The organism is Phenylobacterium sp. (assembly GCF_046463815.1).
Taxonomy (GTDB): domain Bacteria; phylum Pseudomonadota; class Alphaproteobacteria; order Caulobacterales; family Caulobacteraceae; genus Phenylobacterium.
In genome coordinates this window covers 1-54,712 of the sequence record NZ_JBKBRO010000014.1, presented here as the reverse complement: position 1 = coordinate 54,712, position 54,712 = coordinate 1, and the positions used below count along the sequence as shown (strand labels likewise).

At 72.0% G+C, this 54,712-nt stretch carries 57 protein-coding genes and 1 pseudogene (1 of these 58 cut by a window edge); 39 read left to right on the top strand and 19 right to left on the bottom strand.

All coding sequences use genetic code 11. The features are described 5' to 3' along the window. Window positions 1-261 carry the beginning of an SDR family NAD(P)-dependent oxidoreductase gene (locus ACK4TT_RS10970; RefSeq protein WP_012524041.1) on the bottom strand. The gene continues 522 nt to the left of window position 1, outside the view, so the window shows 261 of its 783 coding nt (coding positions 1-261); the start codon lies at window positions 259-261; its stop codon lies off the left edge, out of view. Window positions 262-312: 51 nt separating this feature from the next. Here ACK4TT_RS10970 and ACK4TT_RS10965 point away from each other — a divergent pair, with 51 nt between their 5' ends. Further along, complete coding sequence (locus tag ACK4TT_RS10965) at window positions 313-732, top strand: YkvA family protein (protein ID WP_409640248.1); 420 nt, start codon at window positions 313-315, stop codon at window positions 730-732. Here ACK4TT_RS10965 and ACK4TT_RS10960 read toward each other — a convergent pair. From ACK4TT_RS10960 to ACK4TT_RS10950, 3 genes are all read right to left on the bottom strand, one after another. Continuing rightward, on the bottom strand, window positions 729-1,643 hold the full coding sequence (locus tag ACK4TT_RS10960; protein ID WP_409640251.1) for a DMT family transporter: 915 nt from the start codon (window positions 1,641-1,643) through the stop codon (window positions 729-731). The two genes, ACK4TT_RS10965 and ACK4TT_RS10960, sit on opposite strands and share 4 nt — an antisense overlap. Next, on the bottom strand, window positions 1,640-2,494 hold the full coding sequence (locus tag ACK4TT_RS10955; RefSeq protein ID WP_409640254.1) for an SDR family NAD(P)-dependent oxidoreductase: 855 nt from the start codon (window positions 2,492-2,494) through the stop codon (window positions 1,640-1,642). The genes ACK4TT_RS10960 and ACK4TT_RS10955 overlap by 4 nt, the downstream gene beginning before the upstream one ends. 97 nt (window positions 2,495-2,591) lie before the next feature. Next, on the bottom strand, window positions 2,592-3,593 hold the full coding sequence (locus ACK4TT_RS10950) for an NADPH:quinone oxidoreductase family protein (protein ID WP_410212984.1): 1,002 nt from the start codon (window positions 3,591-3,593) through the stop codon (window positions 2,592-2,594). A 135-nt stretch (window positions 3,594-3,728) separates the two neighbouring features. Between ACK4TT_RS10950 and rlmN the strand changes: the two genes are divergently transcribed. Genes rlmN through ACK4TT_RS10935 form a run of 3 tightly spaced genes read left to right on the top strand, consistent with a single transcriptional unit; the run spans window position 3,729 to window position 6,197 of the window. Then, window positions 3,729-4,883: a 23S rRNA (adenine(2503)-C(2))-methyltransferase RlmN gene (gene rlmN / locus ACK4TT_RS10945; protein ID WP_409640260.1), complete on the top strand. Its 1,155-nt coding sequence runs from the start codon at window positions 3,729-3,731 to the stop codon at window positions 4,881-4,883. A 53-nt stretch (window positions 4,884-4,936) separates the two neighbouring features. Beyond that, the gene (locus ACK4TT_RS10940) at window positions 4,937-5,359 is read left to right on the top strand and encodes a DUF350 domain-containing protein (protein WP_409640263.1); all 423 of its coding nucleotides are present in this window, start codon (window positions 4,937-4,939) and stop codon (window positions 5,357-5,359) included. Between the two features lie 7 nt (window positions 5,360-5,366). Then, on the top strand, window positions 5,367-6,197 hold the full coding sequence (locus ACK4TT_RS10935) for a serine protease (RefSeq protein ID WP_410212983.1): 831 nt from the start codon (window positions 5,367-5,369) through the stop codon (window positions 6,195-6,197). Here the strand turns inward: ACK4TT_RS10935 and ACK4TT_RS10930 are convergent. Further along, window positions 6,194-7,894: an AmpG family muropeptide MFS transporter gene (locus ACK4TT_RS10930; protein ID WP_409640269.1), complete on the bottom strand. Its 1,701-nt coding sequence runs from the start codon at window positions 7,892-7,894 to the stop codon at window positions 6,194-6,196. The two genes, ACK4TT_RS10935 and ACK4TT_RS10930, sit on opposite strands and share 4 nt — an antisense overlap. A 34-nt stretch (window positions 7,895-7,928) precedes the next feature. After that, window positions 7,929-9,482, bottom strand: a complete 1,554-nt coding sequence (locus ACK4TT_RS10925) for a response regulator (RefSeq protein ID WP_409640272.1) — start codon at window positions 9,480-9,482, stop codon at window positions 7,929-7,931. A 137-nt stretch (window positions 9,483-9,619) separates the two neighbouring features. On the opposite strand from ACK4TT_RS10925, the pseudogene ACK4TT_RS10920 reads away from it, so the two are divergent. The 4 genes and pseudogenes from ACK4TT_RS10920 to ACK4TT_RS10905 form a co-directional block, all read left to right on the top strand. Further along, window positions 9,620-9,811: pseudogene (locus ACK4TT_RS10920) on the top strand (response regulator transcription factor); the annotation flags it as partial. Between the two features lie 124 nt (window positions 9,812-9,935). Next, window positions 9,936-10,274 carry a hypothetical protein gene (locus tag ACK4TT_RS10915; protein WP_409640275.1) on the top strand — a complete coding sequence of 113 codons (339 nt, stop codon included), beginning with the start codon at window positions 9,936-9,938 and terminating at the stop codon, window positions 10,272-10,274. A 192-nt stretch (window positions 10,275-10,466) separates the two neighbouring features. Further along, window positions 10,467-10,826, top strand: a complete 360-nt coding sequence (locus tag ACK4TT_RS10910) for a hypothetical protein (protein ID WP_409640278.1) — start codon at window positions 10,467-10,469, stop codon at window positions 10,824-10,826. Window positions 10,827-10,896: 70 nt separating this feature from the next. Next, window positions 10,897-11,328 carry a hypothetical protein gene (locus tag ACK4TT_RS10905; protein WP_409640281.1) on the top strand — a complete coding sequence of 144 codons (432 nt, stop codon included), beginning with the start codon at window positions 10,897-10,899 and terminating at the stop codon, window positions 11,326-11,328. Here ACK4TT_RS10905 and ACK4TT_RS10900 read toward each other — a convergent pair. The 8 genes from ACK4TT_RS10900 to rdgB all read right to left on the bottom strand — a co-directional run bounded on the left by ACK4TT_RS10900 (window position 11,274) and on the right by rdgB (window position 18,024). Continuing rightward, window positions 11,274-12,812, bottom strand: a complete 1,539-nt coding sequence (locus ACK4TT_RS10900; RefSeq protein WP_409640283.1) for a YifB family Mg chelatase-like AAA ATPase — start codon at window positions 12,810-12,812, stop codon at window positions 11,274-11,276. The genes ACK4TT_RS10905 and ACK4TT_RS10900 overlap by 55 nt on opposite strands. 135 nt (window positions 12,813-12,947) lie before the next feature. After that, window positions 12,948-13,895 carry a glutathione synthase gene (gene gshB / locus ACK4TT_RS10895; protein ID WP_409640286.1) on the bottom strand — a complete coding sequence of 316 codons (948 nt, stop codon included), beginning with the start codon at window positions 13,893-13,895 and terminating at the stop codon, window positions 12,948-12,950. 57 nt (window positions 13,896-13,952) lie between these two features. Continuing rightward, window positions 13,953-14,171, bottom strand: coding sequence for a helix-turn-helix domain-containing protein (locus ACK4TT_RS10890; RefSeq protein WP_409640400.1), 219 nt, complete (start codon window positions 14,169-14,171; stop codon window positions 13,953-13,955). Window positions 14,172-14,182: 11 nt separating this feature from the next. Further along, complete coding sequence (locus ACK4TT_RS10885; protein WP_410212982.1) at window positions 14,183-14,998, bottom strand: transglutaminase family protein; 816 nt, start codon at window positions 14,996-14,998, stop codon at window positions 14,183-14,185. A 22-nt stretch (window positions 14,999-15,020) separates the two neighbouring features. Further along, entirely contained in the window at window positions 15,021-15,392 is a 372-nt protein-coding gene (locus tag ACK4TT_RS10880; protein WP_409640292.1) for a YraN family protein, read from the bottom strand. Continuing rightward, a complete protein-coding gene (rsmI, locus tag ACK4TT_RS10875; protein WP_410212981.1) occupies window positions 15,389-16,255 on the bottom strand; it encodes a 16S rRNA (cytidine(1402)-2'-O)-methyltransferase in 867 nt (288 codons plus the stop codon). The genes ACK4TT_RS10880 and rsmI overlap by 4 nt, the downstream gene beginning before the upstream one ends. Window positions 16,256-16,297: 42 nt before the next feature. After that, window positions 16,298-17,428: a radical SAM family heme chaperone HemW gene (hemW, locus tag ACK4TT_RS10870; RefSeq protein ID WP_410212980.1), complete on the bottom strand. Its 1,131-nt coding sequence runs from the start codon at window positions 17,426-17,428 to the stop codon at window positions 16,298-16,300. Next, window positions 17,425-18,024, bottom strand: coding sequence for an RdgB/HAM1 family non-canonical purine NTP pyrophosphatase (gene rdgB, locus ACK4TT_RS10865; RefSeq protein WP_409640300.1), 600 nt, complete (start codon window positions 18,022-18,024; stop codon window positions 17,425-17,427). Before rdgB ends, hemW begins: the two co-directional genes overlap by 4 nt. Before the next feature lie 387 nt (window positions 18,025-18,411). Between rdgB and ACK4TT_RS10860 the strand changes: the two genes are divergently transcribed. Both ACK4TT_RS10860 and ACK4TT_RS10855 read left to right on the top strand, forming a co-directional pair. Next, window positions 18,412-18,942, top strand: a complete 531-nt coding sequence (locus ACK4TT_RS10860; protein WP_409640303.1) for a DUF2975 domain-containing protein — start codon at window positions 18,412-18,414, stop codon at window positions 18,940-18,942. Window position 18,943: 1 nt separating this feature from the next. Beyond that, complete coding sequence (locus ACK4TT_RS10855) at window positions 18,944-19,177, top strand: helix-turn-helix domain-containing protein (RefSeq protein ID WP_409640305.1); 234 nt, start codon at window positions 18,944-18,946, stop codon at window positions 19,175-19,177. Here the strand turns inward: ACK4TT_RS10855 and rph are convergent. Beyond that, window positions 19,174-19,890, bottom strand: a complete 717-nt coding sequence (gene rph / locus ACK4TT_RS10850; RefSeq protein WP_410212979.1) for a ribonuclease PH — start codon at window positions 19,888-19,890, stop codon at window positions 19,174-19,176. The genes ACK4TT_RS10855 and rph overlap by 4 nt on opposite strands. 81 nt (window positions 19,891-19,971) lie before the next feature. On the opposite strand from rph, the gene hrcA reads away from it, so the two are divergent. From hrcA to dnaN, 3 genes are all read left to right on the top strand, one after another. Continuing rightward, window positions 19,972-21,066 (top strand): heat-inducible transcriptional repressor HrcA, encoded by a 1,095-nt coding sequence (hrcA, locus tag ACK4TT_RS10845; RefSeq protein WP_409640311.1) that lies wholly within the window; start codon window positions 19,972-19,974, stop codon window positions 21,064-21,066. Window positions 21,067-21,081: 15 nt separating this feature from the next. Next, window positions 21,082-21,687 (top strand): nucleotide exchange factor GrpE, encoded by a 606-nt coding sequence (gene grpE, locus ACK4TT_RS10840; protein WP_409640314.1) that lies wholly within the window; start codon window positions 21,082-21,084, stop codon window positions 21,685-21,687. A 120-nt stretch (window positions 21,688-21,807) separates the two neighbouring features. After that, the gene (dnaN, locus tag ACK4TT_RS10835; RefSeq protein ID WP_409640317.1) at window positions 21,808-22,926 is read left to right on the top strand and encodes a DNA polymerase III subunit beta; all 1,119 of its coding nucleotides are present in this window, start codon (window positions 21,808-21,810) and stop codon (window positions 22,924-22,926) included. 140 nt (window positions 22,927-23,066) lie between these two features. Here dnaN and ACK4TT_RS10830 read toward each other — a convergent pair whose 3' ends face one another. Then, the gene (locus ACK4TT_RS10830) at window positions 23,067-23,381 is read right to left on the bottom strand and encodes a zinc-finger domain-containing protein (protein ID WP_409640320.1); all 315 of its coding nucleotides are present in this window, start codon (window positions 23,379-23,381) and stop codon (window positions 23,067-23,069) included. A gap of 107 nt (window positions 23,382-23,488) precedes the next feature. Here ACK4TT_RS10830 and ACK4TT_RS10825 point away from each other — a divergent pair, with 107 nt between their 5' ends. Continuing rightward, on the top strand, window positions 23,489-24,442 hold the full coding sequence (locus ACK4TT_RS10825) for an ABC transporter ATP-binding protein (protein ID WP_409640323.1): 954 nt from the start codon (window positions 23,489-23,491) through the stop codon (window positions 24,440-24,442). 16 nt (window positions 24,443-24,458) lie between these two features. Here ACK4TT_RS10825 and ACK4TT_RS10820 read toward each other — a convergent pair whose 3' ends face one another. Further along, entirely contained in the window at window positions 24,459-25,022 is a 564-nt protein-coding gene (locus ACK4TT_RS10820; protein WP_409640326.1) for an N-acetyltransferase family protein, read from the bottom strand. Window positions 25,023-25,102: 80 nt separating this feature from the next. On the opposite strand from ACK4TT_RS10820, the gene mutS reads away from it, so the two are divergent. Further along, entirely contained in the window at window positions 25,103-27,790 is a 2,688-nt protein-coding gene (mutS, locus tag ACK4TT_RS10815) for a DNA mismatch repair protein MutS (protein ID WP_410212978.1), read from the top strand. On the opposite strand, the gene ACK4TT_RS10810 is transcribed toward mutS, so the two are convergent. Further along, the gene (locus tag ACK4TT_RS10810) at window positions 27,771-28,127 is read right to left on the bottom strand and encodes a hypothetical protein (protein ID WP_410212977.1); all 357 of its coding nucleotides are present in this window, start codon (window positions 28,125-28,127) and stop codon (window positions 27,771-27,773) included. The two genes, mutS and ACK4TT_RS10810, sit on opposite strands and share 20 nt — an antisense overlap. Window positions 28,128-28,240: 113 nt before the next feature. On the opposite strand from ACK4TT_RS10810, the gene ACK4TT_RS10805 reads away from it, so the two are divergent. The 18 genes from ACK4TT_RS10805 to ACK4TT_RS10720 all read left to right on the top strand — a co-directional run bounded on the left by ACK4TT_RS10805 (window position 28,241) and on the right by ACK4TT_RS10720 (window position 47,553). Beyond that, on the top strand, window positions 28,241-31,060 hold the full coding sequence (locus ACK4TT_RS10805) for a [protein-PII] uridylyltransferase (RefSeq protein ID WP_409640333.1): 2,820 nt from the start codon (window positions 28,241-28,243) through the stop codon (window positions 31,058-31,060). Window positions 31,061-31,069: 9 nt separating this feature from the next. Further along, on the top strand, window positions 31,070-32,809 hold the full coding sequence (locus tag ACK4TT_RS10800) for a DEAD/DEAH box helicase (protein ID WP_409640336.1): 1,740 nt from the start codon (window positions 31,070-31,072) through the stop codon (window positions 32,807-32,809). A gap of 31 nt (window positions 32,810-32,840) precedes the next feature. Continuing rightward, window positions 32,841-34,463, top strand: coding sequence for a murein biosynthesis integral membrane protein MurJ (murJ, locus tag ACK4TT_RS10795; RefSeq protein ID WP_410212976.1), 1,623 nt, complete (start codon window positions 32,841-32,843; stop codon window positions 34,461-34,463). A 119-nt stretch (window positions 34,464-34,582) separates the two neighbouring features. Beyond that, a complete protein-coding gene (trpS, locus tag ACK4TT_RS10790) occupies window positions 34,583-35,617 on the top strand; it encodes a tryptophan--tRNA ligase (protein WP_409640342.1) in 1,035 nt (344 codons plus the stop codon). Window positions 35,618-35,718: 101 nt separating this feature from the next. Further along, entirely contained in the window at window positions 35,719-36,195 is a 477-nt protein-coding gene (locus ACK4TT_RS10785; RefSeq protein WP_409640344.1) for a universal stress protein, read from the top strand. Between the two features lie 39 nt (window positions 36,196-36,234). Then, on the top strand, window positions 36,235-36,810 hold the full coding sequence (locus tag ACK4TT_RS10780) for a NifU family protein (protein ID WP_409640347.1): 576 nt from the start codon (window positions 36,235-36,237) through the stop codon (window positions 36,808-36,810). A gap of 43 nt (window positions 36,811-36,853) precedes the next feature. After that, complete coding sequence (tsaB, locus tag ACK4TT_RS10775) at window positions 36,854-37,480, top strand: tRNA (adenosine(37)-N6)-threonylcarbamoyltransferase complex dimerization subunit type 1 TsaB (protein WP_409640403.1); 627 nt, start codon at window positions 36,854-36,856, stop codon at window positions 37,478-37,480. Continuing rightward, a complete protein-coding gene (locus ACK4TT_RS10770; RefSeq protein ID WP_409640350.1) occupies window positions 37,477-37,932 on the top strand; it encodes a GNAT family N-acetyltransferase in 456 nt (151 codons plus the stop codon). Before tsaB ends, ACK4TT_RS10770 begins: the two co-directional genes overlap by 4 nt. A 34-nt stretch (window positions 37,933-37,966) precedes the next feature. Then, a complete protein-coding gene (locus tag ACK4TT_RS10765; protein WP_409640353.1) occupies window positions 37,967-38,374 on the top strand; it encodes a Fur family transcriptional regulator in 408 nt (135 codons plus the stop codon). Window positions 38,375-38,434: 60 nt separating this feature from the next. After that, window positions 38,435-39,811, top strand: a complete 1,377-nt coding sequence (gene miaB / locus ACK4TT_RS10760) for a tRNA (N6-isopentenyl adenosine(37)-C2)-methylthiotransferase MiaB (protein WP_410212975.1) — start codon at window positions 38,435-38,437, stop codon at window positions 39,809-39,811. After that, window positions 39,808-40,767 carry a PhoH family protein gene (locus ACK4TT_RS10755; RefSeq protein WP_409640359.1) on the top strand — a complete coding sequence of 320 codons (960 nt, stop codon included), beginning with the start codon at window positions 39,808-39,810 and terminating at the stop codon, window positions 40,765-40,767. Before miaB ends, ACK4TT_RS10755 begins: the two co-directional genes overlap by 4 nt. After that, window positions 40,764-41,228, top strand: a complete 465-nt coding sequence (gene ybeY / locus ACK4TT_RS10750) for an rRNA maturation RNase YbeY (RefSeq protein ID WP_409640362.1) — start codon at window positions 40,764-40,766, stop codon at window positions 41,226-41,228. Before ACK4TT_RS10755 ends, ybeY begins: the two co-directional genes overlap by 4 nt. Beyond that, the gene (locus tag ACK4TT_RS10745; RefSeq protein ID WP_409640365.1) at window positions 41,221-42,150 is read left to right on the top strand and encodes a hemolysin family protein; all 930 of its coding nucleotides are present in this window, start codon (window positions 41,221-41,223) and stop codon (window positions 42,148-42,150) included. Before ybeY ends, ACK4TT_RS10745 begins: the two co-directional genes overlap by 8 nt. A 14-nt stretch (window positions 42,151-42,164) precedes the next feature. Further along, entirely contained in the window at window positions 42,165-43,772 is a 1,608-nt protein-coding gene (lnt, locus tag ACK4TT_RS10740) for an apolipoprotein N-acyltransferase (RefSeq protein ID WP_409640406.1), read from the top strand. Window positions 43,773-43,823: 51 nt separating this feature from the next. After that, entirely contained in the window at window positions 43,824-44,246 is a 423-nt protein-coding gene (locus ACK4TT_RS10735; RefSeq protein ID WP_409640368.1) for a helix-turn-helix domain-containing protein, read from the top strand. 123 nt (window positions 44,247-44,369) lie between these two features. Then, on the top strand, window positions 44,370-45,590 hold the full coding sequence (gene metK / locus ACK4TT_RS10730) for a methionine adenosyltransferase (protein ID WP_409640371.1): 1,221 nt from the start codon (window positions 44,370-44,372) through the stop codon (window positions 45,588-45,590). 28 nt (window positions 45,591-45,618) lie between these two features. Next, window positions 45,619-46,299 carry a tRNA (guanosine(46)-N7)-methyltransferase TrmB gene (trmB, locus tag ACK4TT_RS10725; protein WP_409640373.1) on the top strand — a complete coding sequence of 227 codons (681 nt, stop codon included), beginning with the start codon at window positions 45,619-45,621 and terminating at the stop codon, window positions 46,297-46,299. Window positions 46,300-46,491: 192 nt separating this feature from the next. After that, the gene (locus ACK4TT_RS10720) at window positions 46,492-47,553 is read left to right on the top strand and encodes an aspartate-semialdehyde dehydrogenase (protein ID WP_409640376.1); all 1,062 of its coding nucleotides are present in this window, start codon (window positions 46,492-46,494) and stop codon (window positions 47,551-47,553) included. Between the two features lie 21 nt (window positions 47,554-47,574). On the opposite strand, the gene ppa is transcribed toward ACK4TT_RS10720, so the two are convergent. Further along, a complete protein-coding gene (gene ppa / locus ACK4TT_RS10715; RefSeq protein ID WP_409640379.1) occupies window positions 47,575-48,108 on the bottom strand; it encodes an inorganic diphosphatase in 534 nt (177 codons plus the stop codon). A 247-nt stretch (window positions 48,109-48,355) separates the two neighbouring features. On the opposite strand from ppa, the gene ACK4TT_RS10710 reads away from it, so the two are divergent. From ACK4TT_RS10710 to ACK4TT_RS10685, 6 genes are all read left to right on the top strand, one after another. Then, entirely contained in the window at window positions 48,356-48,772 is a 417-nt protein-coding gene (locus tag ACK4TT_RS10710; protein WP_409640382.1) for a DUF2946 family protein, read from the top strand. Window positions 48,773-48,864: 92 nt separating this feature from the next. Further along, complete coding sequence (locus tag ACK4TT_RS10705; RefSeq protein ID WP_410212974.1) at window positions 48,865-50,973, top strand: TonB-dependent receptor; 2,109 nt, start codon at window positions 48,865-48,867, stop codon at window positions 50,971-50,973. Between the two features lie 191 nt (window positions 50,974-51,164). Continuing rightward, window positions 51,165-51,707 (top strand): ribosome maturation factor RimP, encoded by a 543-nt coding sequence (rimP, locus tag ACK4TT_RS10700; protein ID WP_409640388.1) that lies wholly within the window; start codon window positions 51,165-51,167, stop codon window positions 51,705-51,707. A gap of 13 nt (window positions 51,708-51,720) precedes the next feature. Then, entirely contained in the window at window positions 51,721-53,436 is a 1,716-nt protein-coding gene (gene nusA, locus ACK4TT_RS10695) for a transcription termination factor NusA (RefSeq protein ID WP_409640391.1), read from the top strand. 22 nt (window positions 53,437-53,458) lie between these two features. Further along, window positions 53,459-54,127, top strand: a complete 669-nt coding sequence (locus ACK4TT_RS10690; RefSeq protein WP_409640394.1) for an RNA-binding protein — start codon at window positions 53,459-53,461, stop codon at window positions 54,125-54,127. A gap of 67 nt (window positions 54,128-54,194) precedes the next feature. Continuing rightward, on the top strand, window positions 54,195-54,712 hold a 518-nt coding region (locus ACK4TT_RS10685), incomplete at its 3' end, for an IF-2-associated domain-containing protein (RefSeq protein ID WP_410212973.1).

Here is a 54,712-nt window from a genome sequence, read left to right as displayed (position 1 = left end):
GCCGGCGCAGTTGACCAGGATGCGTTCCTGGCCGTGGGCCGCGCGGGCCTTGGCGAAGGCCGCGTCCACGTCCTCTTCCGAGGTGACGTTGCACTTGCAGAACACGCCGCCGACGTCCTTGGCGACCGCTTCGCCCTTCTGTTCGTTCATGTCGAAGATGGCGACCTTGACGCCCTTGGCCGCGAGGGCCCGGACGGTGGCTTCGCCGAGGCCCGAGGCGCCGCCGGTGACGACCGCCGCGACGGATGAATTGAGTTCCATGGACGCTCCGCTCCCATATGATGACCCGAAGTCGGCGAAGGCTTTAGCCCGATGAGCGGCGGCGAAAAAGTGTCACCCAACGTCAATGCGACGTTCGATCCCAAGGACGAGATCGCGCCCTCCCGGGCCCTGGTTCCGGCGGTCATGCGGGTGAACGAGCAGCGGGTGGCTCGGGGCTTCTGGCCCAAGATCCGCAAGGCGGCGGCCAAGATCCCCTTCGCGCGCGACGCCCTGGCCGTCTGGTTCTGCGCCCGCGACGAGGAGACGCCGCTGGCCGCCAAGGGGATGATGCTGGCGGCCCTGGCCTATTTCGTCCTGCCGGCCGACGCCGTCCCCGACTTCATCGCGGGCCTGGGCTACACCGACGACGCGGCGGTGTTCGCCGCCCTGATGAGCGTCATCGGCAGGAACCTGAAGCCCCGCCATCGCGAGGCGGCTGGCCGGGCGCTGGAGCGGCTGGCGGAGGACTAGGTCCTCTTCGCCAGCTGGTATTCCCGCCAGGTGATGAACATGGTCGAGGCCACCACCACGCCCGCGCCGGCGACGGTCCACGCCGTCGGCGCCTCGTGGAACAGCACGAAGCCGGCGGCGGCGGTGAACACCAGGCGCACATAGTCGATCGGGGCCATGGCGGCGGCGTCGCCGATCTGCATGCCCTTGATGTAGCAGGCCTGGGTGGCGGTCCCGATCACGCCCATCAGGCAGAGCAGCAGCAGGTCGACGGGCTCGGGCCAGCGCCAGCTCATGACCGCACCCGGAATGGAGAAGATCAGGCCCAGCGTCATGGCCCAGACCAGCAGGACAGTCGGCGAATGGTCGCGGGTCATCACCTTCATGCCGGTGATGGTCAGCGCGAACAGGAACGAGGCGGCCAGCATGGCCATGGCCGGGACGCCCACGGCGAACTCGCCGCCGGCGCCGGGCCGGATCATCAGCAGTACGCCCGCGAAGCCGACAACCGCCGCGGCGATGCGCAGGGCGCCGATCTTCTCGCGCACCACGAAGGCGGCCAGCGGCACCAGCCACAGCGTCCGCGTGAAAGACAGCGCGTTGGCGTCGGCCAGCGGCATCTTCTGGAAGGCGTAGAACGACAGGATCATGGCCATGGTCCCCGCCGCCGAGCGGAAGAACAGGATGCCGGGCCGCGTGGTGGCGTAGGCCGCGCCCCGCAGGCGCAGGATCACGGGCAGCAGGACGGCGAAGCCCGCCGCCTGCCGGTAGAAGGTCTGCAGCGCCGCCGGATAGTCGTCGCCCAGGAACTTGATGAGGGTGGTCATCACCGTGAAGCCCAGGGCCGAGGCGAGCATCCACAGCGCGCCCCGGACATTGGGGGTCAGGCGGCGCTCCGCCTGCGGTTCGACGATGATTCCGTCGTCGCTCATTCGCCCGCGGGGGGCGCGAACTCGGCGAACAGGGCCGTCAGCGGCGAGACCGTGTCGGGGTCCCAGGCGTGGCGGCCGCCCACGGTGATTCCGCCATCCACCACGATGTGCGTGCCGGTGACGAAGACCGAGTCGTCGCTGGCCAGGTAGAGGGCCGCGCGGGCGATGTCGTCGGGCATGCCGGCCTTGGGCATGGGCTGGGCCAGCGGCGCCTTCTCGGCCACCAGGGCCGCCATCTGGTCGGCCACCGCCCGGGGCAGGCCCAGGGAGGCGCCGAAGATGGAGGTGGCGATCAGGCCCGGGCAGATGGCGTTCACCCGGATCTTCTGGGGCGAGAGCTGGGCGGCCGCGCACCGGCTCATGTGGATCACCGCGGCCTTGGCCGAGGAATAGGCCACCGGGCCCCAGCCGGCCTGCAGCCCCGCGATCGAGGCGGTGTTGATGATCGAGCCGCCGCCGCGTTCCAGCATCAGCGGGGCGGCGTGCTTCATGCCCAGCGCCGGGCCGCGGACCAGGATGTCGAAGATCCAGCTCCAGCCGTCGGCGGTGATCTCGGGGATGGTGCGCATCATGTCCGAGACGCCGGCGTTGTTGAACAGCACGTCCAGGCCGCCGAACTCGGACTTCGCCAGCCCGACCATGGCGGCGATCTCGTCCTCGCGGGTCACGTCGCAATGGGCGTAGCGGACCTGGCCGGGGAAGCGCTTCTCCAGCATCGCCCCCTTCTCGTCCTGGATGTCGGCGGCGACGACCTTGGCGCCCTCGGCGACGAACAGCTCCACCGTCCCCAGGCCGATCCCCGACACCCCGCCGGTGATCACCGCAACCTTGCCCTCGAGCCTGCCGGCCATGACGCTTCCCTCCGATTGGTTATCGGCGTTCAGTAGAGGGGCGCGGGCGAGCCCGCAACCGTCTCCCGCCCGGTCGGGGGCGGGAGACGCGCCGGGCTCAGTCGACCGTCACGACCACCTTGCCCATGGCCTTGCGGCTGGCCAGGTGCTTGATGGCGTCGGCGGCGCGGCTCAAGGGGAAGCGCTCCGAGACGTACGGCTTGATCTTGCCGGCCTCGTACATCTTCATCAGCTCGGCGATGCCCTCGCGGTGCTTCTCGGGGTTCTTGCCGACCCAGGCGCCCCAGAAGACGCCGACGATGTCGCAGCCCTTCAGCAGGGCGAGGTTCAGGGGGATCTTGGGGATCTCGCCGGCCGCGAAGCCCACCACCAGGTACTTGCCCTCCCAGGCGATCGAGCGCAGGGCGGGTTCGGCGTAGGCGTCGCCGATGGCGTCGTAGATCACGTCGGCGCCGTTGGGGGCCGTGGCGTCCTTGAAAAGCTGGGCGAGCGCCCGCTGGCCTTCCTTGTCGAACGGCCCGCGCGGATAGACGACGCCCGAGTCCGCGCCCTTGGCGAGGCACAGGTCGATCTTCTCCTGGCTGGAGGCCGCGGCGATCACCTTGGCGCCCATGGCCTTGGCGAGTTCGACGGCGGCCAGGCCCACGCCGCCCGCGGCGCCCAGCACCAGCAGGCTCTGGCCGGCCTTGAGCTGGGCGCGGTCCTTCAGCGCATGCCAGCTCGTGCCGTAGGTCATGATGAAGGCCGCCGCCTCGTCGAACGGCATGCTGTCGGGGATCTTCACCAGGCGGTTCGCATCCAGCGCCAGCTCCTGCGCCATGCCGCCCCAGCCGGTGTTGCCCAGCACCCGGTCGCCGGGCTTCACGTGGGTCACGCCCTCGCCGACGCTCTTGACGATCCCGGCGATCTCGCCGCCGGGCGAGAAGGGGCGCTCGGGCTTGAACTGGTACTTGTCCTCAATGATCAGCACGTCGGGGAAGTTGACGCCGATGGCCTTCACCTCGACCACCGCCTGGCCGGCCTTGGCCTCGGGGGAGGGCACGTCCTCCAGGACCAGGGTGTCCGGACCGCCGACTTCCTTGCTCAACAGGGCCTTCATGCGCGCCTCTCCCTATGTGCGGGCCTAATCTCCAGGGCGCGGACGCTAGCCACTCGAACGCCTGTTTGAAAGGGCCGATTTGGAGCACGACACGGGCTCGCCTATATTCCGCGCCTTCCAGCTAAGGATCCTGCCTTGGGCGTGACCCTCGACCTCAGCCGCGCGCCGGCGCAGCCGCTCGCGCCGCAAAAGCCGAACCTGTCCGGCATGACCCGGGCGGAGCTGGCCGCCTGCCTGGTCGAACTGGGGATCGCGCGGCCCGAGAAGGCCCGCATGCGCGCCTCCCAGCTCTGGCGCTGGATGCACCACTACGGGGTCACCGACTTCGACAGGATGACCGACGTGGCCAAGGAGACGCGCGCGGCGCTGGCCGAGGCGGTGGTCATCTCGCGGCCGGAAGTCGTCGAGCGCCAGGTCTCCAAGGACGGCACCCGCAAGTGGCTGATCCGCATGGCGCCCGGCGTCGAGGTCGAGACCGTCTACATCCCCGACGTCGGCCGGGCCGGCGCCCTGTGCGTCTCTTCCCAGGTGGGCTGCACGCTCAACTGCACCTTCTGCCACACCGGCACCCAGGCCCTGGTGCGCAACCTGACCGCCGCCGAGATCGTGGCCCAGGTGCAGGTCGCCCGCGACGACCTGGGCGAATGGCCCTCGCCCAAGGAGGACCGCCGCCTCTCGAACATCGTGTTCATGGGCATGGGCGAGCCGCTCTACAACCTCGACAACGTGGCCGCGGCCATCGACATCATCGCCGACAACGAGGGCATCGCCATCTCGCGCCGGCGGATCACCGTCTCGACCTCGGGCGTCGTGCCGCAGCTCCAGGCCCTGGGCGAGAAGACCCAGGCCATGCTGGCCATCTCGCTGCACGCCACCAACGACGAGCTGCGCGAGAAGCTGGTGCCCCTCAACAAGAAGTACCCGCTGAGCGAGCTGATGGCCGGCATCCGGGCCTATCCGGGCCTGTCCAACGCCCGGCGGGTGACCTTCGAGTACGTGATGCTGAAGGGCGTGAACGACAGCCCGGCCGAGGCCAAGGCCCTGGTCCAGCTCCTCAAGGGCATCCCGGCCAAGATCAACCTGATCCCGTTCAATCCCTGGCCCGGCAGCGAGTACCAGTGCTCGGACTGGGCGACGATCGAGCGGTTCGCCGCCGTGCTGAACCGCGCTGGTTACGCCAGCCCGATCCGCACGCCCCGCGGCCGCGACATCCTCGCCGCCTGCGGCCAGCTCAGGAGCGAGAGCGAGAAGATGCGGGCCAGCGTGCGGCGGAAGGTCCAGGCCGGCTGACCCGGGCGGGTTCGGCGTGCTAACGGTGAAGCCTCAAGTTCGCGGGAGTTCGCATGCCCACGCCGTCGCCTGAGATCCAGGCCTTCGCCACCGGATTCCCCATCGCCCTGCTGCATATCGTCGTCACCATGGCGATCCTGGTGGCGGCCTCGGCGCTCTATATCCTGCTGACCCCGCACAAGGAGATCGCGCTCATCCGCGAAGGCAACACCGCCGCGGCGGTGTCGTTGGGCGGGGTGATGCTGGGCCTCTCCATCCCGCTGGCGGTGTCGCTGCAGGCCTCGACCAACCTGATCGAGATCGGGCTGTGGGGCGCGGCGACCGTGGTCGTCCAGCTCCTGGTTTTCCGCCTCGTGGATCTGATGCTGCACGGCCTGCCCAGGCGCATCCAGGACGGGGAGATGGCCGCCGCCGCCCTGCTGGTGGGCGCCAAGCTGTCCACCGCCGTGATCGTGGCCGCCGCGGTGACCGGCTGACCCCACCATGCATTTCCCGCGGCTGCCGGACTGGCTCGTCTACTCCGCGATCGTGCTGGCGCTGCTGTTCGCGGCCCTGGGACGCGGGGAGCGCGCCGACGCGCCGCCGCCTCCGCCCGCCGTGGCCGAGCCCCTGGGCGAGGCGGTGGGCCCAGCCTCCCCGTTCGATCCCTCGGTGGTCGTGGACGTGCCCAACGAGACCGGGCCGGCCACCGGCACCGCCTTCTCCATCGCCCGCTCGGGCGTCTGGCTGACCGCGCGCCACGTGGTCGAGGGTTGCTCCAGGACGGCGCTGGTGGTGGGCGACGGCGTGGGCGTGGCCGCCCAGGTCCGCATCGATCCGCGCGGCGAGGCGGCCATGCTGTTCACGGAGGGCGGGGCCGACGCCCTGCCGCTGGCGCTGGGCGAGCCGCTGCGGCGCGGCCAGCGCGCCTACCACCCGGGCTTCCCGCAGGGCGAGCCCGGCGAGGCCACCTCGCGCCTGCTGGGCCGTGAGACCCTGGTGGTGCGCGGCCGCGGGGCCCGCAGCGAGCCGGTGCTGGTGTGGGCCGAGGCCGGCCGCACCGAGGGGCTGGAGGGGACGCTGGGCGGGCTGTCGGGCGCGCCGGCCTTGGACGCCCAGGGCCGGGTGATCGGCGTGACCATCGCCGAGAGCCCCCGCCGGGGCCGCATCTACACCACCGCGCCCGAGGTGGTGACGGCGACGCTGGCCGCCAGCGGCCGCCGCTTCGCCGGTCCCGCCGAGGCCGAGCCGCTCACGCCGCAGAACTACTTCTACGTGGCCGACGACCTGCGCCGCGGCCTGCGCGTGGCCCAGGTGGTGTGCCTGGCGACCTAGGAGGCGCTGGGCTTCGACGGGCTCTGCCGGGCGGCGACCATGAAGGCCAGGACGATGGCGGCGACCCCCACCAGCGCCGAATAGAAGAAGAAGACCACATAGCCCGCCCCCAGCGCGGCCGGCGTGGCGCCGGACTTCTCGGCGGCCGAGGCGTAGGCCTCCGGCGGCATCCCCGCGAACATCGCCTTCAGACCCGAGAACATGCCGCCCGCGTCGGCGTTGGCGGCCGATCCCTCGACGATCCGCCCCGACTGCGAGGCCACGAGCTTTCCGGGCAGGGCGTAGAGGGAAGAGAAGAGCGCGTACTGAGTGGCCGTGAACCCCGCGGTCGTCAGGCTCGACATATAGGCGATCAGACAGGTGCCGGCGAAGCCTGACGCCACGTTGTCGACGCCGATGGCGATGAACAGGTTCGGAAGGTCCGCGCCGGCCACCGCGAGCCAGGCGAAGACAAGGTTGGACAGGGGCTGGGCGAAGGCGCCGATCACCAGGGCGCGGACCAGCCCGAGTCTCGCCACGGCGAAGCCGCCGAGGCCCACCCCGATCACCGACATCACCACGCCGAACACCTTCCGCACCTCGGCGATCTCGGTCTTGGTGAAACCGAGGTCCGCGTAGAAGGGGTTCATGATGTTCAGCACGAAGTCCGAGAGCCGGTAGAGGCAGATCAGCGCCAGGATCAACGCCGCCACGCCCCGATAGCGGACGAAGAAGTCGCGCAGGGGATCGCCCAGCGCCGCCGACAGATAGACGCCGGGCCGGGTGCGAGCGCCGGGCAGCGGGCAGGCGGCCAGCACGATCACCACGAGGCCGGCCGCCACCGCCACGAGCTGGAAGTAGATTCCCTCGGGCTTCATGTCCCAGGCGGCCCGGACGGTTTCGCCCGCCGCGGGCAGGCCCAACATCCTCAGGCCATCGGCGAGCAGGGTCGCGTCGGCGGCGAGCCCAGAACCCAGCACGACGGCGCCCAGGGCGAAGACCGCCAGGCGGCCGATCCACTCGGGGATTTCCAGCGCCGGGCGGCTCGGCGTCCCCTCGGCGTGAATGGGACGGATGGCGTGAACCTTCTCGCGCGGGGCGCCGAGCGCCCCTGCCACGCCGACCAGCATCAACGCCGCCATGACGGCGTAGGAGACGTGCCAGTTGAAGGCGTCGGCCAGCAGCAGCGGCGCGGCGCCGGCCACGATCATGGCGATGCGATAGCCCCACTGGTAGGCGGCGGCGAGCGCGCCCTGGCGCTCGGTGTCCGCCGCTTCGATGCGCCAGGCGTCGATGACGATGTCCTGGCTGGCCGACGTGAAGCCCACGAAGACGGCGAAGGCGGCGGTCATGCCCAGGCTGCGGGCCGGGTCGGTCCCGGAGATCAGCCACAGGCCCAGGACCAGCAGGGCCTGGAGCACGATCATCCAGCTCCGTCGGTGGCCGAGCAGCCGGGTCAGGCCGGGGACCTGGGTGCGGTCGATCAGCGGCGCCCAGAGGAATTTCAGGGAATAGGCCAGCGTCGCGAGCGCGAAGATCGAGATGACCTTCAGCGACAGGCCGGAATCCCGCAGCCACAGCGACAGGGTGTCGAAGATCAGCAGGTTCGGCAGCCCGGCGGCGAAACCGAGCGCGAGCATCACCAGCGAGCGGCGCTCCAGGAAGATGGCGAGGGCCGCCAGGGTCCCCCGCTTGCGGTCCGCGGCGTCCGCGCTCATGGCCTCTCCGGCAACTGGGACGCCCCCCGCGCCCTCAGCCGACCTTGGCGCGCGCCGCGGGCTTCGTCCAGCCGCCGCGGGTCCACCGCGTCAGGACGGCGCGCAGGGCGTCGGGCGACAGCGGCTTGACCAGGAAGTCGTTCATGCCGGCGGCCAGGCAGGCGCGCCGGTCGTCCTCGAAGGCGTTGGCGGTCAGCGCCACGATCGGGGCCGAGACGCCGGCCGCGCGCATGCGCCGGGCGGTCTCCTCGCCGGACAGGCCGGGCATGCGCATGTCCATCAGGATCAGGTCGAAGACGCCGACCCGGGCCGCGGCCAGGGCCTCCTCGCCGCCGACGGCGTGCTCCACGGCGCAGCCCTCGCGGGTCAGCAGGGCGCGGGCGAGCAGGGCGTTGATCGGATTGTCCTCCACCAGCAGGACGCGGGCGCCCGGCGCGGCCGCCGCGGCGATCCGCTCGTCGTCGCGGCCTCCTTGCGCCTTCTCCATGGCGCCGGCGGCCACCAGCACCCGCTCGGCCAGCGAGGTGCGGCGGAGCGGCTTGATCAGGTAGCCGGCGAAGCCCGCGCGGCGGAGCTTCGGGATGCGGTCCCGTTCCTCGGGCGCCAGCAGCACGATGCAGGCGCGGTTGTCGGCGGGTTTCAGGACCTCGCCCTCCGCGGCCACCGCGGCGTCGATCAGGAGGACGTCGCCGGCCTCGGTGGTGGCGAGGGCGCTGCGCACGTCGGCGGCTGTCACGGCCCGGCCGCCGCTGGCCCGAACCTGCCGGCGCGCGGCCTCGCGCACGATGGCGTTCGGCGAGACGATCCCCACGGTGCGTCCCTTCAGGGGCGGATCGGCCGCCGTCTGCGGCAGGGCCGGGAAGTCGGCCTCGAACCAGAAGCAGGCTCCGCCGCCCCCGTTCCTGCTTACGCTGGCCGTCTCAACGCCCACCTCGCCGCCCATGGCGCGCGCGAGCCTGCGGGCGATGGCCAGGCCCAGGCCCGCCCCGCCCAAGTCGGCGTGGCTGGCTTCGGCCTGGGCGAAGGCCTCGAAGATGCGGTCGCGGGCCGAGGCGGACACGCCGGGCCCCGTGTCCTCGACGGTGAAGCGCAGGCGGCCGGGCTCGGGCGCGGCGACCGTCAGCAGCACGCCGCCCTCTTCAGTGAACTTCACGGCGTTCCCGGCGAAGTTCAGCAGGATCTGGCGCAACCGCCCCTCGTCGGCCCGCACGGCCCCCACGTTCGCGGGCGCGGCCCAGGCGATCTCCAGGCCCTTCTCCCGCGCGCCGGCCGAGAGCAGCTCGCAGACGCTGCGCAGCAGGTTCTCGACGTCCATGGGCTCGGGGTGCAGCTCGACCCGGCCCGCGCCGAGCTTGGCGAAGTCGAGCACGTCGTTGACCAGGGTCAGCAGGTGCTGGCCGCTCTCGCGCAGGGCCGCCACATACGCCCGCTGCTCGGCGGTCATGCGCGTGCCCTCCAGCAGGCGGGCCATGCCCAGGACGCCGTTCAGGGGCGTGCGGAACTCGTGGCTCAGCGAGGCGAGCTGCTCCGCGCTGATCTGGGCGCGGGCGGGACGGCGTTCGGAAAGGGGTCTCAGCGGCTTTCGCATCGCCGGCAGCCTTAGGTCCGAACGGCTTAACGGTAGGTCAAACGTCGACGTCGGGGCGGACGGGGCGACGCCCCCCGGGGCGGAATCCACCCGCCAAAGTAGACGCGGGCCCAAAGCCGTCGTTTACTGGCGCCGCTATGCCCACCCGGACCGACGCCGCGACCAATCCCGCCGAGCTGCTCACGCAGCGCGAGCGGGAATGCCTGCGTCTGGTCGATCAGCACCTCAGCTCCAAGCAGATCGCCCGCGAGCTCGGCATGTCCAAGACCTCGGTGGACACCTACTGCGACCGCGCGCGGCGCAAGCTGGGCGTGCCAGACCGCTATGAGGCCGCGCGGATCGTCCGCCAGCTCGAGGTGGGCCCTGTCCTGACCGCGTCAGGACAGGACACGATCAGGACAGACAAGCCGGCCGAGCCCTGGCTGGATGAGCCCGCAACCAACGGGGGCTCCCATGGGCGACTGGCAGAACTTCGACAACCGGGCGGTGATTGGCAGAGCGCTTCGACTGCGTCGGGAGATCGACGACTTCGAGGCGCGCTGGCCGAGCCTGCCGAACCGGGAAGAGGCCCTTCCGGGCTTTTCCTGGACCCAGCTGGAACGGCAGCTCGTCGATCTTTCGGCGAGCCCGGCCCAGGCGGACATGGCGAGGCATCTGGTCTCGGCGACCCGCAAGCTGGCTCCCTTCAAGCCGGCCGAGATGGTCCTGCGCGAGATTCTCTGTCTCACGTGGGTCCTCCTGGACGAGAACTTCCGGCCCGACTTGGACGAGGGCTCGGGCCCAATGAGCTAGGACCCCTCGCCCGGCTCGGGGCGATCCTCGGGGTGGCGGTCCTGACCGCGCTCGCCTTCGGCGGGATGCTGGCTGGACTGCACGCCCTCCAAGCCCTGGGTCACGCTTAACCTAAGGCCTGAACGGCCGAGAAACCCTGAAATGCTAAACCTTTAGGCGCGTCGCTGCTGGCGGCGCGCATGGAGAAGACTCATGCTCAAGCAACGCCGCCTGGCCGCCGAACAGATCGCCGGCGCCCTCTTCGAAGCCGAATCCGCGATCGACGCGGCCCTCGCCAAGACCGCCGCCCTCACCGGCGTCATGCCCGCCCTGCGCCAGCAGGCCGGCGCCTCGGCCCTGATCGGCCAGGACGCGGTCGAACGGGCCAGCCAGGCGATCATGGCCCTGGCCGAGGCCCGCCGGGCCATCGTCGAGACCCACAAGGAACTCAGCGTCGCCCAGCACCAGGTTGGCCTCGGCGCCGTGATGGTGGGCGATCCGGGCGGTGAAAAGCCGACGGTCGCCGCCGCCGCGACCGGAGGGCGCCGGCTGCGCGAGGTGGCCGCCGCCTGAACGGGGTTCCCACCCCGGTCTGACCTCTGGCAAGAAGGGCCTTCCGTTGGGGCGGGAGGCCCTTTCCTTGTTGGCGATCCATGAAGTGCGCGCCTTCGTGTGGGCCGCGACCGTCATCGGCGTCTGCGCGGTCGCGCTGTGGCGAGGGGGTGACGACGAGCGGCTCGCCGCCGTGGGCCTGCTGGGCGGCTGGGCCCTGACCATGCTGACCTACCGGTCCCAATTCCAGCATACCGAGTGGGGCATCCTCGTCGTGGACGCAGCGCTCTTGGGGCTGCTGATCTGGATAGCCCTGCGCAGCGGTCGCTACTGGCCCTTGTTCGCAGCCGGGTTCCACTTGTTGGCCATCGTGACCCACATCGCCAAGACGGTGGACCAGACCGTCGGCGCCTGGGCCTACATCACCGCCGAGATCATCTGGGGCTATCTGCTGGCCTTCACCATCGGCTACGGGGCCTGGACGGCGCCGGCGAACGACCCCGCCGGCGCCACGCGGCGGTAGATCAGCGCCTCTGCCACGTGGACGCGGCGCACGGCCGCTGAGCCCTCCAGGTCGGCTATGGTGCGGGCGAGCCTGAGCGTCCGCGTCCAGCCGCGCGCCGACAATCCGCCCGCCTCGGCGGCGCGGGCCAGCAGCGCGCGGGCCGGCTCGTCCAGGGCGGCGATCTTCTCCAGGAAATCACCCTCGGCCTGGGCGTTGAGCGGCGCCCCGCCCCATCCGGCGGCCCGCTCGGCCTGGACTTGCCGGGCCTGGGCCACGCGGGCGGCGGCCTCGGCCGTGCCCTCGGACGGCGCCGGCAGGGCGAGATCGGCGGCGGTGACGGCCGGGACCTCCACCTGCAGGTCGATGCGATCCATCATCGGGCCCGAGATCCGGCCCTGGTAGTCGGTCTGGCAGCGGGGCGCGCGCCCGCAGGCGCCCCGGCCGGGCCCGCCCACCCCGCACCGGCAGGGGTTCATGGCCGCCACCAGTTGGAAGCGCGCGGGATAGCGGATGTGGGCGTTGGCGCGGGCCACCACCACCTCGCCGGTCTCCAGTGGCTGGCGCAGCGAATCCAGCGCCTGGGCCCCGAACTCCGGGAGCTCGTCCAGGAACAGCACGCCATTGTGCGCGAGGCTGACCTCGCCGGGCTTGGCCTTCAGTCCGCCGCCGGTCAGGGCCGCCATGCTGGCCGAATGATGGGGCGTGCGGAACGGCCGGGCGCGGGTCAGCTGCCCGCGCGCGATCAGGCCGGCCACCGAATGGATCATCGAGGTCTCGAGCAGCTCCTCGGAGGTCAGCGGCGGCAGGAGGCCGGGCAGGCGCGCGGCCATCATCGACTTGCCAGAGCCGGGCGGGCCGACGAACAGCAGGTTGTGGCCGCCGGCCGCGGCGATCTCGAGCGCCCGCTTGCCGTTCTCCTGGCCCTTCACGTCGCGCAGGTCGGGCGCGCGCTCGCCGTCCAGCATCGGGCCGGGCATGGGCGGGGTCAGCACCTGGGTCCCTCGGAAGTGGTTCACCAGGGCGATCAGGGACGGCGCGGCCAGCACCCGCGTCCCGCCGGCCCAGGCGGCCTCGGCTCCGCAGGCTTCCGGGCATATCAGCCCCAGGCCCAGGCTTCCGGCGGCCACCGAGGCGGGCAGGGCGCCGGCGACGCTGGTGATCCGCCCGTCCAGCGACAGCTCGCCCACCGCCGCCCAGCCTTCCAGGGCGTCGGCCGGGATGATCCCCATGCCGGCCATCACGGCGAGCGCGATCGGCAGATCGTAGTGGCTGCCCATCTTGGGCAGGTCGGCCGGCGCCAGGTTGGCGATGATGCGCTTGCCGGGCATGGCGAGCCCCAGACCCGCGAAGGCGGCGATCACCCGTTCGCGGCTCTCGGCCACGGCCTTGTCGCCAAGCCCCACGACGATGAAGGCGAAGGCGCCGGCGGTGAACTGGACCTGCACGTCGACACGGACGGCCTCCACGCCATGGAACGCCAGGGTGACCACGCGCGCCGCCATCTCAACCCCTTGTGTCCAGCCAAGAGTTATCCACAAACCACAGCATGAAGCTGGGCTCGGATCAAGAACAAAAACGGAACCAAGGGGGAATATGCGACCGGCCTGAAACCGTCGCGTGCAATTTATGGATTCACCCTACGCCGGGCGGCGCAGCTCTTCAATGCGGGTCCACATCACATCCGCGGCGTCGATCCCCGTGAACCGCTTCAGGGCCACGGCGCCGGTCGGCGAGGTCACGTTGATCTCGGTGAGGTAGTCGCCGATCACGTCGATGCCGACGAAGATCAGCCCCCGCGACTTCAGCTCCGGGCCGATGGTGGCGCAGATCTCGCGGTCGCGCGCCGTGAGCTCCACGGGCTCGGCCTTGCCGCCCACGGCCAGGTTCGAGCGGATCTGGCCCTTCTCGGGCACGCGGTTGATGGCGCCCACGGGTTCGCCGTCGACCAGCAGGATGCGCTTGTCGCCCTTGGTCACCGACGGCAGGAACTTCTGCACGATCACCGGCTCGCGGCCGATCTGGGCGTGCAGCTCCAGGAGGGCGTCGATGTTGGGGTCGTCCTTCAGGTGACGGGTCACGCCCGAGCCGCCGCGGCCGTTCAGCGGCTTCATCACGATGTCGCCATGGCGGGCGCGGAATTCGTAGATCGCCTCCTTGTCCTGGGTGATCAGGGTGGGCGGCTGCAGGCCGGGAAACGTCGTGACGAACAGCTTCTCGGGCGCGTTGCGCACCTCGCGGGGGTTGTTGACCACCAGCACCTGCGGATGGACCGCCTCGAGGAAGAACGTCGTGTCGATGTAGTGCATGTCGAACGGCGGGTCCTGGCGCAGCAGCACCACGTCGAACTCGGTGAGCTCCGTCCGACGCCAGGGGCCTAGGGTGGCGTGGCCGCCGGCCACCCGCTGGACCCGCACGTCGCGGCCCCGGGCGAACACCCGGCCGTCCTCCATGGCCAGCTTGTCGGTGGTGTAGACGAACAGGGAATGGCCCCGGGCCTGGGCCGCCTCCATCATCAGGAAGGTCGTGTCGCCCTCGATGTTGACGCCCTCGATGGGGTCCATCTGGACGGCGACCTTCAACGACATGGCTTCCCCCGGCGGCGGTTCGTGTCCCCGCCACATAGGGCGGCGAGCGCCTGAGCGCTAGCTGTGGAGTCTCGACAGGTTGTCCCGATCCAAGCCGAGGCGGCCGAGCTTCTCGATGTCGATGTGGATCAGGTCGCCGGCCGCCTCGCGCTCATAGCGCACCACCGGCGCGGCCTGCTCCAGGCCCTTCGGACCCTGGGCCTCGAACCGCTCCACCCACTTGTAGACCGTCTTCACGCGCACCCCGAAGGCCGCCGTCACCACCTTCACCGGCATGCAGCTCACAGCTAGTTCAGCCGCAGGCGCACGCGTTCCCGTTGCGCGCGAGCCGCCAGCGCCGCGCCGCCGTCGAGCGAGGTGGCCCGCTGCAGCGCCTCCAGCGCGCCGGCCAGCGCGCCCTGTCCCTCGCGGGCCGAGGCCACGTCCAGCCACGGGCGGTGGTCGCTGGGGTCGAGCAGCGCCCGGCGCAGCGCGGCGCGCTCGGCCCGGCGATAGTCCCTTACGGCGCTCGCGCGGGCGAAGATGATGTTCTGCAGCCGCATCAGCACCGCCCGGTCGCTGACCGGGGCCATCAGGCGGTCCAACCGGTCGGCGACGTTGGGAGTGAGCCCCGCATGCAGCGCCCGCCGGGTCAGCTCGGACGGCAGCACCACGCGACCCTCCGAGAACGGGTCGAGCGCCAGCGGGCCTTCCTCGGTCTCGATGCGCAGCAGGAAATGGCCGGGGAAGTCCACGCCCTGCACCTGGAGGCCGCAACGGCGGGCGGCGTGGATGTAGTAGACGCCCAGGGTCACGGCGAGGCCCCGCCGCGTCTCGGCCACGGCGATCACGTCGGCGTTGTCCAGGTCCTCGGCGTTGAACAGGTCGCCCGACAGGCGCAGGTCGCCCGCCATAGCCTCGGCCAGGGCCTCCTCGGCGCTCTCGCGCTTCAGGCGTTCCGCCAGCCGTTGGACCGCGGCCCCGCCCAGCTCCCGCGCGATCGCCGGGTCGCGCGCAGGGTCCTCGTGGATCGCGCACGCGATGGCGGCTTCCAGCAGCGGGAACCGCCCTTCTGGCGCGCTCCCGGCCTCGCGCAGGATGGTCTCGGCCTCTTGGTGGTCCATTCTTAAGGTCGCGAACCCGTCCTCAATCGCCCTTCCAGGCGTCGGGAATATGCATAGGAAGACGCCCGGGCGCGAGCGCCAGCAGGTCGAGGCGAACCGACGCACCCGAAAGCGCCGGCCGCTTGGCCGCCAGCGTCGAGGCCGCCCGCCGCAGGCGGTCGCGCTGGTCGAAGCCCACGGCCTCGAGCGCGGCGCGAAGGTCGGCGCGGCGCTTGACCTCGACCACCGCCAGGACCGGCCCGCGCTTGGCCAGGAGGTCGATCTCGGCCAGCGGCGTCTTCAGGCGGAAGCCCAGGATGCGGTAGCCCTTCAGCATCAGCCACAGCGCCGCCAGCACCTCGCCGCGCCGGCCCGAGACCCGGGCGGCCGCGCCGCGCGCCCGGCGCACGTTCACCGCTTCAGCTCCAGGGCCCGCCGGTAGAGCTCGCGCCGGGGCAGGCCCAGCGCCCTGGCCACCTCGGCGGCCGCGTCGGCCGGCTTCAGGCGGGCGAGCGCCTCGGCCAGGGCCGCGTCGGCGTCGGCGGGGGTGGCTTCGGTCTCGCGCCCCGGACCGACCAGCACCACGATCTCGCCCTTCGGCGCCTCGAACCTGGAATCGGCCGCCAGGTCGGCGAGACGCCCCCGCACGACCGTCTCGTAGAGCTTGGTGAGTTCGCGGCAGACCACGGCCTCGCGCTCGCCGCCCAGCACCTGCGCCATGTCGGCCAGGCTGGAGGCCAGCCGCGAGCCGCCCTCGAAGAAGACCAGGGTGGCGCGCACGCCCGCCACCTCGGCCAGGAAGGTCTTGCGCGCCGCGGACTTCGGCGGCGGGAAACCCGCGAACAGGAAACGGTCGGTGGGCAGGCCGGCGACGGACAGACCGGCCAGCAGGGCCGAGGCGCCGGGTATGGGGCGCACCGGATGTCCCGCCGCAGCGGCCTCGCGCACCAGCCGGAAGCCCGGGTCCGAGACCAGCGGCGTGCCGGCGTCCGAGACGAGCGCCACGCGCCCGCCGTCGGCCAGGATCGCGAGCGCCCGGGGCAGGGCGCGGGTCTCGCCGTGCTCGTCGCAGCGTTCCAGCTTCGCCGTGAGGCCGAAAGCCTGCAAAAGCTTTCCGGCCACGCGGGTGTCCTCGGCCAGGACCAGATCGGCCCGGTTCAGCACGTCCAGGGCCCGAAGGGTGATGTCGCGCAGGTTCCCGATGGGCGTCGCCACCACATAGAGCCCGGGCGCGAGCGGCGCGTCGTCGAGGACGGGAGGCGGAAGGGCGCGGGCCATGGCCGAGGCTTCGCCGCTAAAGCGCCCGATGGCAAGCGCCGGCTACGCCAGCAGCTCGCGGGTGATGGCGTCGAGGACATGGCGGCCCTGGGCCGTGGCGCGCAGGCGGGCCGGATCGTCGGCGAGCAGGCCCAGCTCCACGAGGCGGGCGATCCGCTCAGGGAGAATGTCGAGGACGGCGACCTCCTCACGGCACACCCCTTGCGCGATCCGCAGACCGCTCAGGACGCGTTCCTGGGCCGCCTCGACCGGCGTCAGCAGCTCGCGCGTCCCGCCCTCTCCCGCGATGTAGTCGCCGGGCCGGTCGGCGGCCGTTGTGGCGACCCGGCCCTCGGGCGTCGTGATCCGCCCGTGTGCGCCGGGCCCTGCGCCGACGTAGTCCCAGCCCCGCCAGTAGACGAGGTTGTGGCGCGAGCGGGCCGCCTCGCCGCGGGCGTGGTTCGAGACCTCGTAGGCGTCGAAACCGGCGGCCTCCAGGACGGTCTGGGTGGTTTCGAAAAGCTCGGCGGCGGGGTCTTCGGCCGGCGGGACGAGGGTCCCGCGCCGCACGGCGCGCTCGAAGGCGGTGCCCGCCTCGATGGTGAGCTGGTAGGGCGAGACGTGCTCGGCCCCGAGGGCGAGCGCCGCCTTCAGCTCCTGGGCCCACGCCCCGGGCGTCTGGCCCGGCCGGGCGTAGATCAGGTCGACGGAGAGCCTGGGGAAGGTCCGGGCGGCGACCTCGGCGGCGCGCCGGCCCTCGGCGGCCCCGTGGTTGCGGCCCAGCAGCTTCAGCGCCGCGTCGTCCAGCGACTGCAGCCCCAGCGACAGCCGGTTCACGCCCGCCTCGGCGAAGGCGGCGAACCGGTCGGCTTCCGCGTCGGTGGGGTTGGCCTCCAGCGTCACCTCGAGATCGGCCGCGGGCGTCCAGAGCCGCCGGGCCTCGTCCACGATCTCGGCTGTCCAGGCGGGGTCCATCAGCGACGGCGTGCCGCCGCCGAAGAACACCGAGACCAGGTCGCGGGGACCCGTCAGCTCCCGTTGCGCCGCCAGGTCGTCGAGGATCGCGCGGACCAGCGCCTCCGCCTCGACCTCGCGGCCCCGCGCCCGGAAGACGTTGAAGTCGCAGTAGGGGCAGATCCGCGCGCAGTAGGGCCAGTGGACATAGACCCCGAGCGGCGGGGCGGGGGTGGTCACAGCAGGGCGGCCTTCAGCTTATCGAAGGCCCGGGAGCGATGGGAGAGGCCGTCCTTCACGGCGGGCTCCAGCTCGCCGAAGGTCTGCGCGTGTCCTTCCGGGACGAAGATGGGATCGTAGCCGAAGCCGTTGGTTCCCCGGGGCGGAAAGGTCAGCACGCCGTCCACCCGGCCTTCGACCACGACGGCGGGTCCGTCCGGCCAGGCCACGGCGAGCGCGCAGGTGAACCAGGCGGCGAGGTCGTCGGCCCCCGCCTCCTCCAGCCGTTGCTCGACCTTGCGCATGGCTTCGGCGAAGTCCTTGGCGGGTCCGGCCCAGCGGGCGGAATAGATCCCCGGCGCGCCGTCCAGCGCCCTCACCGACAGGCCCGAGTCGTCGGCCAGGGCCACCAGGCCCGAGGCCTCGGCCGCGGCGCGCGCCTTGAGCAGGGCGTTGCCGGCGAAGGTGGTCTCGGTCTCGTCCGGCTCGGGGAGCCCCAGGCTTCCGGCGGTCACGATGTCGAAGCGGCCGTCGAGGATCTCGGCCAGCTCGCGGGCCTTGCCGGGATTGTGCGTGGCCACCACCAGCCGCGTCCCCGCCTCCAGCTTCAGCGCCATCGCTTTAACTCCGTCTTTACCCGCGCGGGACCATAGCGCCCGCCCGCTGTGTTGCATTGCAAAAGTTTAATATCGTTACTCGATGTTCATTTGATCGAGAAACGATGTGCGCGTATCGATTATCGCCATGGGGACAGCGGTTCCCGCCCAAATCTCGCTGCACCGCAGCAAACAAGACAAGGAGAGTTCAAATGTCTGCTTCCGCCATGAACCTGCTCGACCGGGTCGCCATGAGCTTCGTCGTGATCCTCGGCGCCTTCCCCATGCTGGCCATCGCCTCGGCCCAACTCTAGGCTGATCCCCGAGATGGGTTTTGTCCGACCCGCCCCGGACCCGGAACCTCGCGGCCGGGCCGCGGCGGGTTCCGGCCTGAAGGGGGAATGGGCCATGCGCGCGCTGGGTCCTGGATCGGTTTCCAGCTTCCTGAAGATCATCCTGGACGTGGTGTTCGCCGCCCTGTGGGTCGGCGTCGCGGTCCTGGCGCTCATCACGCTCGCGGCGCTGCTGCTGAGCTTCAACCCCGACCTCCTGGCCGACGTGAAGCTCGACGGCTCGGCCGGCGAGCTGGCCCAGCGCGGCCCGGTGATGGCCGCGGGCCTCATGGCCGCCGCGCTCTACCTGGCGGGCATCCTGGTGATCGTGGGCTGCCTGCGCCGCATCTTCGTCACGCTCACCGTGGGCGACCCCTTTCACCCGGACAACGTGGCGCGGCTGCGCCTGATCGGGGTGATGCTGGCCGGCCTCGAGCTCGGCCGCTACGCGCTCTGGGCCGTGGGGGCCTGGATGCTGCCCGACATCTCCGAGGTGAAGCCCACCTTCAGTCTCACCGCCTGGTTCTCGGTCCTGGTCGTCTTCGTCCTGGCCGAGGTGTTCCGTGAAGGCGCGCGCCTGCGCCGCGAAGCCGAGCTGACCATCTGACATGCCGATCCGCGTGCAACTCGACCGCGTCCTCCTGGAACGCCGCATGTCGCTGACGGAGCTGGCCGACCGTGTGGGCGTGACCATCGCCAACCTGTCGATCCTCAAGACCGGCAAGGCCCGCGCGGTGCGGTTCTCCACCCTGGCGGCCCTTTGCCGCGAGCTGGACTGCCAGCCCGGCGACCTGCTCGTCTACGAACCCGGCCCCGACGAGCCGCCCGAGGACGAAGGCTAGAGGCCCGCCGCCGCCCGCTGCATCACGCACAGTTCGCCGATGCCCTTGCGGGCGAGCGAGAACAGGGCCTCGAACTCGGCCTCGGAGAAGCCGCGCTTCTCGCCCGTGGCCTGGATCTCGACGATGTCGCCGTTCCCGGTCAGCACGAAGTTGGCGTCGGCCTCGGCCGTGGAATCCTCCTCGTAGTCGAGGTCGAGCACCGGGGTTCCGGAGAACACCCCGCAGCTGATCGCCGCCACCTGGTCGAGGATCGGGTCGGTGGTGATCAGGCCCTCGTCCAGCAGGTATTTCGTGGCCAGCCGCAGCGCCACCCAGGCCCCGGTGATCGAGGCCGTACGCGTGCCGCCGTCGGCCTGGATGACGTCGCAGTCCACCGTGATCTGGCGCTCGCCCAGGGCCTTGAGGTCCACCACCGCGCGCAGGGAGCGGCCGATCAGGCGCTGGATCTCCTGGGTGCGGCCCGACTGCTTGCCCTGGGCGGCCTCGCGCCGGCCGCGCGTGTGGGTGGCCCGGGGCAGCATGCCGTACTCGGCCGTGACCCAGCCCTGGCCCTTGCCGCGCAGGAACGGCGGCACGCCTTCCTCCAGGCTGGCCGTCACCAGCACCTTGGTGTGGCCGAAGCTCACCAGGCACGAGCCCTCGGCGTAGCGGTTCACGCCCGTTTCCAGGGTCACCGGGCGGAGGGCGTCGGGGGTGCGTTCGGAGGGGCGCATCGGGTCTGGAACTCTTGAGAAGGGTCGGGCGTCTTGCGCCGGAGAAGGCCGCGCTTATCCTAGATCAGGAAGGTCCAGTCCATGGGCGCACCGAAACCGCACGCTGACGTGACACATCCGATCTTCGCCCGCGGGCCGTCGCTCGCCGAACTCGACGACCGCGCGCGGGACATCTTCCGCCGCATCGTGGAGAGCTACCTCGAGACGGGCGAGCCGGTGGGCTCGCGCACCCTGTCGAAGGGCGGCCTGCCGCTGTCGCCGGCCTCGATCCGCAACACCATGCAGGACCTGACCCAGCTCGGCCTGCTGGGCGCGCCGCACGTCAGCGCCGGGCGCCTGCCGACCCACGCGGGCCTGCGCCTCTTCGTCGACGGCCTGCTGGAAGTGGGCGATGTGGGCGAGGCCGAGCGGCGAGACATCGAGGCCCGGCTGATGGCCCATGGCCGCAACTACGAGGACGCGCTCAACGAGGCCTCGAAGATCCTCTCGGGCCTGGCGGGCGGGGCGGGCGTGGTGGTCACCCCGATCCGCGACGCCGGCGTGACCCACGTGGAGTTCGTGCCGCTCTCGGGCGAGCGGACCCTGGCCATCATGGTCTTCGACGACGGCACGGTGGAGAACCGGCTGATCCGGCGGCCCATGGGCGTCACCCCCTCGGCGCTGCAGGAGGCCTCGAACTTCCTCAACGCCCGGATGCGTGGCCGCACGCTCACCGAGGCCAAGGTCGACCTGAAGGCCGAGCTGGAGCGGGCCCGGCGCGAGCTGGACGAGACCGCCGCGCGCCTGGTCGAGGACGGCCTGGCCGCCTGGGGCGGCGGGGAGGGGGACGAGCGCGCCCTCATCGTCCGCGGCCGCGCCAACCTGCTGGAGGACCGCGAGGCCATCGAGGACCTCGAGCGCGTCCGCTCTCTCTTCGAGGACCTGGAGCAGAAGGAGCAGCTCATCCAGCTCCTGGACGGGGTGCGCGACGGCCAGGGCGTGCGCATCTTCATCGGCGCCGAGACGCGGCTCTTCTCGCTTTCCGGTTCCGCCGTGATCGCGGCGCCCTATATGACGGGGTCGCAGCGGGTGGTGGGCGCGATCGGCGTGATCGGCCCCGCCCGCCTGAACTATGCCCGGGTCATCCCGCTGGTGGACTACACCGCCCGCGTGCTTGGCCAGGTGATGAACGCTTAGAGATCCAGGTAGGACATGTCCGACGACAACACCCCCGCTCAGGCCGACGACGGCTTCGACTTCGCCACGGCCGACGCCGAGGCGCTGAAGGCCGAGGTCCAGGCCCTCAAGGAGCAGGTGCTGCGCTACGCCGCCGAGGCCGAGAACACGCGTCGCCGCGCCGAGCGCGAGATGAACGACGCGCGGGCCTACGCCATCCAGAAGTTCGCCCGCGACCTCCTGGGCGTGGCCGACAACCTCGACCGGGCCATGACCGCCGCGCCCGCCGACCATGCCGAGAGCGCGGTGAAGAACTTCGTGGTCGGCGTCGAGATGACCGCCAAGGAGCTGCTGGGCGCCTTCGAGCGCAACGGCCTGAAGAAGATCGACCCGGCCAAGGGCGAGAAGTTCGACCCCCACAAGCACCAGGCGATGATGGAGCAACCCGGGACCGACGTGGCCCCCGGCGGCGTCATCCAGGTGCTGCAGCCCGGCTACGAGCTCCTGGGCCGCCTCGTACGACCCGCCATGGTGGTGGTGGCGGCCAAGGACGCCGGCGCGGGCCCCGACGGCGGCCAGGGCAATCCCTACGCCGGCGGCGAGGGCGGGGAATCGGGCGGGGCTGTGGACACCCGCGCCTAATCGCTTCCGAGGCCTTTCCCCTCTCGGGAATTTGGCTAATGTCGCAGGTCCCTTCCTTTCGGGGTGCGTGGGCGCGGAGCTGATTCGCGCGTCCGCGCAGAGGCGAGCCGGGACCTAAGAATGAAGCTGACGATCGAACGCGCCGCGCTGCTCCGGGCCCTGGGCCACGTGCAGAGCGCGGTGGAGCGCCGCAACACCATTCCGATCCTGTCGAACGTGCTGCTGTCGGCCGAGCGCGACCGGCTGACGTTTTCGGCGACCGATCTCGACATGGAGATCATCGACGAGGCGCTGGCCCAGGTGGACCAGCCCGGCCAGATCACCGCGCCGGCCCACACCCTCTACGAGATCGTCCGCAAGCTGCCCGAGGGCGCCGACGTCTCGCTCAGCTTCACGGGCGAGGACCCCCGGCTGACGGTCCAGGCCGGCCGCTCGCGCTTCAACCTGCCGGTCCTGCCGGCCGGCGACTTCCCGGTGATGTCGGCCGAGGGCTTCGGCGGCTCGATGGGGGTGGATGTCGCCGACCTGATCCGGCTGATCGACAAGACCCGCTTCGCCATCTCGGCGGAGGAGACCCGCTACTACCTGAACGGCCTCTACCTCCACACCGTGATGATCGACGGTCAGGCTCGCCTGCGGGCGGTGGCCACCGACGGCTCGCGGCTCGCCCTGGCCGACATGCCCGCGCCCGAGGGGGCCGCCGGCGCGCCGGGCGTCATCGTGCCGCGCAAGACGGTGGGCGAGGCGCGCCGCCTGCTGGAGGACGCCGGCGAGAGCGTCGACCTGCAGATCAGCCCCCAGAAGATCCGCTTCGAGTTCAACGGCGCGGCGCTGACGTCCAAGGTCATCGACGGCAATTTCCCCGACTACGGCCGCGTCATCCCCAAGGACAACACCCGCATCGTAATGGTCGACGCCAAGCTGTTCGCGCAGGCCGTGGACCGCGTGGCCACCATCTCGGCCGAGAAGAGCCGTTCGGTGCGCATGGCCTTGGAGCCCGGCAAGGTGGTGCTCACCGTCCGCAACATGGAAGCCGGCCAGGCGGTGGAGGAGCTCGAGATCGACTACGACGGCGAGCCCTTCGAGCTGTCGTTCAACGCCCGCTACCTGCTGGACATCACCGACCAGATCAGTGGCGAGAGCGCGGAGTTCCGCTTCGGCGGCCCGAACGACCCGGCCCTGGTCCTCGATCCCGCCGACGTGGACGTCCAGTACATCCTGATGCCGCTGCGGGTGTGATTTCCCTCCCTTGATGGGGAGGGACAGCGCGCCGAAGGCGCGCAGGGCGGGGAGGTCGCGATCAGGCTCCGCGCCTGGGGACAAGCCGCCCCACCCGTCTCGCTGCGCTCGCCACCCTCCCCATGAAGGGGAGGCAAAGCTCAATGCCCGTGGCTGCCTTCGTAGACGCCGGGGGCCAGGCGTTCGTCCTCGGCGCCTTCCGAGCCGTGGGCCAGGACGAAGCGGCGGTCGCAGTAGGGGCACTCGACGAAGTCGGCCTCGCCCATCTCCAGCCACACGCGCGGATGGCCGAGCGCCCCGCCGACGCCGTCGCAGGCCACGCGATGCGAGCGCACCACCACCGTCTCCGGCGGGGGGACGTCGGGCGTCACCGCCGGCTTGGCCGGCGCGGGCTCGGGCCGCTTCTGAGCCTTGGCGGCCTTCTTGACGGGCGTGGTGGCGGGTTTGCGGGCCATCGGACCAATCTCTCCTGCGACGGCTCCTTGGCGGGGCCGCGGCGCGCGCCTAGGTATGCGACCACGGCTTTCGCCGTCAACGACGGCCCTCCCCAAAGTTGGACTCCATGGACCTTCCCGAATACGCGATCGAGGCCAAGGGCCTGGTCAAGACCTACGCAGCCACCAAGACGACGCCCGAGATGCGGGCGCTCAAGGGCCTGGACCTCGCCATCCCCCGGGGTTCGATCTTCGGCCTCCTGGGGCCGAACGGGGCGGGAAAGTCCACCTTCATCAACATCCTGGCGGGCCTGACCCGGAAGACCTCGGGCACGGTGAGGATCTGGGGCCGGGACATCGACGAGCGGCCCCGCGACGCCCGCGCCGCCATCGGCGTCGTGCCCCAGGAGATCGCCGCCGACCCGTTCTTCACGCCCCGCGAGGCGCTGGAGGTGGCGGCGGGCATGTACGCGGTGCCGAAGTCCGAGCGCCGCACCGACGAACTGCTCGCCGCCCTGGGCCTCGCCGACAAGGCCAAGGCCTACGTCCGCCAGCTCTCGGGCGGCATGAAGCGCCGGCTGATGGTCGCCAAGGCCATGGTCCACAACCCGCCCGTGCTGATCCTCGACGAGCCCACGGCCGGCGTTGACGTGGAGCTGCGCCGCCAGCTCTGGAGCTATGTGCTTGAACTGAACCGCCAGGGCGTGACCATTGTGCTCACCACCCACTACCTGGAAGAGGCCCAGGAGCTCTGCGACCAGATCGCCATCATCAACCGCGGCCAGGTGGTGGCCTGCGAGCCCACGACGACCCTGCTGCGCCGGATGGACACCCGCAACGTGCTGGTGACGCCCGAGACGCCGCTGGAGGCCGCGCCCGAGCTGCCCGGCTTCGAGACCAAATTGCTGAAATCCGGCGGCTTCTCGGTCAGCTACCGCACCGGACAATCGAGCGTCGAGCAGGTGCTGGCCGCCATCCGCAAGGCCGGCATCCACATCCGGGACATCTCCACCGAGGACCCGGACCTGGAAGACGTGTTCGTCAGCCTGACCTACGCCGCCGAGGAGGCGAGCGCGATCTAGCGTTGCTCCCTCTCCGCTACGCGGGGGGAGGGGAGAGAAGGCTCCGGATATCCGCCCACCGGTAGGCCACCTCCCACAGCAGGACGCCGCCCGGCCCCGGTTCGCGCCGGGGCGGCTCGGCCACGCCGCCCAGGTGCTCGTAGAAGGCCCGGGCGGGAAGGTTGTCCCGCAGCACCGAGATCATCAGCGACGTCGCGCCGCGCGCCGCCAGCGCCCGGGCGGCTTCGGTCAGCAGCCGGCGGCCCAGGCCCCGGCCCTGGGCGGAGCGCAGCACATAGAGCACGGTGATCTCGCCTTCGCCGTGCACGCCGCGCCTGGACGGCCCGCCGGAGGCGTAGCCCACGATCCCCTGGCGGTCGGCGGCCGCCAGGGTCATCTCGGGGGTCACGTCGTCCACGAGGCTCAGCGACCGCCGGAAGCGCCGGGCGAAGCCGGGCTCGGACATGCGGGCGAGGAAGGCGTCGGGCAGGAGGCCGGCATAGGTCTCGCGCCAGGAGGTCACGTGCACGTACGCCAGGGCCTCGGCGTCGGCGGGGCCGGGCGGGAAGATCAGGTGCGCTGGCGCGAGGCGCTCGGACATCCATCCACAGCTTGGCGTTGACCGGCCGGGGTTCAAGGGGTCGCGGGACTCACCAAGGCCCGTTAACGTCCGCCGTTCCGATGAACGCCCAGGCTCCCACCACCACGCCCGATCCCGCCGCCGGCGCCTCGCCGGTCATGGCGCAGTACTTCGAGGCCAAGGCGCGCCAGCCGGACGCGCTGGTCTTCTTCCGCATGGGCGACTTCTACGAGCTGTTCTTCGAGGACGCCCAGAAGGCCCACGGGGCGCTGGGCATCACCCTGACCGCCCGGGGCCAGCACGCGGGCGCGCCGATCCCCATGTGCGGCGTGCCGGTTCACGCGGCCGAGGCCTATCTCGCCAAGCTGGTCCGGGCCGGCTTCAAGGTCGCCCTTTGCGAGCAGATGGAGGACCCCGCCGAGGCCCGCAAGCGAGGCTCCAAGTCGGTCGTCCGCCGCGACGTGGTGCGGGTCGTGACCCCCGGCACGCTGACCGAAGAGGGCCTGCTGGACGCCCGGGGCGCCAACCGCCTGGCCGCCGTGGCGGTCCGCGCGGGCGCGGCCGCCGTGGCGAGCGTCGAGCTTTCCACCGGCGAGGTGGAATGCCTGTCCGTCACCGTGGCGGGCCTCGCCTCGGCGCTGGCCGCGCTCGGCCCCTCCGAGATCCTGGTTCCCGACCGGCTGTTCGCCGACGAGGCGGTCAACGCCGCGCTGAAGGCGGCCGGCGGCTTCGTCCAGCCCCTGCCCCAGGCGCTCGCCGAACCCTCGGCCTCGGAGACCCGGCTGAAGCGCCTCTACGGCGTCGAGACCCTGGACGGCTTCGGCCAGCTCTCGGGCGCCGAGGTCTCGGCCCTGGGCCTGATCGCCGCCCACCTGGAGACCACCCAGGCCGGCAAGCTCCCGGCGCTGTCGCCGCCCCGGCGCGCGGGCGAGAGCGACGTCATGGTCATCGACCCGGCGACGCGCGCCAGCCTGGAGATCGAGAGGGCCACCTCCGGCTCGCGCGAGGGCTCGCTGCTGGCCGCCATCGACCGCACCGTCACCGCGCCCGGCGCGCGCCTGCTGGCCGCCCGCCTCGCCCGGCCCCTGCTCGACCCCGCCGCCATCGACGCCCGCCTCGATGCGGTGGCCTGGTTCTGCGAGAAGCGGCGCGAGCGCGAACGCCTGCGCGAGGCGCTCCAGCGCCTGCCCGACATGGCCCGCGCGCTGTCCCGCCTGGCGCTCGGCCGCGGCGGGCCGCGCGACCTGGGCGCGTTGCGCGACGGCCTCTCGACGGGCGAGGCGGTGGTCCGCCTGTTCGCCGAGACGAAGGACCCGCTGGTGGCGCTTCCCGAGGAGATCGCCCAGGCCCTCGCCGCCCTGGACCTCGGCCGCACGCCCGAGCTTTCCGCCTTCCGCGACCTGCTGGCCGAGGGGCTGGGCCCCGACCTGCCGGCGCTGTCCCGCGACGGCGGCTTCGTGGCGGCGGGCGTCCGGCCCGAACTCGACCAGGCGCGCGCGCTCCGCGACGACAGCCGCCGCGTGATCGCGGGCTTGGAAGCCCGCCTCGCCGCGGAGAGCGGGGTCGCGCTCAGGATTCGCCACAACGCGGTCCTGGGCTATTTCGTGGAGTGCACCGCCAAGGCGGCCGAGCCGCTGATGGCGCCGCCGCTGAACGCGACCTTCATCCACCGCCAGACGCTGGCCAACCAGATGCGCTTCACCACCGTGGAGCTGGCCGAGCTGGACGCCAGGATCGCCCAGGCCGCCGAGCGGGCGCTGGCCATCGAGGTCGAGACCTTCGAGGCCTGGCGCGAGGCCGCCTGCGCCGTGGCCGCCCCGATCCAGGCCGCCGCCGAGGCCGCCGCGCGGCTGGACGTGGCCTCAGGCCTGGCCGAATGGGCCGACGACGTGGGCGCGACCCGGCCCGTGGTCGACCGCTCCACCGCCTTCGAGGCCGAGGCCGCCCGCCATCCGGTGGTCGAGGCCGCCGTCCGCCGGGCGGGCGAGGCCTTCACGCCAAACGACTGCCGACTGGACGGACAGGGCGTGAGCGGGGCCCGGCTCTCCATCGTCACCGGCCCGAACATGGCAGGTAAGTCCACCTTCCTGCGGCAGAACGCGCTCCTGGCCGTGCTCGCCCAGGCCGGCTGCTTCGTGCCCGCGAAGCGGCTGCGGATCGGGGTCGTCGACCGGCTGTTCAGCCGGGTGGGAGCCGGCGACGACCTGGCCCGGGGCCGGTCCACCTTCATGCTGGAGATGGTCGAGACGGCGGCCATCCTGACCCAGGCCACGCCGCGCAGCCTCGTCATCCTCGACGAGATCGGCCGCGGGACCGCCACCTACGACGGCCTGGCCATCGCCTGGGCCTGCATCGAGCACCTGCACGAGACCAGCCGCTGCCGGGCGCTGTTCGCCACCCACTACCACGAGCTCGCGGTGCTGGAGGACCGGCTGGCCTATGTCGCCAACCTCTCGCTCAGGGCCAAGGAGTGGAACGGCGACCTCATCTTCCTGCACGAGGCCGGACCCGGTCCCGCCGACCGCTCCTACGGCGTGCAGGTGGCCAAGCTGGCCGGCGTGCCCCCGGCCGTGGTCGCCCGCGCCAGACAGGTTCTGGAGCGCCTGGAGCGCGAGGCGGGCGCCCCGGCCCACCTGGAGGACCTGCCGCTGTTCGCCGCGGTCGCCGAGCCCGAGGCCCGCTTCGGCCCCTCGCCGGTGGAGGAGGCGCTGCGCGCCCTCGACCCCGACGGCATGAGCCCCCGCGAGGCCATGGACGCCCTCTACCGGCTCAAGGGGTTGCTGGCTTAGTCCGGGCCCGCTTCCGCTTCACCACCGTAACCGTGAAGGCCTGGCGCCCGCCGGCCTTCAGGCGCTTGCGGGCCTCGTCGGCCACGCCGGACCGCCCCGTGCTGGCGGCGGTCGCCGTGGTCATGGCGGGCCTGGCCTTGGGGGCGGCGATGCCGTGGCGCTTGCGGGCGCGGGCGTCCTGCGCCGCCTGCTCGGCCCGGCTCTGGGCGGTCCGGACCGTCAGGTCCTTGATCAGCGCCTTGCCCTTGCGGGTGCGGCCGGTGAGCGAGGGGGCGACGTAGCGGTTGGCGTTCCAGCCGACGGCGGAAGACCCTCCCCGGTACGATCCCCTGCCCATGGCCTCACGCGGACTCCTCGATGCCGAGCGCGCGGGCATAACGCCCCGATGCAAGGCCGCATAGCCGCAACCCCTCCGCTTCGGGCGCGAACTCGCCTATATGGCTCCCCGACATGCCCCCCCGCCTGCGCCCGACCCCCCTGGAATACGTCGTCGACGGGGTGAAGCTGCGCGCCCAGCTCTCGGCCGCGGCCCTGGAGCATTCGGGCGACGAGCTTTCCCAGCGCAAGGCGGCGCTGGATATCCTCAAGGGCGCGCTCTTCCGCGGCCGGATGATCGCCAAGGAGCGCCTGGAGAACGGGGCCGGCGGCATCGAGACCGCCCGCCTGCTCTCGGGCGTGACCGATCAGGTGGTCCAGGCGCTCTACGACTTCACCACCGTCCACGTGTTCCGGGCCCGCAACCCCACCGAGGGCGAGCGCCTGGCCCTGATGGCCGTGGGCGGCTACGGGCGGGGCACGCTGGCGCCCTTCTCCGACATCGATCTCCTGTTCGTGCGGCCCTACAAGCAGACGGCCCACGCCGAGAGCGTCATCGAGTACATGCTCTACGCGCTCTGGGACCTGGGCTTCAAAGTGGGCCATGCCTCGCGGACCATCGAGGAGTGCCTGAAGCTCTCCCGCGAGGACTTCACCATCCGCACCTCGATCCTGGAGGCGCGGCGCCTGGCCGGGGACGAGAAGCTGGCCGACGAGCTCGTCCGGCGCTTCCGCGACGAGGTGGTGAAGGGCTCGGGGCCCGAGTTCGTGGCCGCCAAGCTCAAGGAGCGCGACGACCGCCACGCCCGCGCCGGGGCCAGCCGCTACATGGTCGAGCCGAACGTGAAGGAGGGGAAGGGCGGCCTGCGCGACCTCAACACCCTGTTCTGGATCGCCCAGTACCTGCATCCCGGCGAGAGCCTGGAGCGGGTCATGCAGCTCGAGATGTTCGAGCGGCGCGAGGTGCGCACCTTCATCCGCGCCTTCGACTTCCTGTGGGCCGTGCGCTGCCACCTGCACTTCGCCACCGGCCGGCCCGAGGAGCGGCTGACCTTCGACCTGCAGCCCGAGATCGCCCGGCGGATGGGCTACGGCGACCGGGGCGACGCGCCGGCCGTCGAGCGGTTCATGCGGCGCTACTTCCTGTTCGCCAAGGACGTGGGGACCCTGACGCGGGTGTTCGCCGCCAAGCTGGAGGCCGAGCAGGTCAAGGCCGCGCCCAAGGGCATCAGCCGCTTCATCCCCGGCCGGCGGCAGAAGCGCAAACCCCTGGACGAGCCGGGCTTCCACGAGGTGGGCGGGCGCCTCGACGTCGATCCGGGGATCTTCGAGAAGGACCCGGTCAACCTGCTGCGGCTGTTCCGCATCGCCGACCAGCGGAATCTCGACCTGCACCCCGACGCCTTCACGGCCGCCAGCCGCGCCTCGGGCCTGATCACCTCGGCGGTGCGCCGCGACCGCACGGCGGCCAAGGTGTTCCTCGACATCCTGGCCCGGGGCCGCGACCCGCAGCGGACGCTGGCCCTGATGAACGAGGCGGGCGTCCTGGGCCGCTTCGTGCCCGAGTTCGGGCGCATCGTCGCCCAGATGCAGTTCAACATGTACCACTCGTACACGGTGGACGAGCACACCCTGCGGGCCGTGGGCGTGATCGCCGACATCGCCGCCGGCAGGTTGGCCGACGATCACCCGCTGGCCGTCCAGATCATGCCGCTGATCGCCGACCGCGAGGCCCTGTTCCTGGCCATGCTGCTGCACGACACCGGCAAGGGCGGCGCCGGCGGCCAGGAGCTGGCCGGCGCCCGCTCGGCCCGACAGGTGTGCGAGCGCCTGGGGCTGGAGCGGTCGAAGATCGAGCTGGTCGCCTGGCTGGTCGAGCACCACCTCGTCATGAGCGACTACGCCCAGAAGCGCGACGTCTCCGACCCCCGCACCGTGGCCGACTTCGCCCGCATCGTGCAGACGCCCGAGCGGCTGCGCCTGCTGCTGGTGCTGACCGTGGCCGACATCCGGGCCGTGGGCCCCGGCGTGTGGAACGGCTGGAAGGGTCAGCTCATGCGCGAGCTCTATACCGCCACCGAGGCGATCTTCCGCGGCGGCCGGGGCTCGGACGCCGCCGCCGCGCTCAAGCGCTATCAGGAGAACGCCGCCTACGACGCCCGCGTGGGCCTCGCCAAGGCCGCGCCCGAGGCCGCGCCCTGGGCCGACGCCATGGAGGACGCCTATTTCAGCGCCTTCACCCAGGCCGAGGTGCTGGCCCATGCCAAGCTCGCCCAGCGGGCCGGCCCCGACGGCGCGGCCGCCGAGGGCAAGGTGCGCGCCGAGCTCAACGCCGCAGAGGTCACGGTGGCCGCCGCCGACCGTCCCCGGCTGTTCGTGGACCTGGCCGAGGCGATCACCGCGGCCGGCGCCAACGTGGTCGGGGCGCGGGTCTTCACCTCGCGCGACGGCCATGCGCTCGACGTCTTCTACGTGCAGGACGTGACCGGCCAGCCGTTCGGCGCGCTGGACCCCCGGGCGCTGGCCCGCCTGGCCGAGGGGATCGCCGCCGCCGCCCGGGGGGAACCGCACCCGCACGAGGCCCGCAAGGGGCAGGACCTGGGCCGCACGGCGGCCTTCGACATCCGGCCCACGGTGATGCTGGACAACGACGCGTCCGAAACCTCGACGGTGGTGGAGGCCTCGGGCCGCGACCGGCCGGGCCTCCTGGCGGCGCTGGCCCGCACCATCTCGGACGCCGGCCTGTCGATCCTCTCGGCCCACATCGACGGCTACGGCGAGCGCGCCGTGGACGCTTTCTACGTGGTCGACGCGGACGGCCGGAAGCTGACCGACGCCCGCAAGGGCAACGCGCTCAAGGCCGCCCTCCTGGCGGCCCTGTCCGACGCCGAGGACGAGACCGCGGCCGGCCGCCGCGCCAATTTGCTGAGAGCGCGCGCCAGCGTCGCGCGCTAAAGGAACCCCATGCCCTTCCCCGACACCCACCCGGCGCTCGCCCGGGCCCTCGCCGCACGCGGCTATGCCGAGCCGACCCCCGTACAGGCCGCCGTGCTGGAGGCTGAGGCCGGCCGCGACCTGCTCGTTTCGGCCCAGACCGGCTCGGGCAAGACCGTGGCCTTCGGCCTGGCCGCCGCACCCGCCCTGCTGGGCGAGGCCGAGCGGTTCGAGGCGCCGGCCGCCCCGCTCGCCCTGGCCATCGCCCCCACCCGCGAGCTCGCCCTGCAGGTCGCCCGCGAGCTGGAATGGCTCTACGCCGAGGCGGGCGCGCGCATCGTCACCTGCGTCGGCGGCATGGACGCCCGGCGCGAGCAGCGGGCCCTGGCCGCCGGCTGCCACATCGTCGTCGGCACCCCCGGGCGCCTGCGCGACCATCTGGAGCGGGGCAATCTCGACCTCTCGGGCCTCAGGGTCGCGGTGCTCGACGAGGCCGACGAGATGCTGGACCTGGGCTTCCGCGAGGACCTGGAGGAGATCCTCGACGCGACCCCGCCTGCCCGGCGGACCTTTCTGTTCTCGGCCACGCTCGCCAAGGACATCGTCGCCCTGGCCCGCCGCTACCAGCAGGACGCCGTGCGGATCGACACGGTGCGCCGGGACCAGCCGCACGGCGATATCGAGTACCGCGCCGTGCGCGTGGCGCCGAACGAGCTCGAGAACGCCGTCGTCAACATCCTGCGCTACTTCGAATCCCCCAGCGCGCTGATCTTCTGCGCCACCCGCGAGGCGGTGCGGCACCTCTATGGCGCCCTGCGCGAACGCGGCTTCCCGGTGGTCGCGCTGTCGGGCGAGATGGGCCAGAAGGAGCGCTCCGACGCCCTGCAATCCCTGCGCGACGGCCACGCCCGGGCCTGCGTCGCCACCGACGTGGCGGCGCGCGGGCTCGACCTGCCGGACCTGGGCCTCGTCATCCACGCCGAGCTGCCGGTGAACAAGGCCGCCCTGCTGCACCGCTCCGGCCGGACGGGCCGCGCCGGGCGCAAGGGCGTCTCGGTCCTGCTCGTGCCTTACACGCGCCGCCGCAAGGCCGAGATGCTGCTGAACGCCGCCGGCGTCGAGGCCCAGTGGTCCGGCGCCCCCACCGCCGAGGAGATCCGCGAGCGCGACCAGGCGCGGATGCTGGAGGATCCGATCCTCACCGAGGCCCCGTCCGACGAGGACCTGGCCCTGGCGCGCAAGGTGCTGGAAGGCCGCGCGCCCGAGGCCGTGGCCGCCGCCCTCGTTCGCCTCTATCGCGCCCGCCTGCCCGAGCCGGAAGAGATGTTCGAGCAGGTCCCGGAACGCCAGGCCGGCCCGCGCGAGCGTCCGCCGCGCGAGCCCAACGTCATGGTCGGCGACGGCGTCTGGTTCCGGCTGCCGGTCGGCCGCGCGCAGAGCGCCGACCCGAAGTGGCTGGTGCCGCTGATCTGCCGCCTGGGCCACGTGACCAAGAAGGACATCGGCCAGATCCGCATCTTCGACCGCGAGACCAAGTTCGAGATCAGCCCGCAGGCCGAGGCCCGCTTCCGCGAGGCGGTGGCCTCCAACGACCGGGCCGAGATGCGTGTCGAGCCCTCCGGCCCGCCGGGCGAGCGTCCGGCCCGTCCGCCGGGGAAGGGCCCGCCGTCCCGCAAGGGACCGCCGCATAAGGGACAGCCCCCCAAGGGCGGGCCCCGGCGTGGTCCGCCCCCCAAGGGCGGCAAGCCGCCCCGCCGCGAGCGCGCTTGACGGCGGCCCGCACTCAGCCGACCAACACCCCGTGAGCGACACCCCGCGCGAGACCCCGCAGAAGAAGGGCGGCCTGATCCGCTCGTCCGCGATCTTCGCGGGGCTGACCCTGGTCAGCCGGGTGATGGGCCTGGCCCGCGACCTGGTGATCACCGCGAGGCTGGGCGCCAGCCAGACCATCGCGGCCGACGCCTACTACACGGCGCTGGCCTTCCCGAACCTGTTCCGCCGCATCTTCGCCGAGGGCGCGTTCGCCGCAGCCTTCGTCCCCAGCTATTCGCGCAAGCTCGCCGCCGAGGGCGAGGAAGCGGCCGACCGCTACGCCGCCGACGCGCTCGCCACCGTGGCCGCCGCCACCGTGGGCCTGACCATCCTCTGCCAGCTCGCCATGCCGTGGCTGATGTACGTCATCAACCCGGGCTTCGCGGACGATCCGGCCAAGTTCAAGCTGGCCATCGTGCTCACCCAGATCACCATGCCCTACCTGCCGTGCATGGCGATCGCGGCGCTCTATTCGGGCGTGCTGAACGCCCATGGGCGGTTCATCGTCTCGGGCTTCTATCCCACCATCCTGAACGCCGTGATGCTGGCCGTGGTGCTGCCGCAGCACGATCCGGTGCGCGCCGCCTACGCCGCCTCGATCGGCGTGGTGATCGCCGGTGTCGGCCAGGCAGGCCTGTGCTGGTGGGGCGCGAGCCGCACCGGCGGCCGCATCCGGCTGGTGCGGCCCAGCCTCACCCCCGAGATGAAGCAGATGATCCGGCTGGCGGTCCCCGCCGCCATCGCCAACTCGGCCACCCAGATCAACATCTTCATCTCCGGCATCCTGGCGTCGCAGGTGGACGGCCTTCGGGTGTGGATGAACGTCGCCGACCGGCTCTACCAGCTCCCCATGAGCCTGGTGGGCGTGGCCATCGGCGTGACCCTGCTGCCCAGGCTCTCCACCGCCCTCCAGAAGGAGGACCACGACGACGCCCAGACCGCCATGGACCAGGGCCTCGTCTGGGCGCTGGCGCTCAGCCTGCCGGCGGCGGCCGCGCTCATGGCCATGCCGGTCTATCTGATCGACGGCCTCTTCACCCGGGCCGAGTTCGTGCGCGCCGACGCCGTGGCCACCGGCCAGCTCCTCTTCCACTACGGCTGGGGCGTGCCGGCCTTCGTGCTGCTGCGCATCCTGCAGCCCGCCTTCTTCGCCCGACAGGACACGCGCACCCCCATGCGCGTCTCGCTGATCTCGGTGGGGGTGAACGTCGTCCTGGGCGTGACCCTCTTCTACACCGTGGGCTTCTGGGGCATCGCGGCGGCCACCAGCATCGCGGCCTGGATCAGCGTCCTCCAGATGTGGACCGCGCTCGGCCGCCGCGGCGTCTACCGGCCCTCGGCCACGGCGATCTTCAAGGTCGGCCGGGTCGCCGCCGCCAGCCTGGTCATGGGCGGGCTGCTGGCTGTGGCCGCCCACTTCCACGCCGTTCTGGAGGCGCCCCTGCGCGGCCTGCCGGCCAAGGAGATCGTGGTCCTGACGCTCAGCGCCGCGGGCCTGGCCCTCTATCCGGTGCTGCTGTTCTCGTTCGGCGGGGTGACGGTGGCCGAGGCCAGGGCCCTGCTGCGCCGTCGCAAGGGCGACACCGCCCCGCGCGCCGCGGACTTGCCCTGAGCCGCGTCCCGGCCTATTCGCCTGCCATGGCTTTGCAGACTTGGCGATGGCGCTGACCCGCTGACCCGTCCATTCGGGCCTTGCGCCCGCACGTCCATTCCTTCCAGAAGCCTGAATCCATGACCGACCAAGCTCCGGCCCCCTACGCGGGCCCCGAACGCGTGCTCTCCGGCGTGCAGCCGTCCGGCGACCTGCACCTGGGCAACTATCTCGGCGCGCTGGCCAAGTTCGCCCGCATCCAGCACCAGTTCCCGACCTTCATCTTCGTGGCCGACCTGCACGCCATCACCGTGTGGCAGGACCCGGCGAAGCTGAAGCAGCAGGTGCGCGAGATCGCCGCCGCCTACCTGGCGACCGGCCTCGATCCCAAGGTCGCCAGCATCTTCGCCCAGTCGGCGGTGCCCGAGCACGCCGAGCTCGCCTGGGTGTTCAACTGCGTCGCCCGCCTCGGCTGGCTCGACCGGATGACCCAGTTCAAGGAGAAGAGCGGCAAGCACAAGGAGCGCTCCAGCGTGGGCCTCTACACCTACCCGGTGCTCCAGGCGGCCGACATCCTGATCTACAAGGCCACCCACGTGCCCGTGGGCGAGGACCAGAAGCAGCACCTGGAGCTGACCCGGGACATCGCCCAGAAGTTCAACAACGACTTCGCCGCGCCGGGCTTCTTCCCCCTGCCCGAGCCGCTGATCCAGGGCCCCGGCGCGCGGGTGATGAGCCTGCGCGACGGGTCGGCCAAGATGTCCAAGTCGGACCCCTCGGACCAGTCGCGGATCAACCTGACCGACGACGCGGACGCCATCGCCGCCAAGGTGCGCAAGGCGCGCACCGATCCCGACCCTCTACCCGACACCGTCGCGGGCCTGGAGGGCCGGCCCGAGGCCCGCAACCTGGTCGGCATCTACGCCGCGCTGGCGGGCAAGACCGACGCCGAGGTGCTGGCCGAGTTCGCCGGCCAGGGCTTCGGCGCCTTCAAGCCGAAGCTCGCCGACCTCGCCGTCTCGGTCTTGGCTCCGATCGGCGGGGAGATGCGCCGCATGCTGGCCGATCCGGCCGAGATCGACCGCATCCTGGCCGAGGGCGCCGGCCGGGCCCGCGAGATCGCCGTGCCGGTGATGGCCGAGGTGAAGCGCCTGGTGGGCTACTGGGCGGGGTGAACCTGCCTCCCCCGCCGCTTCGCGGGGGAGGTAAAGGCGGTCTCGAAGAGATTGCGTCGCGTCGCGGCCCGCGCCACGTTCGGACCCAGGAAGGGCTACCCATGAGCAGCAAGCGCAAGTTCCTGGTCGTCGCCGACGACTCGCCGGAGTTCCAGGCGGCCCTGCGGTTCGCCTGCCGCCGCGCGCGGTCGACGGGCGGGCACGTGGCCCTGCTTCGGGTGATTGAGCCCGCCGTCTTCGAGCACTGGTCGGGCGTCCGCGACGAGATCGAGCGCCAGCAGCGCCAGGAGGCCGAGGAGGACCTCCAGGACTGCGCCGAGCGCGTCCTGGCCGAGACCGGCCTGCCGCCCGAATTCCTGATCGTCAACGCCGACAGCGTGCGGGCCGCCCTCAAGCAGGTCCTGACCGAGGACGAGGACATCAAGATCCTGGTGGTCGCCGCCGCCGTCGGCGGGCGCGGCCCCGGGCCGCTCGTCTCCTCCATCGCCAAGGACGGGGTCCGCTGGGGCGACCGCAAGGTGCCGATCACCATCGTGCCGGGCGACCTCACCGACGACGAGATCGCCGACCTCGCCTAGCGGCTTGCGCCTGGCCGCGTCGGACGCCACATCTGGCCCATGTTCATCCAGACCGAAGCCACGCCGAACCCCGAGGTCCTGAAGTTCCTGCCCGGCCGCACGGTGCTGGGCGAGGGCACGCGCGACTTTCGCTCGGCGGACGAGGCCGCCGCCTCGCCGCTGGCCGCCGACATCTTCGACATCGAGGGCGTCACGCGGGTGTTCTTCGGCCCCGACTTCCTCACGGTGGGCAAGCACCCGTCCTTCGACTGGCCCCACCTGAAGGCGCCGGTGCTGGCGGCCATCATGGACCACTTCACCTCGGGCCGGCCCCTGTTCGCCGAGGAGGGCGCCGAGGCCGGCGGCCACGACGAGGGCGTCTACGAGGGCGAGACCGCCCAGATCGTCGCCGAGATCAAGGACCTGCTCGACACCCGCATCCGCCCGGCCGTGGCCCAGGACGGCGGCGACATCCTGTTCCACCGGTTCGACGTCGAGACCGGCGTCGTGTGGCTGAACATGCGCGGCGCCTGCTCGGGCTGTCCGTCCTCGTCCGCCACGCTGAAGGCCGGGGTGGAGAACATGCTCAAGCACTACGTGCCGGAAGTGACCCGGGTCGAGCAGACCGCCGGGTGAGCCTTCCCGCGCCCGGGCCGATCGGCTACCCCACCCGCAGATGATCGTCCTGGGGCTCGACACCTGCCTGAACGCCTGCTCGGTCGCCGTGCTCGACGGCGAGCGGGTGGTCGCGCACGCCCGCGAGGTCATGGCCCGGGGCCACCAGGAGCACCTCGCGCCCATGGCCGAGGCCGTGATGGCCGAGGCCGGCCTGCCGTTCTCGGCGATCGGGCGCGTCGGCGTGACCGTGGGGCCGGGATCGTTCACCGGCCTGCGGGTGGGCATCGCCTTCGCCAAGGGCCTGGCCGCCGCCCTGGGCGCCGAGACCGCCGGGGTGGGGGCCCTGGAGGCCCTGGCCGCCGAGGCCACGGGCCTGGTGGCCGCGGCCGTCGATGCGCGCCGCGACCAACTCTATCTGCAGGTCTTCGACGCGGGCCGTCCGCTGATGGCGCCGGATGCGGTCCCGCTGCCGGTCGCCGCCGCGCGCCTGGCCGAGCTTGCCATGGGCCGTCCGCTGACCCTGGTGGGGTCGGGCGCGCCGCTGCTGGCGCCCGCCGTCCTGGGGGCAGTCCTGCTGACGCCCGAAGGCTGCGACGCCCGCAAGGTGGCCGCCCTGGCGGCCGCGCGGGCGCCCGGGCCGCTGAAGCCGCTCTACCTGCGCGCGCCCGACGCCAAGCTTCCGGCATGAAGCTCGTCCCCGCGACCCCCGAAGAGGCGCCCGCCATGGCCTCGGCCCACGCCCAGGCCTTCGACCGGCCCTGGGACGAGGCCGCCTTCCGCGACCTGCTGGCCTCCACCGGCGTGTTCGGCTTCCTGGCCGACGGCGAGGATCCGTCCGGCGTCGTCCTCTGCCGGACCATCGCCGGCGAGGCCGAGATCCTGACCCTGGCCGTGCCGCCCTGGGCGCGGCGCCGCGGAATCGCCAAGGCCCTGATGGCCGCCGCCCTGGGGACGGCGCGCGAACTGGGCGCCAACTGGGCCTATCTCGAGGTGGACGTCGACAACGCCGCAGCCGTGGCCCTCTACGAAGGTCTGGGGTTCGCCCGCGCCGGCCTTCGGAGAGCCTACTACGACCGCGGCGCGGCGGGACGCGCCGACGCCTTGGTCATGCGGCTCGACCTTACGTCGCCGCATCAGTAGACCTATCCTTACGGAAGAGAGCCGGAGCCGAGCCGTGGATCGTATCGAGAAGCTTTGCCTGGAGAAGGGCATGCGCATGACCGAGCAGCGCCGGGTGATCGCCCGCGTGCTGTCCGCGGCCACCGACCACCCCGACGTGGAGGAGCTGCACCGGCGGGCCCACGCCGTGGACCCGCACATCTCGATCGCCACCGTCTATCGGACCGTCCGCCTGTTCGAGGAGGCGGGCATCATCGACCGCCTGGACTTCCGCGACGGCCGCTCGCGGTACGAGGAACATTCCGGCGATCACCACGACCACCTGATCGACATGAAGACCGGCAAGGTGGTGGAGTTCGTCGATCCCGAGATCGAGGCCCTGCAGGAGGCCATCGCCCGCAAGCTGGGCTACAAGCTGGTGGACCACCGGCTCGAACTCTACGGCATGCCGATCGAGGAATAGCCGGCCCCCGCGCGGGGAGCGAAACTTGCGCCGGCCCCGGCGGAACCCCATAAACCCGCCATGTCCGAGCAAGCGCCCGCCAAGCGCCTCTACATCAAGACCTACGGCTGTCAGATGAACGTCTACGACAGCGAGCGCATGGCCGACGTCCTTGCGCCGCTGGGGTATGGCGTGACCGACGATCCGGCGGCGGCCGACCTCGTGGTGCTCAACACCTGCCACATCCGCGAGAAGGCCACCGAGAAGGTCTATTCCGAGCTCGGCCAGATCAAGCGGATGAAGGACGCCCGCCGGGCCGAGGGCCAGGCCATGACCATCGCCGTCGCCGGCTGCGTCGCCCAGGCCGAGGGCGAGGAGATCATGCGCCGGCAGCCCGCCGTGGACCTCGTGGTCGGACCCCAGGCCTATCACCAGCTCCCCGAACTGATCGCCCGCGCCCACCGCGCCCGCGGCGAGCGGCTGGCCGCCGACTTCGCCCCCGACGAGAAGTTCGACGTCCTTTCCACGGATCGCCGGCCGACGGGCGTCACCGCCTTCCTCACCGTGCAGGAGGGCTGCGACAAGTTCTGCACCTTCTGCGTCGTGCCCTACACTCGGGGCGGCGAGTGGAGCCGGCCTGCGGAGGCCATCGAGGCCGAAGCCCGGGCGCTGGCCGGCAAGGGCGTGCGCGAGGTCACCCTGCTGGGGCAGAACGTCAACGCCTATGACGGCGGGGGCGGCGAAGGGGGCGGACTGGCCGGCCTGGTCCGGCGCCTGGCGAAGATCCCCGGCCTCGACCGCATCCGCTACACCACCAGCCACCCGCGCGACATGGACGAGGCGCTGATCGCCGCCCACGCCGAGGTGCCGGAGCTGATGCCCTACCTGCACCTGCCGGTGCAGGCGGGCTCGGACCGCATCCTGCGGGCCATGAACCGCGCCCACACCGCCGAAGGCTACCTGAAGGTCATCGAGAAGGTCCGCGCCGCGCGGCCGGACATCGCCATCTCGGGCGACTTCATCGTGGGCTTCCCGGGTGAGCGCGAGGCCGATTTCGAGGCGACGCTCCAGCTCGTCCGCGAGGTGGGCTACGCGGCCTGCTTCTCGTTCAAATATTCCCGCCGTCCGGGCACGCCCGCCGCCGCCCTGCCGGGCCAGGTGGCCGAGGAGGTCAAGGAGGAACGGCTCCAGCGTCTGCAGGCGCTGCTGGCGGAGCAGCAGCTCGCCTTCAACGCCGCCCAGGCGGGCAAGGTCCTGCCGGTGCTGTTCGAGAAGCCCGGCCGCCATCCGGGCCAGCTCGTGGGCCGCAGCCCCTATCTGCAATCGGTGCATGTGACCGCGCCGGATCGACTGCTCGGCCAGATCGTTCCGGTGAAGGTGGAGAGCGGCGGCCGCAACAGCCTCGCCGGGGTTTTGGCCGGGGTCTTGGCCGGCGTGCCGGAACTGGAGACGGGGTGAGCCGCGCGCCCGAATTCATCGCCCTGTCAGACGCCGCCGTCCGCGCGGTCGCGGGCGCGAACAGCCGCCACGCGGCCCTGATCGAGGACGCCTTCGGGGTCCTGGTGGAGACGCCCGGCGGCGGGGTGTCGCTGAGCGGCGACGCCAAGAGCCGGGGCCTGGCCAAGAAGGCTGTCCACGCCATCGCCGAGCGCGCCGACCAGGGCCTGGAGGTGGGCGAGGCCGACGTCCGCGTGGCCATCGGCCAGGTGCGCACCGGCTCGGGCGCCGCCCCCGGGGCCCTGCCGGTGGGGCGCCGCGGGCAGGTGGCGCCCAAGACCGCGACCCAGGCCAAGTACCTGGACGCGCTCGCCAAGTGCGAGATGGTGTTCGGCCTGGGCCCCGCCGGCACGGGCAAGACCTTCCTGGCCGTGGCCCATGGCGCGGGCCTGCTGCTGCGCGGCGAGGTGGACCGGCTGATCGTCTCGCGCCCGGCCGTCGAGGCCGGCGAGCGCCTGGGCTTCCTGCCGGGCGACCTGACCGAGAAGGTCGATCCCTACATGGCTCCGGTCTGGGAGGCCCTGACCGACATCCTGGGCGCCGACCAGCTCCGCCGCCGGCGTGAGAAGGGCGAGATCGAGGTCGCCCCCATCGCCTTCCTGCGCGGCCGCACGCTCAGTCACGCCTACATCATCGTGGACGAGGCCCAGAACGCCACGCGCCTGCAGATGAAGATGGTGCTGACGCGGCTGGGCGAGGGCGCGCGCATGGTCATCACCGGCGACCCGAGCCAGATCGACCTGGTGAACCAGTTCGATTCGGGCCTGGCTCACGCGGTCGGCCTGCTGGAGGACGTGAAAGGCATCGGCGTGGTGCGCTTCTCGTCAGAGGACGTGGTCCGCCACCCGCTGGTGGAGCGGATCGTGCGCGCCTACGACGCCGACGCGGCGCGCCAGCGGGGCGGACGGCCGTCTTGATCGACATCGAGGTCGAGGACGCCGCCTGGACGTCGGCCCTGCCTGACGCCGAGGCCCTGGTCCGCCAAGCCGCCGAGGCCGCGCTGGCGAGCGAAGGCGCGGACGGCGAGGGCGTCACCCTGCTGCTCGCCGATGACGCGGCGGTGCGCGAGCTGAACGCCCGCTTCCGGGATAAGGACGCGGCGACCAACGTGCTGTCGTTCCCCGCCCCGCCGAACCCCGAGCGGCACCTGGGCGACGTGGCCCTGGCCTTCGGCGTCTGCGCCCGCGAGGCCGACGCGCAGGGCAAGCCGCTTTCGCATCACCTGCAGCATCTGGTCGTGCATGGCGTGTTGCACCTTCTCGGATACGACCACATGAGCGAAGATGAGGCCGAGGTGATGGAAGGCCTCGAACGTGTCGTGCTGGCTGGACTGGGGGTTCCCGACCCCTATGCGGCTGGCGAGGGAGAGCATGACTGACCCCGATCCTTCGAGTAGGCCCGGCCCGCGCCGCCGTCGCGGGCTGATGGGCCTCGTCGATTTCTTCCGCGGCCCCGCCGAGGCGGCGGCCGACGAGGGGGGCGAACCCGACACCGAGACCGCGGGCGAGCTGGTCCGCCAGGCGCGCGTCTTCCAGACGCTGCGCGTCGAGGACGTGATGAAGCCCCGGGCCGACATCGTCGCCGTGGACCGTTCCTGCACCTTCGCCCAGCTCGTGGCCCGCTTCGTCGAGGCCGAGCACAGCCGGATGCCGGTCTACAAGGAGACGCTCGACGAGCCGGTGGGCGTGGTCCACGTGAAGGACGTCTTCCGGCTGCTGGCGCGCAAGAGCCGCAAGCCCAAGCCCGAGGACCAGATCCTGCAGGGCCGCTACCAGATCGTCCGCAAGGTGCTCTACGTGCCGCCGTCCATGGCCGCCGCCGAGCTGCTGACCCTGATGCGGGCGCGGCGCACCCACATGGCCCTGGTGATCGACGAGTTCGGCGGCACCGACGGCCTCGTCACCCTGGAGGACCTGCTGGAGAAGCTGGTCGGCCAGATCGCCGACGAGCACGACGAGGAGGCCGACGCCGGCTTCGCGCCCATCGTCGAGGACGACGACGGCTGGATCGCCGACGGCCGCGCCCCGCTGGAGGAGCTGGAGCACGCCATCGGGAACGGCGTCGACCTGGCCCCCGCCGACCTGGACGAGGAGATCGAGACCGTCGCCGGCCTGGTGAACGCGCTCGCCGGCCGCGTGCCGCAGCGTCGCGAGCTGATCGAGCATCCCGACGGCTATTCGATCGAGGTCCTGGCCGCCGACCCGCGCCGTGTGAAGCGCGTCCGCGTGCGCCGCGCCCGCTCCGCCACGCAATCCGCGCCCCAATCCAGCCCGTCGTCCACCCCTCGGGCGCAGGCGTGAGCGGAATCCTGGGGGTGAACCGGGGCGTGTTGCGGCCGGGCTGGCTCCTGAGGTTCTGGACCCTGCTGGCGGGCCTGGCCGCCGGCCTGGCGCATCCGCCCTTCGCCGTGCTGCCCGGCCTGCTGGGCTTCGCGGTGGTGCTGCTGTCGCTGGAGGCCGACAGCGGCCGCCCGCTGCGGTCGGCCTTCTTCCGCGGCTGGCTGGCGGGCCTGGGCTATTTCGCCGTCTCGGTCTGGTGGATCGTCGAGCCGTTCCTGGTGGACGTGCGGGTCCACGGCTGGATGGCCCCCTTCGGCCTCGTCTTCCTGGCGGGCGGACTGGCGCTGTTCTGGGGCCTCGCCGGCCTCGCCTATCGGGTCCTGCGGCCGGAGGGCGCCTGGAAGATCCTGGTCTTCGCGGGGTGTTTCGCGGGGCTCGAGTGGCTGCGCGGCCACGTCCTGACGGGCTTCCCCTGGGACCTGCCGGGCGAGGCCTGGCGCGCGGGCTCGGCGCCGTCGCAGGCCGCGGCCCTGGTCGGCGCCTACGGCCTGTCGTGGGTCACCCTGGCGATTGGCGTGGCGCCGGCCGTCTTCGCGCTGAAGACCTCGCAGGTCCAGAAGATCGCCGCCGGGGCCCTCGGCCTCGCTCTCCTCGCAGGCCTGTACGGCCACGGCGCCGTCCGTCTGCGCGGCGCCGATGCGGCGCCGGCCAATCCCGACGCCGACGCGCCCCTGATCCGCATCGTCCAGGCCGACATCGACCAGAAGGACAAGTGGAAGCCCGAGAACCTGCGGCTGATCTTCGACGCCTACGCCGGCCTCACCCGCAAGCCCGGAGCGGCCCATCCCGACATCGTCGTCTGGCCCGAGGGCGCCCTGCCGGCCGTGATCGACGACCTGCTGGCGCCCGGCTCGCTCTACGGCCCCCTGCTCCGCGACACCCTGGCCGAGGGCCAGACCCTGCTGATGGGGGCCAACCGCGCCGAGGCCGTCCCCGGCGGCGACGTGAAGTATTACAACAGCCTGGTGGCCTTCCGGCGCGAGAACGAGGGCCTGCGGGTCACCGGCGTCTACGACAAGCACCGCCTGGTGCCGTTCGGCGAGTACCTGCCCCTGGGCGAGGCCATGACCCGGCTCGGCGTCCGCAGCCTGGTCCACATGCCCGAGGACTTCAGCGCCGGCCCGCCGCCCGGGCCGATCGCGCCGTGGGGCGCGCCGCCCGTGCAGCCGCTGATCTGCTACGAGGCGCTGTTCCCCGGCTTCGCCCAGAAGGCGGCGCGGGAGGGCGTTCGGCCCACCTGGATCCTCAACATCTCGAACGACGCCTGGTTCGGCCGGACCTCCGGGCCCCTGCAGCACCTGAACATCGCCAGCTACCGGGCCATCGAGGAGGGGTTGCCGATCGTGCGCTCCACGCCCACCGGCGTCTCGGCGGTGATCGACGCCTACGGCCGGGTGCTGCCCGCCGCCCGGCTGGGCCTGGGCGAACTGGGCGTCATCGATGCGCGCCTGCCGTCCGCCCTTCCGCCCACGCCCTACAGCCGCCATGGCGACCTGGGCTTCTTCGGCATGCTCGCCCTTTCCGCGATCGCCGCCTTGATCAAGCCTATTGGGCGAGCACGCGCGGCGCGCGTGGTGATCTGACGCACGCTGAGGCTGTTGCGATTTCTCCAAGCTTCAGTATGCCCTTTCGGCATGACGACGTTTTACGACACCGAGCACGACGGCCCCAACCCGGTCGACCGCCACGTGGGCCTTCGCATCCGCATGCGCCGCAAGGAACTGGGGATGAGCCAGGAGCGCCTCGCCGAGGCCATCGGCCTGACCTTCCAGCAGGTGCAGAAGTACGAGCGCGCGACCAACCGCGTGAGCGCTTCGAAGCTCTGGGAAACGGCCCGGGCGCTGAAGACGTCGATCTCCTACTTCTACGAAGGCCTGGCCGAGCCGGCGGAAGCCGAGCTCGACGGCCACGCCGGCGCCGTGCAGGCCTTCCTGTTCAGCCACGAGGGGCTGGAGCTGGCTCAGGCCTTCCCGCGGGTCCGTCATCCCCGGGTGCGGCGAAAGATCCTCGATCTCGTCCGCACGCTCGCCGAGGCCCGCGAGACCGTCGACGCCTGACACCGGGCGCCCCAAGGTTCCTTGGCGGCGCTTGTTGGGACATAAAGATTTCTTTATAGGCTTTGGCGACCTGATGACCGGCCGCGCGCGTCCGCGCGGCCCCACGTCCTGGAGCTAAGCGTCTTGAGCCGTTCCAACTACATCTTCACCAGCGAGGCCGTGTCCGAGGGCCATCCCGACAAGGTGGCCGACCGCATCTCGGACACCGTCGTCGACGCCTTCCTGGCGGTCGAGCCCGAGGCCCGCGTGGCCTGCGAGACCCTGGTGACCACCAACCGCATCGTGCTGGCCGGCGAAGTCCGCGCCGGGCGTCCGGGCGGCTCCAAGGCCGACAACAAGGCGCTCACCAAGGAGATCGTGAAGTCGCTGGAGCCCAAGGTCCGCGCCGCGGTGAAGGACATCGGCTACGAGCAGAAGGGCTTCCACTGGCAGAAGGCGAAGTACGCCTGCTTCCTGCACGAGCAGTCGGCCCACATCGCCCAGGGCGTGGACGCCTCCGACAAGAAGGACGAGGGCGCCGGCGACCAGGGCATCATGTTCGGCTACGCCTGCGACGAGACCGCCGAGCTGATGCCGGCCACGCTCCAGTACTCGCAGAACATCCTGAAGCGCCTCGCCGAGGTGCGCCACTCGGGCGAGTGCCCGGTGCTGGAGCCCGACGCCAAGAGCCAGGTGACCATCCGCTACGAGGACGGCCGCCCGGTCGAGGTGCTGAAGATCGTCATCTCGACCCAGCACAAGAAGCGCCTGGGCCTGCACATCGCCACGCCCAAGCGCGTCGCCGAGGTGATCCGCCCCTACGTCGAGGCGGTCTTCCCCGAGGGCCTGCTGACCAAGAAGACCAAATGGCTGGTCAACCCGACGGGCCGCTTCGAGATCGGCGGGCCGGACGGCGACGCCGGCCTCACCGGCCGCAAGATCATCGTCGACACCTACGGCGGCGCGGCCCCGCACGGCGGCGGCGCGTTCTCGGGCAAGGACCCGACCAAGGTGGACCGTTCGGCCGCCTACGCCTGCCGTTACCTGGCCAAGAACGTCGTGGCCGCGGGCCTGGCCAAGAAGTGCACCATCCAGATCAGCTACGCCATCGGCGTGGCCGAGCCGCTCAGCTTCTACGTGGACACCCACGGCACCGGCGAGATCGACCCGGCCAAGCTGGAGCTGGCCCTGCCCGAGATGATCGGCGGCGCGACGCCCCGGGCCATCCGCGAGCACCTGGGCCTCAACCGGCCGATCTACGCCCGCACGGCGGCCTACGGCCACTTCGGCCGGCAGCCCGACAACGAGGGCGGCTTCTCCTGGGAGCGGACCGACCTCGTGGAAGAGCTGCGCAAGCTGGCCTGACCCGGCGAGGGGCGCTAAAGCGCGCGCCATGACCGCCCCCCACCCGCCGCTCCGGTCCTTTGGCCGGCTGAAGTCGCGCGCCATCAAGCCGCGGCAGGCCGCGCTGATGGACACCCTGCTGCCGTCGCTGCGGCCGCCGGCCGGGCCCTTCGATCCGCGCGCGCTCATGCCCGGCGCGGCCGAGGCCTGGCTGGAGATCGGCTTCGGGGGCGGGGAGCACATGGCCGCCCAGGCCGCGCGCCGGCCCGATGTCCTGCTGATCGGCGCCGAGCCCTTCCAGAACGGGGTGGCGAGCGCGCTCCGCCACATCGATGAGCAGGGTCTCACGAACGTCCGCGTCCACGACGGCGACGTGCGCGAGCTGATCGCGCGCCTGCCCGACGCCAGCCTCGACCGGGTGTTCATCCTGTTCCCGGACCCCTGGCCCAAGGCCCGCCACAACAAGCGCCGCCTGGTCCAGGCCGACACGGTGGCCGAGCTCGCCCGCGTGCTGAAGCCGGGCGGCAGGCTCCGCTTCGCCAGCGACTGGGCCGACTACGTGGACTGGAGCCTGGAGCGCATCCTGAAGGACGGCCGGTTCGACTGGACCGCCCACCGCGCCGACGACTGGCGGGTCCCGCCGGCCGACCACGTCACCACCCGCTACGAGGAGAAGCGCCTGGGCGACTGCGCCCCGGTGTTCCTGGACTTCGTGCGGCGGCCCGGCTAGACAGCGCCGCGATGTCTTTCGCCCCGACCCTGACGATTACCCGCAAAACGACCCGCCTCGGCGGGGCGTTGGCCGGTGCGCGCAAGGTCTGACAGCGAGCATCTGGATCAAGCCCCGCCGAAGCGCGGGGCGGCCACTTCCCATCTCACCGGCTGGTCCCCGCGCCTCCGCGACCTCAAGGAGACGCCTGAGATGACTTCCGAGACGACTTCCCGATTTTCCCGCTCCCGTCCGCCCCGCGTGGGCGTCGTCGGCGCCACCGGCCTGGTCGGCGGCCTGATGCGCGAGCTGCTGGCCGAACGGGACTTCCCGCTCTCGGAGCTGCGCCTGTTCGCCTCGCCCCGCTCGGCGGGGTCGCGCCTGCCGTTCAGGGGTGGCGAGTTCGTGGTGGAGGACGCCGGGAGCGCAGACTACGCGGGCCTCGACATCGTGTTCTTCTCGGCCGGCGGCGAGGCGTCGCGCGCCTTGGCTCCCCGGGTGGCGGCCGCGGGCGCGGTGGTGATCGACAACTCGTCCGCCTGGCGCGGCGACCCGCAGGTCCCGCTGGTGGTCTCCGAGGTCAACGCGCACGCGCTCTCCGACATCCCCAAGGGCATCGTCGCCAACCCGAACTGCACGACCATGGCCGCCATGCCGGTGCTGAGGCCGCTGCACGAGGCCGCCGGCCTGAAGCGGCTGGTGGTCTCCACCTACCAGGCCGCCTCGGGCGCAGGCGTCGCGGGCATCCGCGAGCTGGCCGAACAGGTCCGCGCGGCCGGCGCCGAGATGGAAGGCCTGGCGCGGGACGGCGGGGCCGTGACCTTCCCGCCGCCCGCCAAGTGGGTCGCGCCGCTGGCCTTCAACGTGGTTCCGCTGAACTACCGCCTGGCCGAGGAGGGCTACACCGAGGAGGAGGTGAAGCTGCGCGACGAGACGCGCAAGATCCTGGATATCCCGGGCCTGCCGGTCTCGGGGACCTGCGTCCGCGTGCCGGTGTTCACCGGCCACGCGCTGTCGATCAACGCCGAGTTCGAGCGGCCCGTCTCCGTGGAGCAGGCTGCGGCGCTGCTGGCCGCCGCGCCGGGCGTCGTGCTGGCCGACGCGCCGAACCCGCTGGCCGCGACGGGCCAGGATCCGGTGTACGTCGGCCGCATCCGGCGCGACCCGACGGTCGAACACGGCCTCGCCCTGTTCGTCGTGGGCGACAACCTGCGCAAGGGCGCGGCGCTGAACGCCGTGCAGATCGCCGAGGTCCTGCTGGACCGGGCCGGCTGAGCCTGGCTGGGACGGGGGCCTTTAGGCCTCCGTCTCGTAGCGCTCGATCGAGGCGCGGATCAGGTCGGCGGCCTCTTCAGGATCGGCCCAGCGGACGATGTCCACGCTCTTGCCCTTCTCCAGGTCCTTGTAGTGCTTGAAGAAGTGGGCGATCTGCTCGGTCAGGATCGAGGGCAGGGCGCGCCAGGAATCCACGCCCGCGTAGAACGGGTGCAGCTTGTCCACCGGAACGGCCAGGATCTTCTCGTCGCCGCCGGCCTCGTCGCGCATGATCAGCGCGCCGACCGGGCGGGCGCGGATGATGGCGCCGGGCACCACCGGCGTCGGGCCCACCACGATGATGTCCATCGGGTCGCCGTCGTCGGCCAGGGTGTGCGGGATGAAGCCGTAGTTGCCGGGATAGAACATGGCGGTGTGCAGGAACCGGTCGACGAAGATCGCGCCGGAGTCTTTGTCGATCTCGTACTTCACCGGCTCGCCGCCCTGCGGAATCTCGATCAGGGCGTTGACGTCGTAGGGCGGGTTCTCACCGACCGGGATCTTGGAGAGGTCCATGGGGAGCTGGCCTTTCGCGAGGACACACAAAGGGAGAGGGCGGCTCTGTGGGGGAAGTCCCGCCTTGAGTAAAGGTCCGCCGAACGTCGGAGACGGAGGATGGGATGCTAAGGACCGCTTCCCGCGCCTGCGGCGCGCTGAAGGCCCGATGTCGCGGCGCATACCGCATCGAGGCCGAGGGCCCCATCGCGCAGATGGACTGATCGTCGCAGGGCAGGACGCGCAGCTCTGCTGTAGGACGCACTCCGTGACCTCCGCCGCGCGCCATTGCCGCACCTTCGCCCGCCTCTGGCTGGCGCTCGCCTGCCTGGCCGTGGCGATCAAGGTTCTCGTGCCGCCGGGCTTCATGGTGGCGCGGCCGGTCAACGACATGCCCTTCCCGCTGGTCCTCTGCACGGCCCAGGGCATGGTGACGGTCGATCCGGGCGCGCCCGTCGACCAGGAGCGCGGGGACGACCCCGCCGGCCGTGCCGCCGACCACGGCCCCTGCGTCTTCGCCGGCGCCCAGCACGCCGCTCCGCCGCCGGGCCTCGACCATTTCGTGGCGGTGGAGTTCGCCGCCTACGCCGCGCCCGCCGCCGCGCCGTCCGTCTCCCTGGCCCCCGGCCGCGGCCTCGCCGCGCCGCCGCTGCCGGCCCGCGGACCCCCCAGCCTCTCGATCTGATCCGGGCCGCCCGCGCGGTCCGCGAGCCTCAGCCTGCATCGAGAAACCAAAAAAGGGGAGCGCGCCGGCGTCGGCGCGCCGCAAGACCGCACATGAAACTCCGTCTCCTCGTCTCGGGCGCGTTCGTCGCGCCCGCCGCCTTCCTGTCCGCCGCCGTCCTGCCCGCCGCCGCCTTCGCGGAGACCCAGGACCCGCTCCTGGACGTCATCGTCGTCACCGCCCCGCGCGCGTCCGCGGCGACCCCCGTCGCCGAGGCCGTGGCGCCCACGCCCATCGAAGGTCCCGATCCCACCGCCCTGCTGGCCCGCGTCCCCGGCGGCGCCCGGGTCGGCAACGGCGCGCTCTCCGGCCAGGCCCAGTACCGGGGCCTCTTCGGCCCGCGCCTGAACCTGCGGGTGGACGGCCAGAGGTTCGCCTCGGGCGGCCCGAACCTGATGGACCCGCCGTTCCACTACGCGCCGACCTCGCTGGTGGCCGCGCTGGAGGTGGACCGGGGGGTGAGCCCGGTGCGCGCGGGTCCGGGCCTGGCCGGCGGCATGAACGCGGTTTTCAAGCGCCTGGACTTCACCGACGGCGGCGTGCGGACGGGCTACGACCTGACCGCCGAGGCCCGATCGGGCGACGACAGCGGCTCGGTCGGCGGGATCGCGGGCGCCGCGGGCGAGGCCTGGCGCCTGAACCTGCTGGGGGCCTATGACAGGGGCCAGGACGCCGAGTTCCCCGGCGGGACGATCCGCGCCAGCCGCTACGAGCGCGGTGTGTACGGCCTCTCGGCCGGCGCGCGGGCGAACGGCCAGGAGCTGTCGCTGGACCTGCGCCGCCAGCACACCGGCCCCACCGGCAACCCGCCGTTCCCGATGGACATCCGCTACTTCGACGGCGACTTCGCCCGCCTGGGCTGGCGGGGCGCGTTCGGGGACATCGAGGCCGAGGCGGCCGCCAGCTACGCCGGCATCGACCACGGCATGGACAACTTCAACCTCAGGCCCGGCCCGGCCTCGCCGATGGACCGCCGCGACGCCCTGGCCAAGGCGGTGACCCGGGCGGCCGAGGGCGCGGTGTCGTTCCCGCTGGCCGGCGGGCGCCTGCGCCTGGGCGGCGACGCGGAGGCGGTCGACCGGAACGTCCAGATCCTGGCGCCGGCCAATCCCGCCTTCCTGGTCACCAGCCTGCCCGACGTGGAGACGGCCCGGACCGGCGCCTACGCCGAATGGACCGGGGCGCTGGGGCCGGTGATGGGCGAGCTCGGCCTGCGCGCCGACCGCCATGAGGCCGACGCCGGGCGCGCGGTCCTGGGTCCCGCGCTCGCCGCCGGCCCGGTCGCCCTGGCCGCCGCCTTCAACGCCGCCGACCGCGCCCGGGAGGACGACACGGTCGACGCGGTGGCCCGCTTCTGGACGCCGCCGCGCGACGGCCTGTCCTGGCGGCTCACCCTGGCCCGCAAGACCCGGGTCCCCGGCTATGTGGAGCGCTATAGCTGGCTGCCCGGCAACACCAGCGGGGGCCTGGCGGACGGCAACATCTACGTCGGCGACATGGGCCTCGATCCCGAGGTCGCCTGGATCGCCGAGGCCGGCTTCGACTGGACGGGCGATCACGCCTACCTGCGGCCCACGGCCTATGTGCGCGAGGTGGACGGCTACATCCAGGGCGTGCCCTTCGACGCCACGCCGGGCGTGCTCGACACGCTGCAGGAGCGGGTCGCGGCCATGAGCGGCGATCCCACCCCGCTGCGCTTCGCCAACGTGGACGCCCGGCTGTGGGGCATCGACGTGGCCGGCGGCGTGAAGCTCGCGCCGCGCTGGCGGCTGGACGCCGTGGCCTCGTACGTGCGCGGCGAGCGCCGCGACGTGTCGGACAACCTCTACCGCATCGCCCCGCCCAGCCTGACGGCGGCGCTCAGCTACGACGCCGACGCCTGGAGCGTCACGGCCGAGACCCGGCTCGTGGCCGACCAGGCCAAGGTCTCGCGGACCAATGGCGAGCATCGCACGGGCGGCTACGGCGTGGTCAGCCTCTACGGCGACTGGCGGGTGCGCGAGGGCGCGCGGCTCTCGGCCGGCGTCGAGAACCTGCTCGACCGCCGCTACTCGGACCACCTGGCCGGCTACAACCGCGTCGCCGGCTCGGACGCGCCCCTGGGCGCGCGCCTGCCGGGGACGGGGCGCAGCCTGTTCCTGCGGCTGTCCATGGCGCGCTGATGGCCCTGCGCCCGCCGTTTCCTGACAAGGGACGCGGCGGGCGCAGACCAGCCCGAATGCAACGGGGCTTCCAAGAGCGCCGCTCTGCCGCTATATTCAGCTCCAACATCGCTGATCGCGCTGGATAGCGCCTTCAAGCGGCGGGCTCCGGCCCGACCGCTTTTTTCTTTGCCGGAGGCCTGGGTCTCGACATGCGCGGGAAGACCGCCGAGGACCTGAAACTGCTGGAGATGCTCGATCCCGTGGCCGAGGCCGTGGGCTACGAGATCGTGCGCCTGCGCCTGATGGGAGGCGAGCGCAACCAGCGGCGGCTGCAGATCATGGCCGAGCGTCCGGATGGCGACATGAACGTCGAGGACTGCGCCCGCCTGTCGCGCGCCGTCTCCGAGGTGCTGGACGCCGCCGACCCGATCTCGGGCGAATACACCCTGGAGGTCTCCTCGCCCGGCGTCGACCGGCCCCTGACCCGGCTGAAGGACTTCGACACCTACGAGGGCTACGAGGCCCGCCTCGAACTGGACCGCCTGGCCGAGGGCCGCAAGCGGTTCCGGGGCGTGCTGGCCGGGGTCGAAGGCGATCAGGTGGCCATCGACCTGGAAGGCGAGGAGGAGACCGCGCTCGTCCCCTTCGCCTGGATCGTCGAGGCCAAGCTGGTGCTGACCGACGAACTGATGAAGCGGGGCGCCGAAACGCGCGCGGCCCGCATTTCCGACGAACAACAGACTTCCGAGTAGAGGGACAGACCCCATGAGCCTGACCGGCATCTCCGCCAACCGGCTTGAACTGCTGCAGATCGCCGAGGCCGTGGCCCGCGAGAAGGCGATCGACAAGGAGATCGTCATCGAGGCGATCGAGGAGGCGATCCAGAAGGGCGCCCGCGCCCGCTACGGCGCCGAGCACGACATCCGCGTGCACATCGATCCCAAGACCGGCGAGACCACCATCAAGCGCGTGGTGACCGTGGTGGCCGACGACGCCCAGTTCGGCGGCGGCGTCGATCCCGACACCGGCGAGGAACTGCCCTTCGAGGAGCCGCCGGGGATCATCCGCCTCGCCGACGCCAAGCGCCGCGACAAGGACGCCGTGGTGGGCAAGGTCTACGAGGAGCTGCTGCCGCCGTTCGAGTTCGGCCGCGTCCAGACCCAGATGGCCCGCCAGGTGGTGATGGGGAAGGTCCGCGACGCCGAGCGCGAGCGCCAGTACGAGGAGTACAAGGACCGCGTCGGCGAGATCGTCAACGGCACGGTCAAGCGGGTCGAGTACGGCAATGTGGTCGTCGATCTGGGCCGGGGCGAGGGCATCATGCGCCGCGACCAGTCGATCCCGCGCGAGAACTTCAACATCGGCGACCGGATCCGCTGCTACATCTACGACGTCCGCCGCGAGACCAAGGGCCCGCAGATCCTGCTGTCGCGCGCCCACGGCGGCTTCATGGCCAAGCTGTTCGCCCAGGAAGTGCCCGAGGTCTACGACGGCGTCATCGAGATCCGCGCCGTGGCCCGCGACCCCGGTTCGCGCGCCAAGATGGCGGTGGTGTCGAACGACAGCTCCATCGACCCCGTGGGCGCCTGCGTCGGCATGCGCGGTTCCCGCGTGCAGGCGGTCGTGGCCGAGCTGCAGGGCGAGAAGATCGACATCATCCAGTGGAGCCCGGACGACGCCACGTTCATCGTGAACGCGCTCGCGCCGGCCGAAGTCTCCAAGGTGGTGATGGACGAGGAAGACGAACGCGTCGAGGTGGTGGTGCCCGACGAGCAGCTGTCGCTGGCCATCGGCCGCCGCGGCCAGAACGTGCGCCTCGCCTCGCAGCTCACCGGCTGGCAGATCGACATCATGACCGAGAGCCAGGAGAGCGAGCGCCGCCAGCGCGAGTTCACCGAACGCACGGCCCTGTTCCAGGAAGCCCTGGACGTGGACGAGGTCATCGCCCAGCTGCTGGTCACCGAGGGCTTCGCCACCGTCGAGGACGTGGCCTACGTCGACAGCTCGGAAGTCGCCGCCATCGAGGGCTTCGACGAGGACACGGCCGAGGAGATCCAGACCCGCGCCCGCGAGTACCTGGAGAAGGAAGCCGCCGAGTACGACGCCAAGCGGCGTGAGCTGGGCGTCGAGGACGGCCTGCTCGAGATCGAGGGGATCACCCTGCCGATGGCCGTGGCCCTGGGCGAGAACGGCGTGAAGTCGGTCGAGGACCTGGCCGGCCTGGTGCCCGACGACCTGCGCGGCTGGTTCGAGACCAGGAACGGCGAGCGCGTGCGCGAGCCCGGCATCCTCGAGAGCTTCGGCCTGGATCCCCAGGACGCCGAACTCCTGATCATGCGCGCCCGCGTGGCCATGGGCTGGGTCGAGGCCCCCCCCCCGGAGGAGATCGAGGAACTGCCGGCCGAGGATCTGGAGGCGGCCGAACCGACCGCCGAGGACCTCGCCGAGGCCGAGATGGCCGGCGAAGCCCGCGACGCCTGAAGGTCGGGGGAGGTGGCCCAGCATGGAGACAACCGCCCCTAGGGCCGCCACCCACGCCGAGGCGACGCGCGAGCGCGAGCGGCGGGACATCGTGTCGGGCGAGGTGCGCGACGAGGCGGCGCTGATCCGCTTCGTCGTGGGCCCGGGCGGCGACGTGGTTCCGGACCTCGCGCGCAAGCTGCCGGGGCGCGGCCTGTGGGTCGCCGCCGACCGCGAGTCCGTCACGGCGGCCGCCCGCAAGGGCCTGTTCGCCCGCGCCGCCAAGGCCAAGGCGCAGGCGGCGCCGGACCTCGCCGATCTCGTCGAAGGCCTTCTCAGGACACGGCTTTTGTCGGGGCTGGGTCTTGCGCGGCGGGCCGGCGACCTTACCTCGGGGTTCGAGAAGGTCTCCGCCGCGATTTCATCCGGAAAGGCCGCCTGGCTGATCGAGGCGCGCGACGGCGCCGCCGACGGCCGTCGCAAGCTCCTGGCCCTGGCCCGGAAGCAGCCTGAGCCGCCCCGGCTCGTCGGCCTCTTCACCGCCGAGGAATTGGGTTTGGCCTTGGGCGGCGAGAATGTGATACACACCGCCTTCCTTGCGGGGCGAGCCGCCGAGCGTTGGGCGCAGGACGTCCAGCGCCTGTCGGGCTTTTGCCCGCTCCTTCCTGAGGATTGGCGCGAGGAGCCTAAAGAGGCGAAGCGGGAGCCTTAGGGGTTTCCGCCCGTCGACCGTTTGAGAGATGGCCGGGATCCGCCCGGTCGGTGAGTAAAGCGAGCGCATGAGCGACGAGAACAACAACGGCCGCAACTCCGCCCCGGGCGGACGCCAGCCCCTGACCCTGAAGCCGCGCGCCGCGGGTTCGGTCAGCTCGGGCACGGTGAAGCAGAGCTTCAGCCACGGCCGGACGAAGACGGTGGTCGTCGAGACCAAGCGCGCCCGGCCGCACGTGGCTCCGGGCGGCAATCTCGCCGCGCCGTCCGCCGCCGAGCGCCGGGTGTTCGAGCCCGCCAAGCCCGCCGCGTCTTCGGCGCCCCAGGCTCCGCGCGCGCCGCAGGGCGCCGCTGGGGATGGCCTGTCGGCCGAGGAACGCGCCGCCCGCCAGCGCGCCATCGAACTGGCTCGCCAGCAGGAGGCCGAACGCCGCGCCCGCGAGGAGCGCGCCCGGGCCGAGGCCGAGGCCGCCCGCGCCGCCCAGGCCGCGGCCCCGAAGACCGAGCCCAAGGCCGAACCGAAACCTGAGCCGAGGGCCGAGGCCGCCGCGCCGCCGCCCCCGCCTCCGCAGGCGGAAGGCGCGGC

Bases quoted from the DNA above. Each gene is read 5' to 3' on its own strand.
- ACK4TT_RS10965 (WP_409640248.1), top strand. From the start codon at position 313: ATGAGCGGCGGCGAAAAAGTGTCACCCAACGTCAATGCGACGTTCGAT.
- ACK4TT_RS10960 (WP_409640251.1), bottom strand. From the start codon at position 1,643: ATGAGCGACGACGGAATCATCGTCGAACCGCAGGCGGAGCGCCGCCTG.
- ACK4TT_RS10955 (WP_409640254.1), bottom strand. From the start codon at position 2,494: ATGGCCGGCAGGCTCGAGGGCAAGGTTGCGGTGATCACCGGCGGGGTG.
- ACK4TT_RS10950 (WP_410212984.1), bottom strand. From the start codon at position 3,593: ATGAAGGCCCTGTTGAGCAAGGAAGTCGGCGGTCCGGACACCCTGGTC.
- ACK4TT_RS10940 (WP_409640263.1), top strand. From the start codon at position 4,937: ATGCCCACGCCGTCGCCTGAGATCCAGGCCTTCGCCACCGGATTCCCC.
- ACK4TT_RS10935 (WP_410212983.1), top strand. From the start codon at position 5,367: ATGCATTTCCCGCGGCTGCCGGACTGGCTCGTCTACTCCGCGATCGTG.
- ACK4TT_RS10930 (WP_409640269.1), bottom strand. From the start codon at position 7,894: ATGAGCGCGGACGCCGCGGACCGCAAGCGGGGGACCCTGGCGGCCCTC.
- ACK4TT_RS10925 (WP_409640272.1), bottom strand. From the start codon at position 9,482: ATGCGAAAGCCGCTGAGACCCCTTTCCGAACGCCGTCCCGCCCGCGCC.
- ACK4TT_RS10915 (WP_409640275.1), top strand. From the start codon at position 9,936: ATGGGCGACTGGCAGAACTTCGACAACCGGGCGGTGATTGGCAGAGCG.
- ACK4TT_RS10910 (WP_409640278.1), top strand. From the start codon at position 10,467: ATGCTCAAGCAACGCCGCCTGGCCGCCGAACAGATCGCCGGCGCCCTC.
- ACK4TT_RS10900 (WP_409640283.1), bottom strand. From the start codon at position 12,812: ATGGCGGCGCGCGTGGTCACCCTGGCGTTCCATGGCGTGGAGGCCGTC.
- gshB (WP_409640286.1), bottom strand. From the start codon at position 13,895: ATGTCGTTGAAGGTCGCCGTCCAGATGGACCCCATCGAGGGCGTCAAC.
- ACK4TT_RS10890 (WP_409640400.1), bottom strand. From the start codon at position 14,171: ATGCCGGTGAAGGTGGTGACGGCGGCCTTCGGGGTGCGCGTGAAGACG.
- ACK4TT_RS10885 (WP_410212982.1), bottom strand. From the start codon at position 14,998: ATGGACCACCAAGAGGCCGAGACCATCCTGCGCGAGGCCGGGAGCGCG.
- rsmI (WP_410212981.1), bottom strand. From the start codon at position 16,255: ATGGCCCGCGCCCTTCCGCCTCCCGTCCTCGACGACGCGCCGCTCGCG.
- rdgB (WP_409640300.1), bottom strand. From the start codon at position 18,024: ATGGCGCTGAAGCTGGAGGCGGGGACGCGGCTGGTGGTGGCCACGCAC.
- ACK4TT_RS10860 (WP_409640303.1), top strand. From the start codon at position 18,412: ATGCGCGCGCTGGGTCCTGGATCGGTTTCCAGCTTCCTGAAGATCATC.
- ACK4TT_RS10855 (WP_409640305.1), top strand. From the start codon at position 18,944: ATGCCGATCCGCGTGCAACTCGACCGCGTCCTCCTGGAACGCCGCATG.
- rph (WP_410212979.1), bottom strand. From the start codon at position 19,890: ATGCGCCCCTCCGAACGCACCCCCGACGCCCTCCGCCCGGTGACCCTG.
- hrcA (WP_409640311.1), top strand. From the start codon at position 19,972: ATGGGCGCACCGAAACCGCACGCTGACGTGACACATCCGATCTTCGCC.
- grpE (WP_409640314.1), top strand. From the start codon at position 21,082: ATGTCCGACGACAACACCCCCGCTCAGGCCGACGACGGCTTCGACTTC.
- dnaN (WP_409640317.1), top strand. From the start codon at position 21,808: ATGAAGCTGACGATCGAACGCGCCGCGCTGCTCCGGGCCCTGGGCCAC.
- ACK4TT_RS10830 (WP_409640320.1), bottom strand. From the start codon at position 23,381: ATGGCCCGCAAACCCGCCACCACGCCCGTCAAGAAGGCCGCCAAGGCT.
- ACK4TT_RS10825 (WP_409640323.1), top strand. From the start codon at position 23,489: ATGGACCTTCCCGAATACGCGATCGAGGCCAAGGGCCTGGTCAAGACC.
- ACK4TT_RS10820 (WP_409640326.1), bottom strand. From the start codon at position 25,022: ATGTCCGAGCGCCTCGCGCCAGCGCACCTGATCTTCCCGCCCGGCCCC.
- mutS (WP_410212978.1), top strand. From the start codon at position 25,103: ATGAACGCCCAGGCTCCCACCACCACGCCCGATCCCGCCGCCGGCGCC.
- ACK4TT_RS10810 (WP_410212977.1), bottom strand. From the start codon at position 28,127: ATGGGCAGGGGATCGTACCGGGGAGGGTCTTCCGCCGTCGGCTGGAAC.
- ACK4TT_RS10805 (WP_409640333.1), top strand. From the start codon at position 28,241: ATGCCCCCCCGCCTGCGCCCGACCCCCCTGGAATACGTCGTCGACGGG.
- ACK4TT_RS10800 (WP_409640336.1), top strand. From the start codon at position 31,070: ATGCCCTTCCCCGACACCCACCCGGCGCTCGCCCGGGCCCTCGCCGCA.
- trpS (WP_409640342.1), top strand. From the start codon at position 34,583: ATGACCGACCAAGCTCCGGCCCCCTACGCGGGCCCCGAACGCGTGCTC.
- ACK4TT_RS10785 (WP_409640344.1), top strand. From the start codon at position 35,719: ATGAGCAGCAAGCGCAAGTTCCTGGTCGTCGCCGACGACTCGCCGGAG.
- ACK4TT_RS10780 (WP_409640347.1), top strand. From the start codon at position 36,235: ATGTTCATCCAGACCGAAGCCACGCCGAACCCCGAGGTCCTGAAGTTC.
- ACK4TT_RS10770 (WP_409640350.1), top strand. From the start codon at position 37,477: ATGAAGCTCGTCCCCGCGACCCCCGAAGAGGCGCCCGCCATGGCCTCG.
- miaB (WP_410212975.1), top strand. From the start codon at position 38,435: ATGTCCGAGCAAGCGCCCGCCAAGCGCCTCTACATCAAGACCTACGGC.
- ACK4TT_RS10745 (WP_409640365.1), top strand. From the start codon at position 41,221: ATGACTGACCCCGATCCTTCGAGTAGGCCCGGCCCGCGCCGCCGTCGC.
- ACK4TT_RS10735 (WP_409640368.1), top strand. From the start codon at position 43,824: ATGACGACGTTTTACGACACCGAGCACGACGGCCCCAACCCGGTCGAC.
- trmB (WP_409640373.1), top strand. From the start codon at position 45,619: ATGACCGCCCCCCACCCGCCGCTCCGGTCCTTTGGCCGGCTGAAGTCG.
- ACK4TT_RS10720 (WP_409640376.1), top strand. From the start codon at position 46,492: ATGACTTCCGAGACGACTTCCCGATTTTCCCGCTCCCGTCCGCCCCGC.
- ppa (WP_409640379.1), bottom strand. From the start codon at position 48,108: ATGGACCTCTCCAAGATCCCGGTCGGTGAGAACCCGCCCTACGACGTC.
- ACK4TT_RS10705 (WP_410212974.1), top strand. From the start codon at position 48,865: ATGAAACTCCGTCTCCTCGTCTCGGGCGCGTTCGTCGCGCCCGCCGCC.
- rimP (WP_409640388.1), top strand. From the start codon at position 51,165: ATGCGCGGGAAGACCGCCGAGGACCTGAAACTGCTGGAGATGCTCGAT.
- nusA (WP_409640391.1), top strand. From the start codon at position 51,721: ATGAGCCTGACCGGCATCTCCGCCAACCGGCTTGAACTGCTGCAGATC.
- ACK4TT_RS10690 (WP_409640394.1), top strand. From the start codon at position 53,459: ATGGAGACAACCGCCCCTAGGGCCGCCACCCACGCCGAGGCGACGCGC.